The sequence below is a fragment of the Ruegeria sp. YKSD163 genome (genome assembly GCF_059612905.1).
Map to the genome: position 1 here is coordinate 112,922 of NZ_JBXWRM010000006.1, position 53,974 is coordinate 166,895.

62 protein-coding genes and 1 tRNA gene (2 of these 63 cut by a window edge) are annotated in these 53,974 nt (G+C 63.4%); 23 read left to right on the top strand and 40 right to left on the bottom strand.

Going from position 1 to position 53,974, the window contains the following annotated elements; all coding sequences use genetic code 11:
• On the bottom strand, positions 1 to 237 hold the beginning of the coding sequence (locus tag AC2FNA_RS10160) for a peptidylprolyl isomerase (RefSeq protein WP_234136959.1). 270 nt of this gene lie to the left of the window's left edge; 237 of the gene's 507 nt are visible here — the first part of the coding sequence; it begins with the start codon at positions 235 to 237; its stop codon lies off the left edge, out of view.
• A gap of 132 nt (positions 238 to 369) precedes the next feature.
• Between AC2FNA_RS10160 and AC2FNA_RS10165 the strand changes: the two genes are divergently transcribed.
• Entirely contained in the window at positions 370 to 1,566 is a 1,197-nt protein-coding gene (locus AC2FNA_RS10165) for a phosphoglycerate kinase (protein ID WP_496826169.1), read from the top strand.
• A 1-nt stretch (position 1,567) separates the two neighbouring features.
• Here AC2FNA_RS10165 and AC2FNA_RS10170 read toward each other — a convergent pair whose 3' ends face one another.
• Both AC2FNA_RS10170 and AC2FNA_RS10175 read right to left on the bottom strand, forming a co-directional pair.
• Positions 1,568 to 1,741 (bottom strand): hypothetical protein, encoded by a 174-nt coding sequence (locus AC2FNA_RS10170; protein WP_496826171.1) that lies wholly within the window; start codon positions 1,739 to 1,741, stop codon positions 1,568 to 1,570.
• Positions 1,741 to 1,989: a DUF465 domain-containing protein gene (locus AC2FNA_RS10175; RefSeq protein ID WP_496826173.1), complete on the bottom strand. Its 249-nt coding sequence runs from the start codon at positions 1,987 to 1,989 to the stop codon at positions 1,741 to 1,743. The genes AC2FNA_RS10170 and AC2FNA_RS10175 overlap by 1 nt, the downstream gene beginning before the upstream one ends.
• 133 nt (positions 1,990 to 2,122) lie before the next feature.
• Here AC2FNA_RS10175 and AC2FNA_RS10180 point away from each other — a divergent pair, with 133 nt between their 5' ends.
• The 6 genes from AC2FNA_RS10180 to AC2FNA_RS10205 all read left to right on the top strand — a co-directional run bounded on the left by AC2FNA_RS10180 (position 2,123) and on the right by AC2FNA_RS10205 (position 8,066).
• Entirely contained in the window at positions 2,123 to 3,055 is a 933-nt protein-coding gene (locus tag AC2FNA_RS10180; RefSeq protein WP_496826175.1) for a hydrogen peroxide-inducible genes activator, read from the top strand.
• Between the two features lie 123 nt (positions 3,056 to 3,178).
• Entirely contained in the window at positions 3,179 to 3,478 is a 300-nt protein-coding gene (locus AC2FNA_RS10185; protein ID WP_234136965.1) for an FtsB family cell division protein, read from the top strand.
• Between the two features lie 176 nt (positions 3,479 to 3,654).
• Positions 3,655 to 4,647 (top strand): pyruvate dehydrogenase (acetyl-transferring) E1 component subunit alpha, encoded by a 993-nt coding sequence (pdhA, locus tag AC2FNA_RS10190; RefSeq protein WP_496826177.1) that lies wholly within the window; start codon positions 3,655 to 3,657, stop codon positions 4,645 to 4,647.
• A 14-nt stretch (positions 4,648 to 4,661) separates the two neighbouring features.
• The gene (locus AC2FNA_RS10195; protein ID WP_496826179.1) at positions 4,662 to 6,044 is read left to right on the top strand and encodes a pyruvate dehydrogenase complex E1 component subunit beta; all 1,383 of its coding nucleotides are present in this window, start codon (positions 4,662 to 4,664) and stop codon (positions 6,042 to 6,044) included.
• A gap of 12 nt (positions 6,045 to 6,056) precedes the next feature.
• A complete protein-coding gene (locus AC2FNA_RS10200) occupies positions 6,057 to 7,376 on the top strand; it encodes a pyruvate dehydrogenase complex dihydrolipoamide acetyltransferase (RefSeq protein WP_496826181.1) in 1,320 nt (439 codons plus the stop codon).
• A gap of 198 nt (positions 7,377 to 7,574) precedes the next feature.
• Positions 7,575 to 8,066 carry a GFA family protein gene (locus tag AC2FNA_RS10205; protein ID WP_496826386.1) on the top strand — a complete coding sequence of 164 codons (492 nt, stop codon included), beginning with the start codon at positions 7,575 to 7,577 and terminating at the stop codon, positions 8,064 to 8,066.
• 167 nt (positions 8,067 to 8,233) lie between these two features.
• Here the strand turns inward: AC2FNA_RS10205 and AC2FNA_RS10210 are convergent, their stop codons facing one another.
• Both AC2FNA_RS10210 and cysE read right to left on the bottom strand, forming a co-directional pair.
• Complete coding sequence (locus AC2FNA_RS10210) at positions 8,234 to 9,298, bottom strand: PLP-dependent cysteine synthase family protein (protein ID WP_496826183.1); 1,065 nt, start codon at positions 9,296 to 9,298, stop codon at positions 8,234 to 8,236.
• A 279-nt stretch (positions 9,299 to 9,577) separates the two neighbouring features.
• Positions 9,578 to 10,390: a serine O-acetyltransferase gene (cysE, locus tag AC2FNA_RS10215; RefSeq protein WP_496826185.1), complete on the bottom strand. Its 813-nt coding sequence runs from the start codon at positions 10,388 to 10,390 to the stop codon at positions 9,578 to 9,580.
• 66 nt (positions 10,391 to 10,456) lie between these two features.
• On the opposite strand from cysE, the gene AC2FNA_RS10220 reads away from it, so the two are divergent.
• Positions 10,457 to 10,813, top strand: coding sequence for a TraR/DksA family transcriptional regulator (locus tag AC2FNA_RS10220; protein WP_496826187.1), 357 nt, complete (start codon positions 10,457 to 10,459; stop codon positions 10,811 to 10,813).
• Here AC2FNA_RS10220 and AC2FNA_RS10225 read toward each other — a convergent pair.
• The 18 genes from AC2FNA_RS10225 to AC2FNA_RS10310 all read right to left on the bottom strand — a co-directional run bounded on the left by AC2FNA_RS10225 (position 10,794) and on the right by AC2FNA_RS10310 (position 25,059).
• A complete protein-coding gene (locus AC2FNA_RS10225) occupies positions 10,794 to 11,090 on the bottom strand; it encodes a DUF7742 family protein (RefSeq protein WP_496826189.1) in 297 nt (98 codons plus the stop codon). The two genes, AC2FNA_RS10220 and AC2FNA_RS10225, sit on opposite strands and share 20 nt — an antisense overlap.
• A gap of 3 nt (positions 11,091 to 11,093) precedes the next feature.
• Entirely contained in the window at positions 11,094 to 15,020 is a 3,927-nt protein-coding gene (locus tag AC2FNA_RS10230) for a baseplate multidomain protein megatron (protein WP_496826190.1), read from the bottom strand.
• Positions 15,020 to 15,466 carry a C40 family peptidase gene (locus tag AC2FNA_RS10235; RefSeq protein WP_496826192.1) on the bottom strand — a complete coding sequence of 149 codons (447 nt, stop codon included), beginning with the start codon at positions 15,464 to 15,466 and terminating at the stop codon, positions 15,020 to 15,022. The genes AC2FNA_RS10230 and AC2FNA_RS10235 overlap by 1 nt, the downstream gene beginning before the upstream one ends.
• Complete coding sequence (locus AC2FNA_RS10240) at positions 15,463 to 16,350, bottom strand: phage/gene transfer agent baseplate hub protein (RefSeq protein ID WP_496826194.1); 888 nt, start codon at positions 16,348 to 16,350, stop codon at positions 15,463 to 15,465. Before AC2FNA_RS10240 ends, AC2FNA_RS10235 begins: the two co-directional genes overlap by 4 nt.
• Positions 16,350 to 16,982: a phage distal tail protein, Rcc01695 family gene (locus tag AC2FNA_RS10245; protein ID WP_496826196.1), complete on the bottom strand. Its 633-nt coding sequence runs from the start codon at positions 16,980 to 16,982 to the stop codon at positions 16,350 to 16,352. The genes AC2FNA_RS10240 and AC2FNA_RS10245 overlap by 1 nt, the downstream gene beginning before the upstream one ends.
• A 15-nt stretch (positions 16,983 to 16,997) precedes the next feature.
• Complete coding sequence (locus AC2FNA_RS10250; RefSeq protein ID WP_496826198.1) at positions 16,998 to 17,660, bottom strand: RcGTA-type gene transfer agent tail tape measure protein; 663 nt, start codon at positions 17,658 to 17,660, stop codon at positions 16,998 to 17,000.
• Entirely contained in the window at positions 17,647 to 17,856 is a 210-nt protein-coding gene (locus tag AC2FNA_RS10255) for a rcc01693 family protein (RefSeq protein WP_234136984.1), read from the bottom strand. The genes AC2FNA_RS10250 and AC2FNA_RS10255 overlap by 14 nt, the downstream gene beginning before the upstream one ends.
• Entirely contained in the window at positions 17,853 to 18,173 is a 321-nt protein-coding gene (locus AC2FNA_RS10260) for a gene transfer agent family protein (RefSeq protein ID WP_234136986.1), read from the bottom strand. Before AC2FNA_RS10260 ends, AC2FNA_RS10255 begins: the two co-directional genes overlap by 4 nt.
• 2 nt (positions 18,174 to 18,175) lie before the next feature.
• Entirely contained in the window at positions 18,176 to 18,589 is a 414-nt protein-coding gene (locus AC2FNA_RS10265; RefSeq protein ID WP_234136988.1) for a phage major tail protein, TP901-1 family, read from the bottom strand.
• A 24-nt stretch (positions 18,590 to 18,613) separates the two neighbouring features.
• On the bottom strand, positions 18,614 to 19,027 hold the full coding sequence (locus tag AC2FNA_RS10270) for a DUF3168 domain-containing protein (RefSeq protein WP_496826201.1): 414 nt from the start codon (positions 19,025 to 19,027) through the stop codon (positions 18,614 to 18,616).
• Positions 19,024 to 19,362, bottom strand: a complete 339-nt coding sequence (locus tag AC2FNA_RS10275) for a phage head closure protein (protein ID WP_496826203.1) — start codon at positions 19,360 to 19,362, stop codon at positions 19,024 to 19,026. Before AC2FNA_RS10275 ends, AC2FNA_RS10270 begins: the two co-directional genes overlap by 4 nt.
• Entirely contained in the window at positions 19,359 to 19,958 is a 600-nt protein-coding gene (locus AC2FNA_RS10280; protein ID WP_496826205.1) for a head-tail connector protein, read from the bottom strand. The genes AC2FNA_RS10275 and AC2FNA_RS10280 overlap by 4 nt, the downstream gene beginning before the upstream one ends.
• A gap of 164 nt (positions 19,959 to 20,122) precedes the next feature.
• Positions 20,123 to 21,301, bottom strand: coding sequence for a phage major capsid protein (locus AC2FNA_RS10285; protein ID WP_496826207.1), 1,179 nt, complete (start codon positions 21,299 to 21,301; stop codon positions 20,123 to 20,125).
• A gap of 33 nt (positions 21,302 to 21,334) precedes the next feature.
• Positions 21,335 to 21,892, bottom strand: a complete 558-nt coding sequence (locus AC2FNA_RS10290) for an HK97 family phage prohead protease (protein WP_496826209.1) — start codon at positions 21,890 to 21,892, stop codon at positions 21,335 to 21,337.
• A gap of 28 nt (positions 21,893 to 21,920) precedes the next feature.
• The gene (locus tag AC2FNA_RS10295) at positions 21,921 to 22,145 is read right to left on the bottom strand and encodes a GTA head formation protein, RCAP_rcc01685 family (RefSeq protein ID WP_044029238.1); all 225 of its coding nucleotides are present in this window, start codon (positions 22,143 to 22,145) and stop codon (positions 21,921 to 21,923) included.
• Positions 22,138 to 23,310, bottom strand: coding sequence for a phage portal protein (locus AC2FNA_RS10300; protein WP_011047985.1), 1,173 nt, complete (start codon positions 23,308 to 23,310; stop codon positions 22,138 to 22,140). The genes AC2FNA_RS10295 and AC2FNA_RS10300 overlap by 8 nt, the downstream gene beginning before the upstream one ends.
• A 125-nt stretch (positions 23,311 to 23,435) precedes the next feature.
• Positions 23,436 to 24,806 carry a DNA-packaging protein gene (locus tag AC2FNA_RS10305; RefSeq protein ID WP_496826211.1) on the bottom strand — a complete coding sequence of 457 codons (1,371 nt, stop codon included), beginning with the start codon at positions 24,804 to 24,806 and terminating at the stop codon, positions 23,436 to 23,438.
• On the bottom strand, positions 24,715 to 25,059 hold the full coding sequence (locus AC2FNA_RS10310; protein WP_044028337.1) for a hypothetical protein: 345 nt from the start codon (positions 25,057 to 25,059) through the stop codon (positions 24,715 to 24,717). The genes AC2FNA_RS10305 and AC2FNA_RS10310 overlap by 92 nt, the downstream gene beginning before the upstream one ends.
• 256 nt (positions 25,060 to 25,315) lie before the next feature.
• On the opposite strand from AC2FNA_RS10310, the gene AC2FNA_RS10315 reads away from it, so the two are divergent.
• Positions 25,316 to 25,702 (top strand): metallopeptidase family protein, encoded by a 387-nt coding sequence (locus AC2FNA_RS10315; protein ID WP_496826213.1) that lies wholly within the window; start codon positions 25,316 to 25,318, stop codon positions 25,700 to 25,702.
• Positions 25,703 to 25,766: 64 nt separating this feature from the next.
• Here the strand turns inward: AC2FNA_RS10315 and mltG are convergent, their stop codons facing one another.
• The 7 genes from mltG to fabD all read right to left on the bottom strand — a co-directional run bounded on the left by mltG (position 25,767) and on the right by fabD (position 32,018).
• Positions 25,767 to 26,921, bottom strand: a complete 1,155-nt coding sequence (gene mltG, locus AC2FNA_RS10320; protein WP_496826215.1) for an endolytic transglycosylase MltG — start codon at positions 26,919 to 26,921, stop codon at positions 25,767 to 25,769.
• On the bottom strand, positions 26,921 to 28,186 hold the full coding sequence (gene fabF / locus AC2FNA_RS10325; protein WP_496826217.1) for a beta-ketoacyl-ACP synthase II: 1,266 nt from the start codon (positions 28,184 to 28,186) through the stop codon (positions 26,921 to 26,923). Before fabF ends, mltG begins: the two co-directional genes overlap by 1 nt.
• 135 nt (positions 28,187 to 28,321) lie before the next feature.
• Positions 28,322 to 29,065, bottom strand: a complete 744-nt coding sequence (locus tag AC2FNA_RS10330; RefSeq protein WP_496826219.1) for a 1-(5-phosphoribosyl)-5-[(5-phosphoribosylamino)methylideneamino] imidazole-4-carboxamide isomerase — start codon at positions 29,063 to 29,065, stop codon at positions 28,322 to 28,324.
• 94 nt (positions 29,066 to 29,159) lie between these two features.
• Positions 29,160 to 29,699, bottom strand: coding sequence for a GNAT family N-acetyltransferase (locus AC2FNA_RS10335; RefSeq protein WP_496826221.1), 540 nt, complete (start codon positions 29,697 to 29,699; stop codon positions 29,160 to 29,162).
• A gap of 140 nt (positions 29,700 to 29,839) precedes the next feature.
• Entirely contained in the window at positions 29,840 to 30,073 is a 234-nt protein-coding gene (locus AC2FNA_RS10340) for an acyl carrier protein (protein WP_005982462.1), read from the bottom strand.
• A 211-nt stretch (positions 30,074 to 30,284) separates the two neighbouring features.
• Positions 30,285 to 31,022: a 3-oxoacyl-ACP reductase FabG gene (gene fabG, locus AC2FNA_RS10345; protein ID WP_234137000.1), complete on the bottom strand. Its 738-nt coding sequence runs from the start codon at positions 31,020 to 31,022 to the stop codon at positions 30,285 to 30,287.
• Positions 31,023 to 31,079: 57 nt separating this feature from the next.
• Positions 31,080 to 32,018, bottom strand: coding sequence for an ACP S-malonyltransferase (gene fabD / locus AC2FNA_RS10350; RefSeq protein ID WP_496826223.1), 939 nt, complete (start codon positions 32,016 to 32,018; stop codon positions 31,080 to 31,082).
• A gap of 161 nt (positions 32,019 to 32,179) precedes the next feature.
• Here fabD and AC2FNA_RS10355 point away from each other — a divergent pair, with 161 nt between their 5' ends.
• Positions 32,180 to 33,403, top strand: coding sequence for a cytochrome b/b6 domain-containing protein (locus AC2FNA_RS10355; RefSeq protein WP_496826225.1), 1,224 nt, complete (start codon positions 32,180 to 32,182; stop codon positions 33,401 to 33,403).
• A gap of 69 nt (positions 33,404 to 33,472) precedes the next feature.
• Here AC2FNA_RS10355 and AC2FNA_RS10360 read toward each other — a convergent pair whose 3' ends face one another.
• The gene (locus AC2FNA_RS10360) at positions 33,473 to 34,063 is read right to left on the bottom strand and encodes a YceI family protein (RefSeq protein ID WP_234183331.1); all 591 of its coding nucleotides are present in this window, start codon (positions 34,061 to 34,063) and stop codon (positions 33,473 to 33,475) included.
• Positions 34,064 to 34,200: 137 nt separating this feature from the next.
• On the bottom strand, positions 34,201 to 34,719 hold the full coding sequence (locus AC2FNA_RS10365; RefSeq protein ID WP_496826228.1) for a hypothetical protein: 519 nt from the start codon (positions 34,717 to 34,719) through the stop codon (positions 34,201 to 34,203).
• A 290-nt stretch (positions 34,720 to 35,009) separates the two neighbouring features.
• Here AC2FNA_RS10365 and rpsF point away from each other — a divergent pair, with 290 nt between their 5' ends.
• From rpsF to AC2FNA_RS10400, 7 genes are all read left to right on the top strand, one after another.
• A complete protein-coding gene (gene rpsF / locus AC2FNA_RS10370) occupies positions 35,010 to 35,363 on the top strand; it encodes a 30S ribosomal protein S6 (RefSeq protein WP_496826230.1) in 354 nt (117 codons plus the stop codon).
• 27 nt (positions 35,364 to 35,390) lie between these two features.
• Positions 35,391 to 35,618, top strand: a complete 228-nt coding sequence (gene rpsR, locus AC2FNA_RS10375; protein ID WP_008328567.1) for a 30S ribosomal protein S18 — start codon at positions 35,391 to 35,393, stop codon at positions 35,616 to 35,618.
• 12 nt (positions 35,619 to 35,630) lie between these two features.
• Positions 35,631 to 36,236 (top strand): 50S ribosomal protein L9, encoded by a 606-nt coding sequence (gene rplI / locus AC2FNA_RS10380; RefSeq protein ID WP_496826232.1) that lies wholly within the window; start codon positions 35,631 to 35,633, stop codon positions 36,234 to 36,236.
• Positions 36,237 to 36,423: 187 nt separating this feature from the next.
• Complete coding sequence (locus AC2FNA_RS10385; RefSeq protein ID WP_496826234.1) at positions 36,424 to 36,897, top strand: lytic transglycosylase domain-containing protein; 474 nt, start codon at positions 36,424 to 36,426, stop codon at positions 36,895 to 36,897.
• A gap of 372 nt (positions 36,898 to 37,269) precedes the next feature.
• A complete protein-coding gene (locus tag AC2FNA_RS10390; protein WP_496826236.1) occupies positions 37,270 to 37,695 on the top strand; it encodes a helix-turn-helix domain-containing protein in 426 nt (141 codons plus the stop codon).
• 39 nt (positions 37,696 to 37,734) lie between these two features.
• Entirely contained in the window at positions 37,735 to 38,436 is a 702-nt protein-coding gene (locus AC2FNA_RS10395) for a LuxR family transcriptional regulator (protein WP_496826238.1), read from the top strand.
• A gap of 105 nt (positions 38,437 to 38,541) precedes the next feature.
• Positions 38,542 to 39,384, top strand: coding sequence for an acyl-homoserine-lactone synthase (locus AC2FNA_RS10400; protein WP_496826240.1), 843 nt, complete (start codon positions 38,542 to 38,544; stop codon positions 39,382 to 39,384).
• Positions 39,385 to 39,473: 89 nt separating this feature from the next.
• Here AC2FNA_RS10400 and tig read toward each other — a convergent pair whose 3' ends face one another.
• From tig to AC2FNA_RS10420, 4 genes are all read right to left on the bottom strand, one after another.
• On the bottom strand, positions 39,474 to 40,805 hold the full coding sequence (gene tig, locus AC2FNA_RS10405; RefSeq protein ID WP_496826242.1) for a trigger factor: 1,332 nt from the start codon (positions 40,803 to 40,805) through the stop codon (positions 39,474 to 39,476).
• A gap of 190 nt (positions 40,806 to 40,995) precedes the next feature.
• Positions 40,996 to 42,117: a porin gene (locus AC2FNA_RS10410; RefSeq protein ID WP_496826244.1), complete on the bottom strand. Its 1,122-nt coding sequence runs from the start codon at positions 42,115 to 42,117 to the stop codon at positions 40,996 to 40,998.
• Positions 42,118 to 42,444: 327 nt separating this feature from the next.
• Positions 42,445 to 43,551: a porin gene (locus AC2FNA_RS10415; protein ID WP_496826246.1), complete on the bottom strand. Its 1,107-nt coding sequence runs from the start codon at positions 43,549 to 43,551 to the stop codon at positions 42,445 to 42,447.
• Positions 43,552 to 43,880: 329 nt separating this feature from the next.
• Positions 43,881 to 43,965: transfer RNA gene (locus AC2FNA_RS10420), tRNA-Leu, on the bottom strand.
• A 209-nt stretch (positions 43,966 to 44,174) separates the two neighbouring features.
• Between AC2FNA_RS10420 and AC2FNA_RS10425 the strand changes: the two genes are divergently transcribed.
• Positions 44,175 to 44,684 (top strand): Hint domain-containing protein, encoded by a 510-nt coding sequence (locus tag AC2FNA_RS10425; RefSeq protein WP_496826248.1) that lies wholly within the window; start codon positions 44,175 to 44,177, stop codon positions 44,682 to 44,684.
• Here AC2FNA_RS10425 and AC2FNA_RS10430 read toward each other — a convergent pair.
• A complete protein-coding gene (locus tag AC2FNA_RS10430) occupies positions 44,681 to 46,333 on the bottom strand; it encodes an NAD(P)H-hydrate dehydratase (RefSeq protein ID WP_496826250.1) in 1,653 nt (550 codons plus the stop codon). The genes AC2FNA_RS10425 and AC2FNA_RS10430 overlap by 4 nt on opposite strands.
• Positions 46,334 to 46,503: 170 nt before the next feature.
• Between AC2FNA_RS10430 and AC2FNA_RS10435 the strand changes: the two genes are divergently transcribed.
• Entirely contained in the window at positions 46,504 to 46,842 is a 339-nt protein-coding gene (locus tag AC2FNA_RS10435) for a P-II family nitrogen regulator (RefSeq protein WP_496826252.1), read from the top strand.
• A gap of 32 nt (positions 46,843 to 46,874) precedes the next feature.
• Entirely contained in the window at positions 46,875 to 48,281 is a 1,407-nt protein-coding gene (glnA, locus tag AC2FNA_RS10440; RefSeq protein WP_234140698.1) for a type I glutamate--ammonia ligase, read from the top strand.
• Positions 48,282 to 48,394: 113 nt separating this feature from the next.
• Here the strand turns inward: glnA and AC2FNA_RS10445 are convergent, their stop codons facing one another.
• The gene (locus AC2FNA_RS10445; protein ID WP_496826254.1) at positions 48,395 to 49,633 is read right to left on the bottom strand and encodes an adenylate/guanylate cyclase domain-containing protein; all 1,239 of its coding nucleotides are present in this window, start codon (positions 49,631 to 49,633) and stop codon (positions 48,395 to 48,397) included.
• A 104-nt stretch (positions 49,634 to 49,737) separates the two neighbouring features.
• On the bottom strand, positions 49,738 to 50,001 hold the full coding sequence (locus tag AC2FNA_RS10450; RefSeq protein ID WP_263388135.1) for a DUF4242 domain-containing protein: 264 nt from the start codon (positions 49,999 to 50,001) through the stop codon (positions 49,738 to 49,740).
• A 552-nt stretch (positions 50,002 to 50,553) separates the two neighbouring features.
• On the opposite strand from AC2FNA_RS10450, the gene AC2FNA_RS10455 reads away from it, so the two are divergent.
• From AC2FNA_RS10455 to AC2FNA_RS10465, 3 genes are all read left to right on the top strand, one after another.
• Positions 50,554 to 51,390: an amino acid ABC transporter substrate-binding protein gene (locus tag AC2FNA_RS10455; protein WP_496826257.1), complete on the top strand. Its 837-nt coding sequence runs from the start codon at positions 50,554 to 50,556 to the stop codon at positions 51,388 to 51,390.
• A gap of 19 nt (positions 51,391 to 51,409) precedes the next feature.
• Positions 51,410 to 52,213, top strand: a complete 804-nt coding sequence (locus tag AC2FNA_RS10460; protein WP_496826259.1) for a lytic murein transglycosylase — start codon at positions 51,410 to 51,412, stop codon at positions 52,211 to 52,213.
• 207 nt (positions 52,214 to 52,420) lie between these two features.
• Positions 52,421 to 53,332: a hypothetical protein gene (locus AC2FNA_RS10465; RefSeq protein WP_496826261.1), complete on the top strand. Its 912-nt coding sequence runs from the start codon at positions 52,421 to 52,423 to the stop codon at positions 53,330 to 53,332.
• A 50-nt stretch (positions 53,333 to 53,382) separates the two neighbouring features.
• Here the strand turns inward: AC2FNA_RS10465 and AC2FNA_RS10470 are convergent, their stop codons facing one another.
• Positions 53,383 to 53,974, bottom strand: partial view of a heme-dependent oxidative N-demethylase family protein gene (locus AC2FNA_RS10470; protein WP_496826263.1) — the 3' portion only. Its footprint extends 146 nt past the window's final position; only the last 592 of its 738 coding nucleotides appear in the window; its start codon lies off the right edge, out of view — the gene reads right to left on this strand; the stop codon is at positions 53,383 to 53,385.

Sequence of the window (53,974 nt, forward strand, 5' to 3'; positions counted from 1 at the left end):
GCCCGCGCGACGGATGTTGAACCCGTCTTCCATGTCGCCATTGGCCACATCGCCGGTCTGCGCCATGAAGCCGTCGATCACACGGTGAAAGCAGACATTGTCATACTCGCCGGCGCGCGCCAACTCCTTCATCCGCTCGGAATGTTTGGGCGCCACGTCGGGCAGAAGTTCGATGACGACATTGCCGTCCTTCAGCTCGACGATGATCGTGTTTTCGGGATCCTTGATTTCGGCCATCGGGCCCTCCTGTCACTATGTTTGCCGGGAACCTAACCATCGCGCGCGGGATGGACAAGGCACGCCATTGACGGGGGCGCCCATTCGGGTAGAGAAACCGGCAAACGCATTGCAGCAAGGAGATTACGGCTGATGGGCTGGAAAACACTCGACGACATGGACCTGAACGGCAAGCGCGTGCTGGTGCGGGTCGATATCAACGTGCCGATCGTGGACGGGGTGGTGACCGACTCGACCCGCATCCGCCGCCTGATGCCCACCATCCGCGATATCCTTGCCGCCGGGGGCCGCCCCATCCTGCTGGCGCATTTCGGCCGCCCTGGCGGCGAGCGGCGCAAGAACCTGTCGCTGAGCCAGCTGGTGCCAACACTGGAACGCGCCTTTGAAACCAAGGTGCTGTTTGCCGATGATTGCGTCGGCCCCGCCGCCGAAGAGGCCGCCGAGGCCTTGCAGCCCGGCCAAGTGCTGCTTTTGGAGAACACCCGCTTTCACGCCAGCGAAACCAAGAACGATCCCGAACTGGCCGCCGGCATGGCACGGCTGGGCGATATCTATTGCAACGACGCCTTTTCCGCCGCACACCGCGCCCACAGCTCGACCGAGGCAATCGCGCGCCTGCTGCCCTCTTGCGCCGGGCGGCTGATGCAAGCCGAACTTGAGGCGCTGGAAAAGGCATTGGGCAAGCCCGAACGCCCGGTGACGGCAGTCGTGGGCGGGGCCAAGGTCTCGACCAAGCTGGAGTTGCTGGGCAACCTGATCGAAAAGGTCGATTACCTGGTGATCGGTGGCGGCATGGCCAACACCTTCCTGGTGGCAAAGGGGATGCCGGTGGGCAAATCGCTGGCCGAACGCATCATGAAAGATACCGCCGCCGAGATTCTGGCCAAGGCTGAGGCGGCGGGCTGCACCATCGTGCTGCCCAGCGATGTGGTGGTGGCCGAGAAATTCGAAAGCCATGCGCCGCATCAGATCCTGCCCGCCGACCGCTGCCCCGACGAGGGCATGATCCTCGATGCAGGCCCCGACAGCCTGGCGGCGATCAAGGCGATTTTCGAGAAGAGCCGGACCCTGATCTGGAACGGACCGCTGGGCGCATTCGAGCTGGAACCCTTTGACGCGGCAACCAATGCCGCCGCGCTGAAGGCGGCGGCATTGACCCGGGCGGGCAAGCTCATCTCGGTCGCCGGAGGCGGCGATACCGTGGCCGCGCTCAACGCCAGCGGCGCGGCGGGGGATTTCACCTATATCTCGACCGCAGGCGGCGCGTTTCTGGAGTGGATGGAGGGCAAGACCCTGCCCGGTGTCGCCGCCCTGATGCAGGCGGGCTGACTCAATTCACCGCAAGCCCGCGCGCCATTTGCACCCGCGCGCGGGATCCGGCGGGGCGGATGCCACCGCCATCCGGCCCGTCGTCATCCTCGGACAGGATGGCGTTGCGCATGTCGCCCAGATCCGGGCTGTGTAGCCAGCGCAGGCCCGTCGTCATGAAAACCAGTCGAAACATCACGCTCTCTCCATCGGCTGTTCACGTTGCGGACCCATCGCATCCAGCGTACGCAGCAGGCCCTCGTGGCGAGCCAACTCGTCTTTCAACGACAGCTTGCGCCGCTTGAGCATGCGCAGTGTCTGGGCGCAGGGCGCCGGGCGCTTGAGCTCGGTCAGGATACGTTGTTTCAGCTCGGCCCGACGCTCGTTCAGCACCGCCATCCTCAGCTTCAACGAGAAAGCGCGAACTCTGCTTGTCGCGGTCATCTATGGTCTCCTCCGGTTGTGAACGCTGCCGCGACATATCGCGGCCTGTGCCAAAGATGGGGGGCGCTCATCTGGAAAGAACCCAATGCCCGCATAGATTAAGATAGGTTTTGCCTATCAAAGAGAAATCCGTATGCCGCACGACATCACCCTGCGCCAGCTCACCTATTTCTCGACCCTGGTGGCCGCCGGACAATACCGGCGCGCCGCGCGCAGCCTGGGCATCAGCCAGCCTTCACTCAGCCTGCAAATCGCGGCGCTGGAAAAGGCGGTGGGCGCACGGTTGCTGGAGCGGCGGCGCAGTGGTCTGATCCTGACCCCCGAGGGCCGCGACGTATCCGAGATGGTGGCGCGTATCCTGCGCGAGGTCGAGGCGCTGACCCTCTATGCCAGCCCGATGCGGGACAATATGACCGGCACGCTGCGGCTGGGCTCGACCCCGACCATTGGCCCCTATCTGCTGCCACGGGTTCTGCGCCAGTTGCATCGCCAGTATCCCAGGCTGAAACTGGCGATCCGTGACGGCGCCCCCCGTGACCTGGTCGAGGATCTGGCCGCTGGTCGCTATGACCTGATCCTGACCCAGCTCCCCGTCGGGCGCGACGATATCCGCGTGGCGCCGCTGTTTCGCGAACCGCTGGAACTGGCGGTAGATCCTGCGCACCGGCTGGCAGGCGTGCCCCAGGTCCGGCAAACCGATCTGGCGGGCGAAACCATGCTGGGTCTCAGCCCCGGCTATGCGCTGCACGGACAGGTTCAGGGCCTGTGCGAAACCGCCGGGGCCCGGCTCAGCACGGAATTCGAGGGCACCAGCCTGGACGCCTTGCGGCAGATGGTATCGCTGGGCATGGGGATCACCCTGCTGCCCGCGCTCTATGTCGCCTCGGAAGTCCGCGCGACCGGCGCCGATGTCACCACTCGGCCGCTGCGACCCGCGATGCACAGAACCGTCGGGCTGGCCTGGCGCACAGCCACCGGCACCCCGCCCGCGATCGACCGCTTCATCCAGCTGACCCGGCAGGTGATCCACGACGAGATGAGCGGCATCCTGCAACCTGTCAGATGACAAGGAAAAACCCTAAAAACACGTGGAGAAGGGGGATTCACAACGGGATCCGCCTGTGTCATACTAAGGTCACGTGCCCGCCAGAGGCGCGAGCAGAGGCAATCTAGACGGCAGGTATCCCGCGTGTCACGGACAACCAGACCCAGCATCGGCGCGATCGCGTTTTTCGCGGTCTCTTTCGCGCTGGCGATCTATTTCACCTTCGCCGCTGTGCAGGGCGATTTCGGCCTGTTCCGCCGGGTCGAGATTGCCGCGGAGCGCGAGGTGCTGTCGCGCGACCTCGCCAAGGTCGAAGAACAGATCGACCGGATGGAAAACCTGACCCGGCGCCTGTCCGACGATTACCTGGACCTTGACCTGCTGGACGAACAGGCCCGCTCGGTGCTGGGACTTCTGCGCGCCGACGAGATCGTGATCCGCTGAGGCGCAGCGCCCGGATCTTTCGTAGAAAAATCTTCCAGATTCGAAAATCTCCTGCGAAGATTTTCGTGATTCCGGCCCGCCTTGCCGCCGCGTCATATTAGCACTCGTCAGGCGGCAAAAAATGCTTTATTAGATAGTTTAATGCTAAACTATTTCACCGACAGAGGAATGGCGCCGTGACCGCGACGAGAAAGACCTCAAGAAAATCAAATACTTCCGCCGAAGAGCTGAAACACTATTATCGCGAGATGCTGCTGATCCGCCGATTCGAGGAAAAGGCCGGTCAACTCTACGGCATGGGACTGATCGGTGGTTTCTGCCATCTCTATATCGGCCAGGAAGCGGTTGTCGTTGGGCTTGAGGCCGCCGCCGAGGAGGGTGACAAGCGCATCACTTCGTATCGCGATCACGGCCACATGCTGGCTTGTGGCATGGATCCGGGCGGCGTCATGGCCGAACTGACCGGGCGCGAGGGCGGCCTGTCCAAAGGCAAGGGCGGCTCGATGCACATGTTCTCGAAAGAGAAGCATTTCTATGGTGGGCATGGCATCGTCGGCGCCCAGGTGCCGCTGGGCGCGGGCCTGGCCTTTGCCGACAAGTACCAGGAGAACGGGCGCGTCACCTTCACCTATTTCGGCGATGGCGCCGCCAACCAGGGCCAGGTCTATGAGACCTTCAACATGGCCGCCCTGTGGAAACTACCGGTCGTCTTCGTGATCGAGAACAACCAATACGCCATGGGTACCGCCCAGAAACGCTCGACATCCTCGCCCGATATCTACACCCGGGGCGAGGCCTTCGGCATTCCCGGCGAGACCGTTGACGGCATGAACGTGCTCTCGGTCAAGGAAGCCGGCGAAAAGGCCGTGGCCCACTGCCGCGCCGGCAAGGGCCCCTATATCCTTGAGGTCAAGACCTATCGCTATCGCGGCCACTCGATGTCGGACCCGGCCAAGTACCGCACCCGCGAAGAGGTGCAGAAGGTGCGCGAGCAGAGCGACCCGATCGAGATGGTGCGCGAGATGCTGCTGAGCGGCAAGCACGCCACCGAAGATGACCTGAAGGCGATCGACAAGGAGATCAAGGAGATCGTCAACCAGGCCGCCGAATTCTCGAAAGAAAGCCCCGAGCCGTCAGTCGACGAGCTCTGGACAGACATCTACGCCTGAGAGGACCTCACGACATGGCAACCGAAATTCTGATGCCCGCCCTGTCCCCCACCATGGAGGAAGGCACCCTGGCGAAATGGCTGGTCAAGGAGGGCGACACCGTCTCGTCCGGCGATATCCTGGCCGAGATCGAAACCGACAAGGCCACGATGGAGTTCGAAGCCGTCGACGAAGGCATCGTCGGCAAGATCCTGATCGCCGAAGGCACCGAAGGGGTCAAGGTCAACACCCCTATCGCCGTCCTGGTGGAAGAAGGCGAAAGCGTCGATGCGGCGCTGTCGGCCGCACCAGTGGCCGACGCGGGCAACGAGGCGGCCCCCGTAGGGGGCTCCGAGGCGCCCGCAACCCCTGCCCCGGTCGCGGCTCCCGCCGCCCCCAAGGTGGACCTGTCGCCCGACTGGCCGGCGGATGCGCCGATGAAGTCGCAGACCGTGCGCGAGGCGCTGCGCGACGCGATGGCCGAAGAGATGCGCGCTGACGAGGCGGTCTATCTGATGGGCGAAGAGGTGGCCGAATACCAGGGCGCCTACAAGATCAGCCAGGGAATGCTGGACGAGTTCGGCTCCAAGCGGGTCATCGACACGCCGATCACCGAGCACGGGTTTGCCGGGATCGCCGTCGGTTCGGCTTTTGGCGGGCTCAAACCCATCGTCGAATTCATGACCTTCAACTTCGCCATGCAGGCGATCGACCATATCATCAACTCGGCTGCCAAGACGCTCTACATGTCCGGCGGCCAGATGGGCTGTCCGATCGTGTTCCGTGGCCCCAACGGCGCCGCCGCCCGCGTCGCCGCCCAGCACAGCCAGGACTATGCCGCCTGGTACATGCAGATCCCCGGCCTCAAGGTGGCGATGCCCTATTCGGCCGCCGATTACAAAGGCCTGATGAAATCGGCGATCCGCGATCCAAACCCGGTGATCTTCCTGGAAAACGAGATCCTCTATGGCCGCAGCTTCGAGGTGCCGCAGGTCGATGACCTGGTGGTGCCCTTCGGCAAGGCGCGGATCTGGCGCGAGGGCACCGATGTGACCATCGTCAGCTTTGGCATCGGCATGCAATACGCGCTTGAAGCCGCCGAGCGGTTGGCCGGCGACGGCATCAGTGCCGAGGTGATCGACCTGCGCACCCTGCGCCCGATGGACCTGCCCACCGTGATCGCCTCGGTGATGAAGACCAACCGCCTCGTCACTGTCGAGGAAGGCTGGCCGCAAGGTTCCGTCGGCAGCTATATCGCGTCCGAGGTGATGCAGCAGGCCTTCGACTATCTCGACGCGCCGATCATCACCTGCACCGGCAAGGACGTGCCGATGCCCTATGCCGCGAACCTGGAAAAACTGGCGCTGGTCACCACCGACGAGGTGGTCGCAGCCGTCAAACAAGTGACCTATCGGTAAGGAGCGACAGAGATGCCCACCGAAATCCTGATGCCCGCCCTGTCTCCCACCATGGAGGAAGGCACCCTGGCGAAATGGCTGGTCAAGGAAGGCGATACCGTCTCCTCGGGCGACCTGCTGGCCGAGATCGAGACCGACAAGGCCACGATGGAGTTCGAAGCCGTCGACGAAGGCATCGTCGGCAAGATCCTGGTGCCCGAAGGCACCGAAGGGGTCAAGGTGAACACCCCCATCGCGGTGCTGCTGGAAGAGGGCGAAAGTGCGGGCGATATCGCCAGCGCGCCCAAGGCGGCCCCGGCCGCCGCCGCGGGCAACGAGGCCGCCCCTGCGGCGTCCGAGGCGCCCGCAGCAGCCCCCACCGCGGCCCCGGCTGCACCCAAGGGTGCTGATGGTGGCCGCGTCTTCGCCTCGCCATTGGCGCGCCGGATCGCCGCTGACAAGGGGCTTGATCTGTCGCAAGTCGCAGGCTCCGGCCCGCATGGCCGGATCGTCAAGGCAGACGTGGTTGGCGCCACTGCCCCGGCAGCGGCCCCTGCCCCCGCTACTGCGGCCCCTGCCCCCGCAGCCGCAGCTGCCGCTCCTGCCTCAGCAGCCCCCAGCGGACCCAGCGCCGATATGGTTGCCCGCATGTACGAGGGTCGCGAGTACGAAGAGGTCAAGCTCGACGGCATGCGCAAGACCATCGCCGCGCGCCTGTCCGAGGCCAAGCAGACGATTCCGCATTTCTACCTGCGCCGCGATATCAAGCTGGATGCGCTGATGAAGTTCCGCGCCCAGCTGAACAAGCAGCTCGAAGGGCGTGGCGTCAAGCTGAGCGTCAACGACTTCATCATCAAGGCGGTCGCCAACGCGCTGCAACAGGTGCCCGACTGCAACGCGGTCTGGGCCGGTGACCGGGTGCTGAAGCTGAAACCCTCGGACGTGGCCGTTGCCGTCGCCATCGAGGGCGGGCTGTTCACGCCGGTGCTGAAGGACGCCGACATGAAGTCGCTCTCGGCGCTGTCGACCGAGATGAAGGATCTCGCCACCCGCGCCCGCGACCGCAAGCTGGCACCGCAGGAATACCAGGGCGGCAGCTTTGCCATCTCGAACCTGGGCATGTTCGGCATCGACAATTTCGACGCCATCGTGAACCCGCCGCATGCGGGTATCCTGGCGGTCGGTTCCGGGGTCAAGAAACCGGTGGTCGGCGCCGATGGCGAGCTGACCGTGGCCACCGTGATGTCGGTGACCATGTCGGTCGATCACCGGGTGATCGACGGGGCGCTTGGAGCACAGCTGTTGCAGGCGATCGTCGACAACCTGGAAAACCCGATGGTGATGCTGGCCTGAGAGGCCATCATTGTTAAATAGACAAAGCCCCGGCCCCATCGCCGGGGCTTTGATTTTTATACAACCGCTGTTTTCTTATGCACGCAAAGAGCCCTGATCGGCCTGACCAAAAGAACACCGGTACCGCCGAGCCCTGGACATGCTAGAAGGGAGTATCTTTGGGCGATATGAAAGGGTTTAGATATGTCGGAAGGGCATATGGGCCGCTGCCTTTGCGGAAATGTGGCATACAATACGGGCAGCGAACCCCTTTGGGTGACAATTTGCTACTGCCGTTTCTGCCAGCGCGCTACAGGTTCGGACCGAATGATCGAACCCATATTCGAATACGAAAACTTTGCTTTCACCCGAGGCAATCCGGCCGTGTACACACTCCCTTCAGAAGGTAGCGGAAAAGACGTAAACGTTCACTTCTGCTCAAAATGCGGGACCAAGCTTGCTTTGACTTTCGAGCGCTGGCCCAATCGGCTGGGCATCTATATTGGTACGCTTGATGATCCGAGATCGATTTCGACCACGCCCGAGAACAGCAAGCACATTTTTGTCTCTGAAGCACGCAGTGGAACGATCCTTCCGGCTGGCTTCAAGACTTTCGACCGCCATGCCACAGAAAACGATGGAACGTCGATTGAGCCAACTGTGCATACGTCGCCTTATCTAGTGAGGAGTAGAGGCGCTACACCACCCTAAACCCGATGTCTGTTTTGTCCCGCAAAATGTAGACTGAGGCAAGCCAGCCACAGCACAACCGAGAGTGCCATTGACACTCCAAACGGGAGATCTTGCCTTTCTTCCTTCTCGAGATATTCACCTGCATCACAGCCACCGCCAGCACCAAACCAGCGGCGGCGCGCTGATCAGTATTGATATCCGGGGGTCGAGGCCGACAGCGCCTGCTCGGCCTCGTCCATCTCGGCCGCAATATCCTCGAACAGCGGCGTCGACAGGTACCGTTCGCCGGTATCGGGCAGCATCGCCAGCAGAACCGAGCCCTCGGGCGCGGTCTCGGCGACCTTCATCGCCGCCGCCAGGCTGGCGCCGCCCGATATCCCGGTCAGGATGCCCTCCTCGGCCGCCAGGCGTTTGGACCAGGTGATGCTTTCCGGGCCGCTCACCGGCTCCAGCGCGTCGAAATAGCCCTGATCCAGCGCCTCTTGCAGCACCAGCGGGATGAAATCCGGGGTCCAGCCCTGGATCGGATGCGGGTTGAAGGCGGGATGGGTCGCGGCGGGTTCACCCTCGGCATTGCGCTCTTGCGCCACTCCCGACTGCACCAGCGCGGCATTGGCGGGCTCGCTCAGCGTGATCTTCAGATCGGGCCGCGCGGTTTTCAGCACCCGGCCCAACCCGGTGACGGTACCACCGGTGCCATAGCCCAGCACCACATGGTCCAACCGCTCGCCGTCGAAATCGCCCAAGATCTCCTGCGCGGTGGTGGCCTCGTGGATATCGGCATTGTCCTTGGTCTCGAACTGATGCGCCAGGAACCAGCCATTCGCCTCGGCCAGTTCCTTGGCTTTCACCACCATCCCGACCGCCTTGTCTTCCTTGCGGGTCAACACCACCTTGGCGCCCAGCATCCGCATCAGGCGGCGGCGTTCGACCGAAAACCCGTCATGCATGGTGATCACCAGCGGATAGCCCTTGGCGACGCAGACCATGGCCAGCCCGATACCCGTATTGCCGCTGGTCGCCTCGACCACGGTCTGGCCCGGCTGCAATCGGCCCTCGCGTTCGGCGGCCTCGATGATGTTCAGCGCCAGCCGGTCCTTGACCGATCCCGCCGGGTTGAACGCCTCGAATTTCACATACATCGTGACATGTCCCGGCGCGATCCTGTTCAGCCGGATCACCGGCGTATTGCCCACCGTTTCGAGGATCGAGCCATATAGCCGCCCGCGGCCCTTGGTCGTGAAGATCATTTTATGCCCCCAAGTCAAACTGCGAAAAGTCTTACCGTTGCATCAGATACTGCGCCGCGCAGGGCGGTACCACAAGGCGCTCCAACCCAGATAGGACCAACCTCTCTCCATTATGGTCCAAAGCTGGAAGATTCCATTCCCACAACCTGAACATCAAGATTAACAGTCGCAGGTAAGAGGTTAATTCGAAATACTTTCCCATCGGAGCATCAACAGAAAAAGGGGCGCAACGCGCCCCTTTTCACATTCAAGACAAGTGAAGTCCCGGCGACACGCGCCTCAGTCCGACCCGTTCGGGAAACGCTGATCCATGTTGATCGAGGGCTGGTCGCAGCCCGCCTCGCCCACGATCTTGGCCGGGATGCCCGCGACGGTCTTGCAGGGCGGCACCTCGCTCAGCACCACCGAACCGGCAGCGATGCGGCTACAATGGCCGACCTTGATATTGCCCAGCACCTTGGCCCCCGCCCCGATCAGCACGCCATCGCCAATCTTGGGGTGGCGGTCCTCTTCTTCCTTGCCGGTCCCGCCCAGCGTCACCGAATGCAGCATAGAAACGTTATTGCCGACGACCGCGGTTTCTCCGATGACGATGGAATGAGCGTGGTCGATCATGATCCCCTTGCCGATCCGGGCTGCCGGGTGAATGTCGACGCCAAAGATCTCAGACACCCGCATCTGGAAGAAATAGGCCAGGTCATAGCGCTTGCGTGTCCACAACCAATGCGCCACGCGATAGGCCTGCATCGCCTGATACCCCTTGAAGTACAGGATCGGCTGCAACAGCCGGTGGCAGGCCGGGTCACGCTCGTAGACCGCCATCAGGTCGGCGCGGGCGGCCTCGACCAACTCGGGCGCGCTGTCATAGGCATCGTCCACAATCTCACGCAGCACCATCATCGACATCTCGTTCGAGCAGAGCTTGGCCGAAATGCGATAGGACAGCGCCCGGTCGAGATTCTTGTGGTGCAGGATACAGGCATGCACCAGCCCACCCATCAGGGGCTCTCTGTCCACGGCCTCCTGGGCTTCGGCGGTGATCCGATCCCAGACCGGGTCCACGGGGGCAAGTTTCTTGCGCGTTTCCATCATGGCCTGTCATCCTTCTTTGCGACTAATCTAGTCAGTTAGGATCGATTTGACCAACCTCAATACGTGATGGGCGTGGTGACGGAAATGAATGAGACCCAGCTTGCCCGTTTCCGGGCGCTGATTCAGGAGCGCTTGCAGGAACTGGGCGACAGCAGTGCGGTGGGGCAATCGGCGCGGGCGGTGGTCGAGTTGGATCAACAGTCGGTGGGCCGCCTCAGCCGGATGGACGAGCTTCAGAATCAGGCCATTGCCAAGGCGCAGCAGGCAAGGCGCGAGGTCGAGGCCCGCCGCCTGAGGCTGGCGCTCGACCGGATTTCGGTCAGAGAATACGGCTATTGCGACGGTTGTGGCGACGATCTGCCAGAGGAGCGGCTGACCCTCGATCCCGCCGCCACTCTTTGTGTCAGTTGCGCGCGCGGCTGACCTGACGGTCAATCAGCGCGCTCAGCACGATCTCGAAGCACCGGCAATAGCCCGGATCGTCGAACCCGGGCTCATTCGCCAACACCCGCTTGCGCGCCGCAGACATCAAAGAACCATTGCCAAACAGCGGATGGATCCGCCCGGTCGCACGGACATGGGCATCGGCCATCTCCGCCTCGGACAGCATCCGACGGCAGAGCGACCGACGTGTACCGGCGGGAGCGTGCAGCAAGGCCCGCGCCGCCGCGCTGACATCGCCATGCAGAACCGGACGCATCGCTCAGGTCTCGACAGTCAAGCTACGGAACAGACCCGGACCGAACCGGGTCGAAATCTGCGCCACCGACAAATCGAAGGGCCGCGCCACCGCATCCGCCACCTGCGCCGCCGCGCCATAGGTCCAAGCTGCTGACGACACGGTTTCTTCTCGCAGCACGCCACCATCCTTGATCACCCGGACCAGATAGCTTTCGCTTTCTTCGCCCAGGGGCACCTCGGGCAGGCTCCAGTCGTCGCCGTCGATCCGGGTGCGCCGCACCCATGAGAGCTGAATGTCGGCACCGTTCTCGACCGCGCGCAGATGGGCCGGGGCATAGGGTCGAAACCCGATGCCGTCAAACGCCTCGACCCGGTGCACATAGGATGGATCGTCATAACTCCGACGAGACGGGCCGATCCGGTAGTGCCGCGCGATCCGCCGTTCCGAACTGGCCAGGTCAAGCTGTACCACGCGCGGGTCGATCAGCACGAATTGCGAGCCCGCCGGCCAGACGTCGGGCATCAAGGCATCGCTGCCCAACTGTCCCCTCAGCCGGTTGCGCAGCAGATAGGTATCGGGCGCGATCAACTCGGCATCGCGGAACTGGAACAGCTCCCAATTGCCGGTCGAGCCGTCCCCGATCGCCGCCAGATTCTCTCCACTCAGAATGGCCTCGCGCGGGCGCGATTCCAGCTCTCCGGCGACAAGCTTTACCTGGACCGCGTTGCCACGATCCCACAGCCCTGGGCGGGCACGCGCCAGCGGCGTTTCGGTTACCCCGATCACCGCCCGCGCAGCTACGATCTTGTCCAGCCTATAGGCCTCGTCACTTGCCGAGGAATAGATCGCCACCGAGCCCGGCCATGGCTGCGCGGTGATCGCCACATGCGGCGCATGCGGCACCTCGTCCCCGGTCATCAACGGCAGGTCCATCAGCATGGGCAGAACCGGAACCGGCGGCACGAATTCCTGCACCACCGGGCGGTCATCTGCCATATCCGAGGTGAGATACACATTCGGCTCAATCCGCACCGCCTCGATCAGCTGCATATGAGCCTGCTCGACCCGGTCGATACGGTAAAGCCCGCCGATCTCGTCCCCGGCCTCAGGCAGACGAATGACATCACCCGCGCCCAGCGCCAGCCGCGAGGGCGGCAACGCAAAACGGATCATATCGCGACCCAGACGGGCTTCGGCCAGCCAGCGTTCGACCGTCTGTCGCCCCTCGGCACGGGTAAGTGCCAGTGGCATCTCGTTCGAGGACACCGCATGCGTGGCATCATCGGGCAGAACCGCCTCTTCGGCCACCACATCATGGTTGGCATCCGCCTGGACAAAGCGCAGCCTAACCCGCCCGCTCAACTCCAGATCAGACTCGCGCCGATGTTCCAGCGCGCCATCGATCTCTTCGTGAACGGCTAGCAAAGCACGGTCCAGCTCCACGGGACTGCCGCCATCGCGCAGGCGAAAGACCAGCTTGCCATCGCGTTCGATCGCATCGAACCCGTATCGCAGCATCAGCGGTTGCAGCGCTGATCGGGCATCGCTGACCTGATCGACAGTATAGCCCCGCACGATGCCCCACAGCGCTCCCAGATCCACGGCCTGCACCTTGGCGCGGGCACAAATCTCGCGCACGACCGATGCCAATGTCCGGTTGCCCGAGCGTCCGTTCAGCCAGTGACCGCGCGCGTAGTTTTCCCCATCGGCCCAGAGTTCCCGATTGTTGGGAAAGGCCGGATAAGGCCGCACATCCCAGGCCCAGACATAGGCGTTGGCCATGTCGATCATCGGCGCCTGATACTCGACCGAGACCGGATTGTTCCCCGGATCGTTCCAATACCCCAGAACCGCGTTCAGATAGGCCAGCTGCATCAGGTCGTCGCGCGCGCCATTCGAGTATTTCGGCAGGCTCGATTCCGAGGATTTCGGATCGAGGAACTTGTTGGGCTGATTGGTGCCCTTGTCCACAGCCGCGCAGCCAAGCTCGGTAAACCAGATCGGTTTCGATTGCGGCACCCAATCGGTGGGCAAAGCCTGACGGTTGCCCCCGATCCGCTCGTGATGGGGGTTGGCCCACCAGTTGCGGATATCCTTGTAACGCCAGATCCAGGCCTCACCATGGGCATCATCCGTGATCGGCGTGCGAATCTGCGCCGCCTCCGCCTCGGGCGAATGGTAATACCAGTGATAGCCCTCGCCGCCCTCGACATTGGCGCGCAGATAGTCCTGCTCATAGATGTGGCGGGTTCCGGCCCGGGCATCGGCATGGTCTTCGCCATCGCGCCAATCGGATAGCGGCATGTAGTTGTCGATACCGACAAAGTCGATCTCGGGATCGGCCCAAAGCGGATCGAGATGGAAATAGCGGTCCCCGCTGCCATCCTGCGGCTGATAGCCGAAATACTCGCTCCAGTCGGCGGCATAGCCCAGCTTGGTTTCCGGCCCCAGAATGGTCCGTACATCTGCCGCCAGAGCGCGCAAGGCCTGAACGGCCGGAAACCCGGCGGCGCCCCGGATCTGGGTCAGGCCGCGCATCTCGGAACTGATGCAAAAGGCCGACACCCCGCCCGCCGCCTTGCACAACGCCGCATAGTGCAGGATGAACCGACGCAGCCCCCAATCTTCGCCACCGGTATAGGTCACCACCCCGTCGCCGATCACGAAATCCGTGGCCGAGGCCGCGCCAAAGAACGCCGCCACTTCGGCATCCGCTGCCGCGGTACCGTCCGGAGTGCCGGGCTGGGTCGGCGCAAGGCTCAACGTGATCCGCCCCCGCCAGGGCAGATGCGGCTGCCCCTCCTCGCCCGTCCAAGGGTTGGTCAGCATATTGCCCGCCAGCTGATCCATCAGGATGAACGGATAGAACATCACCCGCTGCCCAGCATCGTTCATGTGCCGGATCGCCTCGACCACCGCCGCGTCCGCCGGCGTACCGCCATAGATCGGGCGGTCTTCGATCCGCGCAATCTCATCCACCGTGGTCCGTGTCAGGCCCGAAACCCGCCAGGACATGTTGCTGCCGTCGATATTCTTGCGCTCGACCTTGGGCCGGATCTCGCAATTGCCACAGCGCAGATCGCCACCGAACCAGGAGACCACCAGCGAGGCCGCGCCCACTTCGGGCAACTCCTCGCCCAGCGCCTCCAGCGAGGTCAGGAAATCGGTCTGCCCGGATGGAGAGTTGCTGTTGGCCGCCCAGAAACTGCCCGGCCCGTTGGAATAGTTCACCTGGGTGGTGGCCAGCGCATATTCACCGGTTCCCGGAATCAGCGCCACGCCCTTGACCAGCCCCGCCAGCCCCAACTCGGCAGGATCGGCATCGGGCTGGTCGCCTCGCACCACCTCGAACGAGAATTGCGGCACCCGGTTGCCGAACCGGTCCAAGTCCAGATCCTCGAACACCACATAGGCGGTACCGCGATAGGCAGGCACCAGACCCGCGCCCTCGACCGCTTCCATCACCGGGTCAGGCAGTTGAGCCGCAGTGCCGCGATAGACGCGCATGTTCAACTCGTCCGGCGCGATCTCGTCCCCATCCGCCCAGACGCGGCGCACTCCGGCAATCTCGCCCTCGCAGAGCGCAACCGCCAGCGACACCGAATAGCTGTACTGCGTGGTTCTCGGTTGCGGGCGCGAGCCCTTGCCCCCGCCACTCGTCGTCGTGGTCTCGACGAAATCCGAGGCCCATATCACCTGACCGCCCACCCGCATCCGGCCATAGACCTGCGCGATGGCATGCCCCTCGCCGGAATTGGTCAGCCGGAACCGGTCGACCTTGCCGGTTTCCACCGCCTCGGCGCCCGCTCCCAGCAACCGCTGATCCAGAACCCGGCCCACGGTCGCGCCTACGGCTCGCCCCAGCACCGCGGAAGACAGCCCCGCAACGGCGCCGCCGACAGAGCCACCAATCGCCGCACCCGCAGCGGAAAGAAGTATCGTCGCCATCAAGTCACCTCCTGAGGAAATTCGAACCGGGACACCACACGCCGCAGCCACGGCGCGCTCAGGGGGCTCTCGACCACGCCATGCCCGGAATAGGCGTGGATGAACCGGGGACAGGCTCCCGCCTCGGACACAATGCCCAAGTGTTTGGCGACGCTCGTCCCACGCATCCGGAACAGCAGCACTTCGCCCAGTGCAACCGGTCCCGGCGCAGATTCGATCAGATGCCGACGCGCCGCCTGCCACAAGCGTTCCTCGCCCTGCGGCTCGGACCAGTCCATCGAATAGGCCGGCACAGATTCAGGCTCGCACCCGTAAAGCCCGCGCCAGACGCCCCGGATCAGCCCCAGGCAGTCGCTGCCTGCCCCCGGGGTCGAGGCCTGGTGCCGATAGGGCGTGCCAAGCCATTTGCGGGCAATGGCAACCGCGTCACAGCCACGCCCGGTCATCTCAGGCTCCCGCCACTATTGGCCCCGGTCCGCTTGGGGCTGGCCATGACCCAATCCTCGCGCGGCAAATCTGGAAAGCCCTGAAAATTCAGCAGATTGTTGAACTTCAGGCGGCAGGTTTCCATTCGCTTGTCGCAGCCCGGCGTCAGCCGCAGCCCGTCGCCCGGGCGCAGCACGGCCCGGATCGGCTCCCACAGCTTGATCTCGCGACCCGCTGCCGTCACCTTGTCCGACTTGATGAGTGCCCAAAGCCCCTTGCCCAAGCCGCTGGTGACGTCCAGCCGCCCCCGCTGGAACCACCCCGGTTCGAACCCGGACAGATCGGCCCAGCGAAACACCCGACCCTCGTCGACCTGCTCCACCGTGATCTCTGCCCGGTATCCGGGCTGATCCAGGTCGAACCGGCAGGTGCCATCACCCAGAACCGCCGTACAAGGTTTCTGAAACACTCGGCCCAGCGGCTGGTTCAGCGCATCGGTCAACCCGCGCAACTCTGCCTGAAACGCACCGCCGCCACGCCGCAACTCACCGATCGAGCCGCGAAACTGCAACCAGCGCTGCTCCGGTTCAACCCAGTTGACCAGCCAGGACAGCACCTCGGCGCCGTCGAAACGACCCGCCTCGATATCCTCCTCGCGCACCGCCGCATCGCTGAGCGCGCCCAGCGCCTCGGAGTTGTCCACCGACAGGCCGGTGCTCTGCTCCAGCGCCGCCGCCGTCAGACCGCTATCGGCCTTGAAGGTGAACCCGTCGAACTCCAGCATGCAGTCGTGATCGGTGAACCCGAACCGCACCCCGTCCTTGCGCAGAATGGCCCAGCACCGGCACAGCGTGGTCACCCCGCTGGCCAGATGCGCCTGCATCGCCTCGCTCGGCCCGCCCATCACACACGCACCTCGACCACCGGTACATTGGGCACGTCGCCCGCGCGGAAACTGGCCACGCTGGTCTGGATCCGGTCGGTGTCAAAGCGCACCGGCACATCGAACTCAAACCCTGCCGTGATCTCGACGCCGACCGGCGGCGGTGCCTCGAAGTGGATCAGACCCGTGGTCACATCCACGTGGTAGTCCACCGCCTCTTTCATCTCGTCCTGATCCAGACCGATCCGGACCGTGCCCAGAACCGGCTTCTTGATCGGGCGCGCATAGCTGTTGGTGCCGGACCGATAGGCCTTGACCAGCTGAAACTCTGTCTCGGCCCCGTCTCCGAGGGCGATCACCTGATCGTCATAGCGCGGCTCGGCCGAGGCGCGGCTCGACTTGAAGTCGGACCAGTCCTTCCACCGAAACCCGTAAACCTGCCCCTGACGCGCCTCGAAGAACGCGATCAGCGTCTCGATATCGTCCAGCGAGCGCATGCCCACGCCCGCGTCATAGCGTCGGCGCGCGTGCGCCCAGGGAGAGTTGCGCTCCTCGAACCCGTTCACCAGCGTCACGATGTCGGTGCGCCGCTCGGGCCCCCCGATCGAGCCAAAGCTCAGATTGGCGGGAAATCTCACCTCGTGGAAATTCATGATCCGCTCCCCTTGTTACCGATTGCGATTGCCACGACCCAGCGCGCGGCCCATCTGGGCGGCGATCTGACCCTGGCTGCGACGGAAGCCCTGCACATCGGGGGTGGTGATATTCATCACCACGTTCACTGCGCGACCGCCGCCACTGTTGCGCACGCCCAGCTTACCATCGGCGCCGCGTGCAAGCGGCATGATCGCCTCCGGCCCCGCCTCGCCCATCAGCCCCATGCCGCCGCGCATGGGAAAGGCCACCGGCCCGCTCACCACGCCACCGCTGGCAAAGGGCATCACCCGGCCCTGGCTGAACGAGCCGCCCTTGGCAAAAGGCAACAGCCCCACGAACAGCGAACCCACACCATCCGCGATCAGCCCGCCGAAATGATCGGTCACCGGCTTGATCGCAGCCGAATAGGTGGTCTGGATCATCGACCGGGCCACCGTTTCCAGCGCGTCGGACAGTTTCATGCCGTCCAGCACGACGCCATCGAAGGCGCGACGCAGCCCCTTGGACAGGCCCCGCTCCAGCGTCTGCACATCCTGCCCGGTGGCTGCCAGCGCGCTGCGCACCCGGCGCAGCTCTGCGTCAAAGCCCGCAGCCATGACGGCGGCATCGCCCAGCGTATCGCCCAGGCTTTCGCCCGTGGCTTCCAGTTCCGAAAACCCGTCAGTCTCCGCCATGATCCTCTCCTTGTGTCTGGTCCGGCCACGCCGCCAGAAGCGCATCCAGTCCGGCACGGCCCATCGGCGCGGTCCCGGCACCCTGCCCCAGCATCAGCCGCAACTCGGCCGGGGTCAGGCGCCAGAACGCCTCGGGCGTCAGCCGTAGCCCCAACATCCCGGCCCGCATCAGCGCGGGCCAGTCGAACCCGTTCATGTTTCCCCCGGCAGCATGAAGGCGCGCGCCAAAAGTTCCGCCGCCGCCCGCGCCGCCGCCAGCGGCCCCCCGGCAATCTCGGCCCGCAGAAGCTGGGCGCGGCTCACATCCGCGCCCCCGCCCCTGAGCCCCGCAACCACCAGCGCCAGCACGTCGCGGCTGGAAAACGCTCCCCCCTCGAACCGCTGCACCAGTTCCACCAGCGAGCCGCTCTCCAGCTCGGCCTCCAGCTCGGCCAACGCGCCCAGCGTCAGCTTCAGCACCCGTTGCTCACCGTCGATGACCAGGGCCACCTCTCCCGTCCACGGATTGGCCATGATCATATCGCGGTAAAGGCAAGCGCGCCGGCGCTGGCCAGGCTCACCTCATAGGTCGCCTCGCCATTATGGCTGCCCGCATAGTCGATACCGGTCACCTGGAACGGCCCCTCGACAATGCCGAAATCGGGGATGATCACCTGAAAATCGGGCGTCTCGCCGTCAAAGAACAGCTGCCGCGCCCGCTCGTCGGTGCCCGCGTCCTTGAACACGCCCGAGCCCGAGATCGAGGCCGATTTGACCCCCGCCCCCGACAAGAGTTCGCGCCAGCCCCCCTGGCTCTCAAGGCTGGTGACATCCACGCTCTCGGCGTTAAAGCTCACGCGGGTGGCACGCAGCCCCGCGATGGTTTCGAACAGGCCCGTGCCGTTCATGTCCACTTTGACCAGCAGGTCCTTGCCGTTCTGGGCACCCATGATGTTACTCCACGTTCAGGTTGATCAATTGTCTTCGACGCGGGCGCGAAACCGCAGGTCGATCTGCCGGACCGCGCCCCCTGTTCCGGTGCGCCGGGCCGAGGCCCGGTCGAACCACAGCCCCACCAGACGCCCACGCGCCAGGCTCAGCGCCGCATCGTCCAGCGCATCGCTCACCGCGCCCGCCAGCGTCTTGGCCCCGGCGAACCCTGCTGCCTCCGAGATCACCGAGACGGTGAGCCGGTGCTCGGCCCCCACGCCGCTCTGGTCCGAGGCGTCGCGCACCTCTTCCGGACCCAGCAGCACATAGGTCTGCGGCAGCGTGCCCGGTGGCAGCGCATCGTAAATGTCCGTCCCCACCAGGGCCGCCACCCCGGTATCCGCCAGCAGGTGCTGATAGACCGCCGTCTGCAACGCCGCCGCCACGCCATAGCTCATGCCGCTACCTCCTCATCCGCAAAACAGGTCAGAAACCGCCCGGCCGGGTCATGCTCGGCCACCGCCCGGATCACGAAAACACGGGCGCCATCGGTGAACCGCTGTTCGGGCGCGGGCCGCATCGAAGACCCTTCGGGCGCCGCGTGCACAGTGATCCGATAGCTCACCCGCGAGCGCGAAGCGCCCGCCTCGAACCGCTCGGCCCCGCTGCGCGCACTGACATCGGCCCAGACCGTGCCAAGGGCCGTCCAGCTCTCGGCATAGCCCCCCGCGCCGTCAGCCACCCGCGCGGGCGTCTCCAGCAGCAGGCGCCGGTTCAGATGCGGCGCCTTCATTGCACCACCCCCGAACCGAACCGCACGGTGCGATAGCGCTGAATCAGGCTGGTGACGCCAAAGGGCATGCAGCCATCGCCCAGCGCGGTCTCGTGCCGGTATTCATAGTAATGCGCCGCCAAGAGCAGCACCGCCTGGCCCAGATCGGCCGGCAGCCCGCCCCAATCGGCGGCCATCCCGGCCACCAGCGCGACAACCGCCGCGCCACCGGTGGCCACGGTCGGCAACAGCGCGCCCGCAGGGCGCAACCGCGGCCGCTGGCTGTCGCGCTCCAACCGATAGGCGGCCGGGTCCAGCACCGTGTCCTGCCCGCCCCCATCGCGCAGCGTCACCGAGGTGACCATCTGCACCGGCACCACCGGCAACACTTCACCCGTGGCATCGCGCCAGTTGTAGACGGTCCAGGAAAACTGACGCGAGATCAGGATCTTGCCCGTTCGCGCCTCGATTGCGGCGATGGCTGCGCGCAGGAAACTGCGTAACACCTCGTCCTGCACGTCATCCTCTGCAAACCCGGTGCCCAGCCGCAAATGCGCCTTGAACTGTGCCACCGGCAGCGCGGCGTCCGCAACGGCGGTCTCTTCGATCAACATCATCAATTCACTCCGCAAGCTCGGGCCCCTCCGGGCCGTTCGTCTCAGGTCATGCGGGCCCGCGCCGCCTCACGTTGCTCGGACGGAGGGGAGCAGCTAGACAACGCCAGGAAAACCGGCGCGCGCCCGCACCCGAGGCCGGTTCCCCGGCCCCGGACCCGGCCCCGTTAGACGGTGCCGAATTTCAGCAGCTTGATCGCGGCAAAATCGCTCACATCACCGCCCACACGCTTGGTGGCGTAGAACAGCACATGCGGCTTGGCGCTGAACGGGTCGCGCAGCACGCGCAGATCCGGGCGCTCGGCCACGGTATAGCCGGCGTTGAAGTCGCCAAACGCGATGGAGTAGCTGTCGGTCGCCGGGTCGGGCATGTCCTCGGCGATCACCACCGGATAGCCCATCAGCCGCGCGGGCTCGCCCGCCGCCAGACCGTCCGACCACAGGAAGCGGCCATCGGCATCCTTCAGCTTGCGGATGGTGCCCGCGGTCTTCGAGTTCATCACAAAGGCGCCGTTGGCCCGGTACTGCGCACCCAGCGCATAGACCAGATCGACGATATCGTCGGCGTCCACGCCACCGGCCACACCCGAGGCGACATAGCCGATATTGCCCCAGGTCCAGCTGTCATTGTCGACCGCGGCATGGTTCAGGAAACCGCGCGGCTTGTTGACCCCGTCCCCGTTGATAAAGCTCTGCGCCTCGGCGCGGGCGAACTTGTTGGCGATACGGTCGGCCAGCCAGCCCTCGATATCGAACGCGCTGTCATCCAGCAGGCGCTGGCTTGCCTTGGGCAGGGCGCTCAGCTCGTGCAGCGGGATCGAGATACGGTCGATCGACGGCGTCCCGGTCTCGCTGGCCGCCGCGGTCTCGTCCGCCCAGCCGGCACCGATATCGGTGTGGTCGATCAGAACGTCGAACGAGTTCGCCTCCACATGCACCACCGAGGCGATCGACCGGATCGAGGCCGTCGCATGCAGCACCGCCTTTATGCGCTCGGCGGTCTGCGGGTCGACCAGATAGCCGCCATCGCTGTTGATCGCGGTCGACATCGCCTTGCCTTCCAGGGTCAGACCCCGCAGCGCGTCGTCATCGCCCGAGCGCAGATAGGCGTCAAACGCCTTCTGATGCGGGGCGCCGTCCTCGACGGCGGCGGCCAGATGCGGACGCGCCGCGGTGAGTGATTTACGATCCAGCATGGTCATACGCTCTTCTGTCTGTTTCAGTTTGGTTTCAACTTCGGTGCGAAACCCCTTGAATTCATTCACGAAGCCAGTCATCGCCTGCTTCACCTCCTGAACCAGGGGCACACCCTCTCCGGCCAAGGCCGGGATCTCGGTCTTGCTCATCGGCACGTCCTTTTCGGGTGGGTTGCGGCGCGCTTACCTTCGCGCCAGTTCCTGCCGGGCGCTGTCGAACAGCTCGGCAATGCTGCGCCAGGTCCGCTCGACCTCGGGGGAAGTCCCCTTGGCTGCGACCCGGGCACTGGGCAGCATGGGAAAGGTCACCAGCGACACTTCCCACAGCTCCAGTTCGGTCAAGAGCCGCTGGCCCTTGTCATTCTTGCTGGCCCGGCGGGTGCGATAGCCGATCGACAGCCCGTCGATGGCGCCCGCACGGATCAGCGCCGCCGCCTCGCGCCCTTTCTGGGTGCTTTCCAGCAGCCGGCCCTTGACCCACAGGCCTCGGCCATCCTCGCGCACCTCGTCCCAGACCCCGATCGGCTGGGCCGGATCGTGCTGCCACAGCATCTTGACCCGCTGTCCCCCGGCCTCCAGCGTCTTCAGCGAGGCCGCATAGGCCCCCGCCTGCACATTGTCGCCGCCCTGATCGGTCTGGCCGAACAGGCTGGCATAACCCTCGATCACCGCATCCTCGCTGACGGTCAGACCATCGCCGAAGCGGGCGAATTTATGTTCAAGTCCGGTGTCCATATCCATGAAACACTCCTTGTAAACCATTGTCATCTCAGGGAGAAATCACCAGGAACGATTGAAAGACCTGGGCCAGGATCGCACCCGCGACACCGTAAACCGTCAGCCACAGCCGCCGTTCCATCCGCTCGATCGCCTCGTCCAGCTGATCCAGCCGGCGGCACAGATGCTCATGCTGCAACGCGGCCACCCGCTCATGCGCTTCCAGCCGCAGCCCCGGCGCGCAGTCAAAGGGCGCATAGCCCGGACCCTCAGCCATCGGCATCCTCCGCCAGCGCCGGCAGGCCCAGCAGCATCCGCTTTTCCGCCCCGGTCAGGAAATCGGCGCGGCTGACCCGCGCCCATTGCGCATCGCGCTCGGCGGCCAGCGCCGGCACCTGGTCCAGGTCGGGCTTCAACAGCACCTCCTCGCCCGACAGGCCCGACAGCCAGTCCGACAGGTTGGCCGCCACCCGCGTCACCAGGGGCAGAACCGTCAGGCGGTAAAACGCCCGATTGGCCTCCTGATAGTTCGAATAGGTCGCGTCGCCCTGGATGCCCAGCAGCATCGGCGGCACGCCAAAGGCCAGCGCGATCTCGCGGGCGGCGGCTTCCTTGGTCTTCTGAAACTCCATGTCCGAGGGCGAAAAACCCATCGGCTTCCAGTCCAGCCCGCCTTCCAGCACCATCGGCCGGCCAGCATTGCGGGCGCCCTGGAAATTCGCCTCGATCTCGTCCGACAGTCGGCGGAACTGGTCCTCGGCCATCACGCCCTGCCCGTCGCTGCCGGTCCAGACCAGCGCGCCCGAGGGCCGCGCCGCATTGTCGAGCAGCGATTTCGACCAGCGCGAGGCCGCGTTATGCACATCCACCGCCATCGCTGCCGCCTGCATCGGCGAAAAGCCGTAGTGATCGTCCTGCGGGTGGAAAGACTTGATATGGCAGATGCTCGCGGCATCGAAACGATGCGACTTGCCGCCTACCGTGTATTCATAGGCCACCGGCCAGCCATCGGCGCCGGGCACCACCCGCATCCGGTCCGAGCGCAGCACATGCAGCTCGATCGGCAGGTCATCGGCGCCGCGCACCGCCTCGACATAGGCATCCCCCGACAACAGCAACTGCCCGAACAGCGCCTCCATCAGCTCGGCCCGGCCCTGCGCACCATTGGGGCGGCGGATCAGGCTCAGCATCGGGTGGGTCTCGTACCGCTGCATCCGGTCCTGCAACACCAGGGGCAGCGCCGCCGCCGCCTCGGAAATCAGCTTGACCGAGCGGAACCCCACCGGATTGCCCGCAAACCCCGTCCGCGTCAGCGAGGCGGTGTCGCGCGGGCTCCAGGCGACCCGGCCCGCATTGTGCCAGGCCACCACCGGCCCCGCCGCGCTGGCCTTGGCCTCGGGCGCTTCCGCTCCGGCCCCACGACGCAGGAAATCAAAGATCATGGCAATGCTCCTATCTTCTCGCCCGGCGCCGGATGCGCTGCGGCCTTGTTGATGAGAGTTATCGGCGAAGATTGTTCAGGACCCGGAAACAGACCGTTCGCAGCTAGTGCAACGGCCCGCGCGGCTCACAGCACCCGCACCCGCGGGCGCCTGTAGGCCGCGGCTGGCGCGATCATCAGCTCGTGCAGCGCCCAGACCAGCGCGTCCACCCGGTCGGGCGATCCCTGCCCCTCGTAGCCGCGCGCGGTCATCTGGCCCATCTGCTCTTCCAGCGCGGTCAGCCCCGCCACATGGCGCACCCGCTCCTGTTCATAAAGCGCCGCCACCGGCTCGGCCCGCGCCACCTTGCCCCGCGCCGCATGCACCGCCTTGAAGGGCACCAACGGATCCACCTGGCGCAGCACCTCCTCGACCAGCTGGCCACCCTGGTTGACCTCGGCCACCAGCCGCTCGGCGCCAAACGCATCCATCGCGGCAATCGCCGCCTTGGCCCAGGTGGTCGGCCCGGCGCCCTGCACCGTGCGGTCCGCCAGCACCCAGGCGCGCCAGTCCTGCGGCGGCCCCTGCATCTGGGCGCCCACAACCACGATACCGCAGGCATCGCCCCCCGCACCGCCGCTGACCGACGGGTCCAGCGCCACCACAACCCGATCGAGTTCGGGCGCGCGCGACGTACGCGCCCGGTCCAGCATCTCGGCCGTCCACAGCGCCCCCTCGGCATCGGCCAGCAGCACCCCGTCCAGCTCCTGCCGCCCCAGCCGCGTGCCCGCATAGCGCGCCCGCACCTCCTCCAGAAAGCTCTCGGCCAGATTGGCCCGGTTCGCCTCGGTCGGCGCATGGGTCTGCACCGTGCTGGGCGCGGCCAGCAGATCCTTCAGCAGCTTCACGTTGCGCGGCGTCGTGGTCACGCAAACCTGTGGCCGCTCCCCCAGCCGCAGCGCGAATTGCAGCATGTCCCAGGTCTCACCCGCCTTTTTCCACTTGGCCAGCTCATCCACCCAGGCCGCGTCGAATTGCGGCCCCCGCAACCCCTCGGGGTCCTGCGCCGAAAAGGCCTGCGCCTCGGCGCCGTTGGGCCAGATCAGCTTGCGTTCGCTGGCCTTCCAGTGGGGGCGGCGGTCGGGCGGCGAACAGGCCAGGATGCCGCTGTCGCCAAACACCATCACATCGCGCACCTGATCATAGGTCTCGCCCACCAGCGCCACCCGCCGCGCGCAGCCCCTGTCCAGCGGCCGCGATCCTTCGACCCGGGCGCGCACCCATTCGGCCCCGGCCCGGGTCTTGCCCGCGCCGCGCCCGCCCAGGATCACCCAGGCCCGCCAATCGCCCTCGGGCGGCAATTGATGCGGCAACGCCCAGAACTCGAACAGAAAAGGGAGGGCGCATAGCCCTCCCTCCCCGATTTCACTCAGAAACCGCTCCCTCTCGGCAACACTTGCGCAGGCGAGCAAGGCGGCACCCGATCTCAGATCGGGCGCGGTCAAGGTCCAGGGCATATCCGCCCTGGGCAATGCCTGCTTCTCGTCGGACTTGTTCGGCAAAACTGGCCTCCACTTTCTGACATTCGCGGATCAGGCTAGCCGCCTGACCCATCTGCTTGCCATATCCGGCAAGATCACCATCCTCCCCGGCTCGGATCCGTTTCTGCAGGTCTTCCGCCGCATTACGCAGATCGCGAATGGAATTTTCCAACGACTGAAGCAGTTCAGCCGTCCGGGAAATCCGCTCCTCCGGGGTAATCAAAGTCATGTGTGCTCGTGACCTCATGCGAGAGTAGTCTCCGCACGAGAGAGACGAAAAAACGGCCACCGGGGTCACCCCCAGGGCCGTTCGCGCATCTCTTCTAGCATGACACAACCTATACTCGAAACCGCTCTCTGAGTCAAGCGTTTCGCGCAACAGAGCAACAGGCAACGCACTGAAATCGTTAACAAAACCTTATCTGCGTCGAGGCCGCACCCGAAATGGGGTTTTCACCCACCGCAACCACCGCCATATCACGGACATGCGCACCGATCTTGATCATTTCGAAACCGTCGCCCGCCAGACCGTCGACACGATGCCAACCGCCTTTCGCAGCCATGCGCAGGCGGTGCTGCTGCGGGTGGCGGACTGGCCGGATGCCGACATGCTGGATGCGCTTGGCATGGACGACCCGCTTGAATTGACCGGCCTCTACGAGGGCATTCCGATGACCGAGAAATCGGTTGGCGATTTCGCCGCTCCTCCAGACACGGTCTGGCTGTTCCGGGAACCGATCCTGGACGAGTGGCGCGCACGCGGCGATATCGTATTGGACATGCTGATTGCCCATGTGGTGGTACATGAATTCGCGCATCATTTTGGCTGGTCGGACGAGGATATCGCCACCATCGACGCCTGGTGGCTCTGAGCGCCCTGCCCCTCACCCAATGACAAGAACCAAACGCCCGGACCTGTCGGTCCGGGCGCGATCGTCAATTGCCCTGTTGCTGGGCCTCGATCTCGCGCCATTTGGCGACGTTGCGGTTATGCTCGTCCAGCGTTTCGGCAAAGGCGTGGCCACCGCTACCATCGGCAACGAAAAAGACGTAATCGGTCGTGTCGGGATTGACGGCGGCTTCCAGGCTTGCCAGTCCGGGATTGGCGATCGGGGTCGGCGGCAACCCCTCGATCACATAAGTATTCCAGGGCGTTACGCCGCGAAGCTCACTTTGACGCAAACCCCGTCCCAGCACCCCTTTGCCCTTGGTGATACCATAGATCACGGTCGGGTCCGTCTGCAAACGCATGCCTCGGTCCAGGCGATTGACAAAGACGCTGGCCACCTGGCGGCGCTCTTCGGGCACACCGGTTTCCTTCTCGATGATGGAGGCCAGGATCAGCATTTCCTCGCGGCTCTGCAGCGGCAGGCCCTCAACGCGTGCCTCCCAGGCGGCGTTGATCCGCAGCTCCTGCTTCTCCTGCATCTGGGCCAGCAGCGCGGCACGCTCCATCCCCACCGTCACGTCATAGCTGTCGGGGGCCAGCAGTCCCTCGCGCGGCAGCTCGTCCACCTCACCCGCCAGCACGTCCCAGGCCTTCAGCCCTTCGACCACCTGCCAGCTGGTGACGCCCTCGGCCATGGCCAACCGGTACCGGGTGTCACGCTCGGCGCGTTTCTCGGCATAGACCGCGGGCGCCTCGCCCTCGCTTGGGTCGAACTCGACCAGTTCCACGAATTGTTCGGTGGCCGGGTCCAGCTCGCGCACTTCCAGCAACAGGCGATTCACGCCGATACGATAGACGATCTCGGTGCCGCAGCTGCTGGCGCCGCCACGGGTGATCTGGTCGATGATCTCCTCCATCGAGGCGCCTTCCTTGACCAGATAGCTGCCCGCCTTCAGTTGTGTCGCCTTTTCGGAGTAGCGCGCACCGATACGGAACATGGCGCCACTGCTGACCGCGCCCGAGGCCTCAAGATCGCGGCTGACGCGGGTCATGTTCGACCCGCTCTTGACCTGAAGACAGATCGCCTCTTCCAGCGGGCCCTGCGCGGTATATTGCGACTTGCCCCACAGGATCACACCGGCCAGCAGGAACAGGCCAACCGCCAGAACGGTCAGCATGTTCGAGGCAAGAGCCCGCCACATCAGTCGACCTTTCCGAAGATCACGCTCGCATTGGTGCCACCAAAGCCAAAGGAGTTCGACAGCGCCACGTCGATCTTGCGCGCCCGCTTGGCGTTGGGCGCGAGATCAACCGGGGTGTCCACCGCAGGGTTGTCCAGGTTGATCGTCGGCGGCGCCACCTGATCGCGGATCGCCAGGATCGAAAAGATCGCCTCGATCGCACCGGCAGCGCCCAACAGGTGCCCGGTGGCCGATTTTGTCGAGGACATGGTGACATTGGCCGCATGGTTGCCCAACAGCCGCTCCACCGCACCCAGTTCGATGGTGTCGGCCATGGTCGAGGTGCCATGCGCGTTGATGTAATCCAGGTCCGACGGCTCCAGCCCGGCGTTGCGCAATGCGGCGCGCATCGACCGTTCGGCCCCGTCGCCCGTCTCGGATGGCGCGGTGATGTGATAGGCGTCGCCCGACATGCCATAGCCCAGCACATCGGCATAGATCTTGGCACCGCGCGCCTTGGCGTGCTCGTAATCCTCAAGCACCACGATGCCCGCACCCTCGCCCATCACGAACCCGTCGCGATCGGTGTCATAGGGGCGGCTGGCCGCCTTGGGGTTGTCGGCATATTTGGTCGACAGCGCCTTGCAGGCGTTGAACCCGGCAATACCGATCTCACAGATACAGGCCTCGCCGCCGCCGGCGATCATCACATCTGCGTCACCGGCCCGGATGATCCGGCTGGCATCGCCAATCGCATGTGCGCCGGTCGAACAGGCGGTCACCACAGAATGATTGGGTCCCTTGAACCCGTGGCGGATCGACACCTGCCCCGAGGCCAGGTTGATCAACGCGCCGGGGATAAAGAAGGGCGACACCCGGCGCGGCCCCTTCTCCTTGATCAGGTTCGCGGTATCGGCGATCGAGCCCAACCCGCCGATGCCCGACCCGATCAGAACGCCGGTGCGCAGCCGGTCCTCTTCGTCCTCGGGCAGCCAGTTGGCGTCCTTGCAGGCCATCTCGGCGGCCGCGATCGAATAGAGGATGAAGTCCTCGATCTTGCGCTGCTCTTTCGGCGGCATCCAATCATCGGGATTGAAGGTGCCATCGCTGCCGTCGCCGCGTGGGACCTCGCAGGCATAGGTCGTGGTGACGCCCGACGCCACCGCATCGAACCGCGTGATCGGACCCGCGCCCGATTGTCCGTCCAGCAGGCGGGACCATGTTTCCTCGACCCCGCTGGCCAAAGGAGTGATCAGTCCCAGTCCGGTTACAACGACTCTGCGCATGAATTGCCTCTTGCCTTCTTGGTGTTCGAGAACCGCTCTTACCCTGCCCGGCCCCATATGGGCAAGAGCAAGGGTGCAGGCAAGGCCGGCGGAGCCTTGCCTGCCCGTCTCGATATCCCGAGAGGCCGCGCGGGCCTACTGGAACTGCGCGACCCGTTCATGCGCGCCAGCAGCCAGTTTCAATGCATCGCCCAAAGACAGGGTCTTGCGGAACAGCGCCCGTCCCACCAGCGCGCCTGCGATATTGGGCATATAGGCCAGCCGCGAGATATCGTCGGCCGCACGTACGACACCGCTGGCGATGATCGGTGTGCGAGCATGTACCGCCAGCCCCGAGATCAGGCCCAGTTTGGCCTCGACCTCTTCGACATCGCTGTCGATATCGGTAACCACGATCGCGGCAAAGGGCGTGTCGCTGAACGCGTCGATAAAGGCCTCGGGCGTATAGGCGCTCTGACTGCGCCAGCCATCGGTCATCACATAGCCCTGCCAGACATCGACGCTCAGCACGATCTGGTCAGGGTGCCGCTTGGCCAGTTCCTTGACCAGCGCGGGGTCGCGCGCCGCAAGTGTGCCCACGACAATGCGCCCGGCGCCCTTGTCGATCCAATGCTCGATCCGCTCGCGCGAGCGCATGCCGCCCGCCAGTTGCACCGGGATCTCGGCTTTGCGGATGATCTGCTCGACCAGTTCCGCATTGCCGTCACCGCCCTCGACCGCGTCCAGATCGGTCAGGTGCATCCATTCGGCACCGGCGGATGCCCAGCCGGAAACCGTTTCAAACGGGTCCACATGCCAAAGCATGGGCGCATCCAGCCGCCCCCTTTCCAGGGTCACGCACCGTCCGTTCTGCAACTCCATCGTCGGGTAGATGATCATGGCCGCTCCTCCGCTGAAACATGTCCAGATGACTCTATCGCAGGATGCGTCCCGCCACACTGACCTGAAAGCGGAGTGTCGGATCCCGATTGCGTCACCGGCGCGCGGGCGGGCCATCGCGGCGGAGCAGTGTGACCGGGCGGCCATCGAATTCGGCGTCGCGCATCGGGCGGTATCCCAGCGACTGCGCCAGCCCCAGCGAGGGCGCGTTGTCGGGCGCGATCATCGCCACCAGACGGCCGGGAATCACCCGGTCGAACCAGTCATGCGCCGCCGTCACCGCCTCGCGCCCCAGCCCCTGTCCTTGCGCCTCAGGTGCCAGCACCCAGCCCGCCTCGGGATAAGCGTCGAAATCAGGACCCATGTCGCGGCTCTTGTAGAAAAAACCGGCCTGCCCCACCAAGCGGCGGGTTTTCTGCATCACGACGCCCCACTGACCAAAGCCGGTCATGTGCCAATGGCCTTCGTTGCGCAGGAACGCGTCCCAGCAGTCCCCGCGACTGCGGGGCTGGCCGCCGATGTGGCGCACCACCTGCGGATCCGCCCAGATCTCGGCAAACCGGTCGAAATCCTCGTACCGCATCCCGGCCAGACGCAATCTGCCTGTGTTCAAAATAGGAATGGATCGGATCATTTGGCGCCCGTCCTGACTCTGCCTCAACCCCAAGGTGCAAAGCCACGGGGATTCTGGCAACCGGATTCGGGGGCACGCACAAAAAAAGGCGCCTCCCGGCGGGAAGGCGCCTGTTTGACCTTTCAGGTCTCAGCGAAGGCTCAGGAGGCTTCGCTGATGAACTTGACGGCGTCGCCGAAGGTCTGGATGGTTTCGGCCGCGTCGTCCGGGATCTCGATGCCGAACTCTTCTTCGAAGGCCATGACCAGCTCGACGGTGTCGAGGCTGTCAGCGCCCAGGTCGTCGATGAACGAGGCGTTCTCGGTCACTTTGTCTTCTTCGACACCCAGGTGCTCCACAACGATCTTCTTAACGCGATCTGCGACGTCGCTCATGTCAGTTCCTCATTCATACGGGGCCGCTGGCCCATTTCTGCCCTTGCCCGCTCGGGGTGGCTTGGTTTTGCCCGGTCCGGGCGGTTCAGGTTCCGGGGTGTCCCGGGTAACGCAGAAGGCCGACCCCATCGACCGGCCTTCCTCAGGATGCGCCGCCTATAACACAGACGCACGCATTGGCAAACGCTTTCGCGTCCGGCCTCAGCGCCGCTCACAACATGGCCATACCGCCATTCACATGCAAGGTGGAACCGGTCACATAAGCGGCCTCGGGGCTGGCGAGATACAGGACCGCAGCCGCGATTTCCTCGGGCGAGCCCATGCGCCCGGCGGGTACCTGCGCCAACAGGCCGGATTTCTGATCGTCTGTCAGCTTGTCGGTCATCGCCGTGGTGATAAAGCCCGGCGCCACCGCATTGACGGTGATTCCCCGGCTGGCGACCTCATAGGCCAGCGATTTGGACATGCCGATGACCCCGGCCTTGGAGGCGGCATAGTTGCCCTGTCCGGGGTTGCCGATGGCGCCCACCACCGACGAGATGTTCACGATCCGGCCCCAACGCGCCTTCATCATGCCGCGCAGCACGCCCTTGCACAGTTTCATGGTGGCGGTCAGGTTGACGTCGATCACGCTCTGCCATTCATCATCCGACATGCGCATGAACAGGTTGTCACGCGTGATCCCGGCATTGTTCACCAGGATATCGACCGAACCCAGCACTTCGGCGGCCTGTTTCGGCAATGCCTCGACCGCGGCCATGTCGCTCAGATTGCAGGTCAGAACATGGGCGCGCTCGCCCAACTCATCGGCCAGCGCCTGAAGCGGCTCGATCCGGGTGCCCGACAGCACGACCGAGGCACCGGCTGCATGCAACGCGCGCGCGATGGCGCCGCCGATACCACCCGAAGCGCCGGTAATCAGGGCGTTCTTTCCGGTCAGATCAAACATAGACATATTCCTCTCATCCCCGACCTGACAGATCGGGCCTTGCAAATTTAGGTGGGTTCAGGCGTCGCCAGCAAGGATTTTCTGCACATCTTCAGGTGTGCCAGCGGGTTTGCAGGCAATGTCGCGGTTGATCTTGCGCACCATGCCCGACAACGCCTTGCCCGCGCCGATCTCCCAGATCTCGGTCACGCCTTGCGCGGCCATGTATTCGACGCTTTCACGCCAGCGGACCGAGCCGGTGACCTGCTCGACCAGCAGTTGACGGATCAGGTCAGGATCGCTCACCGCCTCCGCGCGCACATTGGCCACCAGCGGAACCGCGGGGGCCTTGATCTCGACCCCGGCCAGCGCCTCGGCCATGGCATCGGCTGCGGGCTGCATCAGGGCACAATGGAACGGGGCGCTGACCGGCAGCATGACGGCGCGCTTGGCACCCCTGGCCTTGGCGATCTCGGCGGCGCGTTCCACCGCCGCCTTGGAACCCGAGACAACCACCTGGGTGGGATCGTTGTCATTGGCGGCCTGGCAGACTTCGCCCTGCGCGGCCTCGGCGGCCACTTCGCGCACCGCCGCCAGGTCAAGGCCAAGGATCGCGGCCATGGCGCCCTGCCCAACCGGCACCGCGCTTTGCATCGCCAGACCACGGGTCCGCAGCAGCCGCGCGGTATCTCCGACGCTCAGCGCACCGGCAGCGGCCAGTGCCGAGTACTCGCCCAGCGAGTGACCGGCGACAAAGGCGGCTTGGGTGATGGCCACACCCTCGGCCTCAAGCGCGCGCATCGCCGCCATCGAGGTCGCCATCAGCGCCGGTTGCGCATTCTGCGTCAGCGTCAGGGTCTCGATATCGCCTTCCCAGATCAGCGCGCTCAGCTTCTCGCCCAGTGCGGCGTCGACCTCGTCGAACACGGCCTGCGCGGCCGGATAGGCCTCGGCCAGTGCCTTGCCCATGCCGATGGTCTGGGCGCCCTGCCCGGGAAACACGAATGCGGTCGTCATCTCTGTCCCTTCGCTTTCTGTAACGTTAACGCCGGGTGTAGCCGCCCCGCCCGCGCCGCACAAGCTCTGCATCCCGACACGAGAGCTGTGCGAAGGCGCATATTGTACACCGGCGACACAGACAGCAGGTTGCGGACATCCAAGACCATTCGGAGAGCGCGATGACCCTGAACAACACCCGAAGAAGCTATGGTGGAGTGACCAAAAGCCTCCACTGGCTGACCGCGCTTTTGATCCTGACCCTGCTGCCGCTGGGGTGGATCGCCGATCAGGCGGCAGAACGGGCCACAGCCGGGGGCGCCGGCGCCGAAGAGATCGCGCGCGCCGCCTGGCTGTTCTCGGCGCATAAGACATTGGGGATCGCGCTGTTCGGGATCGCCTTGCTGCGCATCCTCTGGGCACTGACACAAAAACGCCCCGGCCTGCTGAACGCCGACCACCGGGCCGAGGCGCTAGCGGCGGAAACCGTGCACTGGCTGCTTTATGGCGCGCTGGTGCTGGTGCCCCTCAGCGGCTGGATCCATCATGCCGCGACCGAGGGCTTTGCGCCGATCTGGTGGCCCTTTGGCCAATCGCTGCCGATGGTCCCCAAAAGCGCCGCCCTGGCCGAGCTGACCGCCATGCTGCACCGCACCTTTCTGCTCGTGCTGCTGGGCGCATTGGCGCTGCATGTGGCGGGGGCACTGAAACACCACCTGATCGACCGCGACGCGACCCTGCGTCGGATGCTGCCGGGCAGGATCGACCTGCCCACGCCGCCCAAACAGGCCCACAGCGTCGCACCGCTGGTGCTGGCGCTGATGGTCTGGCTGGGCGCCCTTGGCGCGGGTACATGGGTGAACAGTCAATCCACCCCGCACGCACCATCAGGGTTGCAAAGCACGGCGTTGGAAGCGGTTGCGTCCGACTGGAAGGTGAGCGAAGGCACGCTGGCGATCTCCGTCACCCAGCTGGGCAGCGCGGTCAGCGGCAGCTTTGCCGACTGGACCGCCGCCATCCAGTATGATCCGCGCGAGACACCCGGCCCGGCGGGCGAGGTCACCGTCACCATCGCCATCCCCTCGCTGGCGCTGGGATCGGTCACCGCACAGGCGATGGGGGCCGATTTCTTCGACGCGGCACAATTTCCCACCGCAGATTTCACCGCCACGCTGCACCGTACCGAAACCGGCCACGAGGCGCGGGGCATGCTGAACCTGCGCGGTGCCAGCGTCCCGGTCACCCTGCCCTTTGACCTGGAACTAGACGGCGATACCGCTCGCATGCACGGCACCGTCACCCTCGACCGCCGCGATTTCGGGATCGGCGCCAACATGCCGGATGAAAGCTCGCTCAGGTTTCCGGTCACGGTGACGGTCGCCCTCGAAGCGATGCGCGCTCCCTGACCCCGAGGTATGCCAAACAGAAAACGGGCCCGATTTCGGGCCCGTTCGTTCGCCTGATGGTGAACCGGATCAGGTGTTGTCGGCTCCGGCCTTCATGGCCTCGATCGAAATGCGGACCTCGACTTCGTCGCTGACATAGGGTGCAAACATGCCCAGGTTGAAGTCGGAGCGCACCACGGTGGTGGTTGCATCGAACCCGGCCCAGGGCTTGTTCGCCATCGGGTGATCGCCCATCTGGTTCAGCACCGCGTCCAGCACCACCGACTTGGTCACGCCGTTCATGGTCAGGTCGCCGGTAATCTTGGCGGTGTTGTCCCCGGTCACCTCGATGCCGGTCGAGACAAAGGTGATCATGTCGCCTTCCTTGGCGCCAAAGAAGTCACCCGAGAAGAAGTGATCTTCGCGCGCTTCCCAACCGGTGAACATCGACAGGACCGGCATCGAAACGGTCACCGACGACGCGGCGGGGTCTTCTTTGTCGAACAGAATCTCGCCCTCGAAGCCCGAGAACATGCCGGTGGTGGTGGAATAGCCCAGGTGGTTGTAGCTGAACACGACCTGGCTGTGGCTGGCATCCAGCAGGTATGTCTCGGGCGCGGCGGTGGCGGCGCCGGCGAGGCCGGCCAGGATCAGCGCTGCGGCAAGGCGGGTGGTCTTCATTCTGTCGCTCCATGTCTTGTCTTGTGGGTTCAGGCGGACGGTTGTCCTGACCTTGACCGAGACATGGGGTATGCAGATTGTGCGGGCAATCTGACAGAACTCCACAGACTCTGTGGAAGAATGAACAGTGGCGGGTGTCAGGCCGAAATGGTCACGAAGCCGCTCAGCTGGCTGCGCAGGGCCTGGCGTATATCGGCCGAAGGGATCGGCAGGCGCATCAGGATCGACCCGTCCACGTCGCAGATCTCCAGGTAGTGCTCGTTGAACCGGGCCGCGCCCAGGCTGTCATAGCTGCGGCGCAGGATGGTCTGGGGACGGCCGCGATTGTTCTTTTGCAGCACCCGAACCTCGCGCCGGATCGGATCGAAATAGGCGTCGGGCTGGTTGTCCTGATGATGGATCATCAAAAGCGCCAGACCACAAAAGAAGAAGAACAGCGAAACGCCCAGCTTCATCAGCGCCGCATCGGCACTGTTCTCCGAACCGGGCAGCAACCACATGGCGGCGGCGCCGATCACCAAAGCCGTGCCGATCACCCGAAAGATCACGGTGCGCAGCGGCCAGTTCGGGGCGAAAGTGATCATCAGCGGCACCGTCTCTTCAAAGGACGGAAGCGGCATACGGTTGCGAAGCGTCTGTTGCTGTGCCACGTGCATTTCCTGTCGCGCTCCCTGCGCCAGTTTCTCCGCCGGGTTGTGTCCGACAGGGTTAACGATCGATAAACAATGCGACGGGAATGCGGCAGGCTCGGGGTAATTGAGCGGCATGACCCCTTGTACAACCCACAAGTGCGTCGCAGCCAAGCCCCTTGCCCCCGGCGCGCAGGCGTGTATATGGGGCCATCCTTTCACAGAATTCGTGAACCGCGCAGTCTCTCGTGGCAGGGCCGTGAAAGGATCAAGGGCCCCGCCTATGAAATGCGCCTAGATAGAAAACAGGAGATCGCATGCCTCTCTACGAGCATGTCATGATTGCGCGTCAGGACCTGTCCAACACGCAAGCCGAAGGCCTCATCGAACATTTCGGTGCCGTACTCAGCGACAATGGCGGCAGCCTGGTCGACCACGAGTACTGGGGCGTCAAGACGATGGCCTTTAAGATCAACAAGAACCGCAAGGGCCACTATGCCTTCCTGCGCACCGACGCGCCCGCGTCCGCCGTGCAGGAAATGGAACGCCTGATGCGCCTGCATGACGACGTGATGCGCGTTCTGACCATCAAGGTCGACGAGCACGCCGAAGGACCCTCGGTCCAGATGCAGAAGCGCGACGAGCGCGACAGCCGCCGCGAACGCCGCTAAGCCCGCATTAGGAAAGGACATCAAGTTATGGCCGCTAAACCGTTTTTCCGCCGTCGCAAGGTGTGCCCCTTCTCGGGCGACAACGCACCCAAGATCGACTACAAGGACACCAAGCTGCTGCAGCGCTATATCAGCGAACGCGGCAAGATCGTGCCCTCGCGCATCACCGCCGTCTCGGCCAAGAAGCAGCGCGAACTGGCCCGTGCCATCAAGCGCGCGCGCTTCCTCGCCCTGCTGCCCTACGCCGTGAAGTAAGGAGATAGGCACATGCAAGTTATCCTTCTCGAACGCGTGGCGAAGCTGGGCCAGATGGGCGACGTCGTCGACGTCAAGCCGGGCTACGCTCGCAACTTCCTGCTGCCTCAGAGCAAGGCGCTGGTCGCATCGGATGCGAATATCGCCCAGTTCGAAGCGCAGAAAGCCCAGCTCGAAGCGCGTAACCTAGAGACCAAGCAGGAAGCCGAGGCCCTGGCCGAAAAGCTCGACGGTCAGCAGTTCATCGTGATTCGCTCGGCATCGGATGCCGGCGCGCTCTATGGCTCGGTCACCCCGCGTGACGCCGCAGACGCCGCCACCGAGGCAGGCTTCTCGGTCGACAAGAAACAGATCGCCCTGATCGCTCCGATCAAGGAACTGGGTCTGCACAGCGTCACCGTCCGCCTGCACCCCGAGGTCGAAGTCGCGATCAACCTGAACGTTGCCCGCTCGCCCGAAGAGGCCGAGCTGCAGGCATCGGGCAAGTCGATCCAGGAACTGGCCGCCGAGGAAGAGGCCGCCGCTGAATTCGAGATCGCCGAACTTTTCGACGATATCGGCAGCGCCGCCTCGGACGACGACGATCAGGCCCCCGACTCCAGCGACGAAACCGCCTGACGGACTGCCCGCAAGGGACAGGAACAAGATCGAAAGGCCGCGCCATCCGCGCGGCCTTTTTTCTAGGCCGACGCCACGGCACTGGCTGTTATCCGCCCATCTGGGCAGGGCCGGTCGAATTCTCTCTTCGCAGACCGCCCCCGAGCGGGTATTTGCCTCGGGGACTGACGCGACCAAGGAGCCCTCGATGCCGCTGACCCGCCGCGCCCTCTTGCTGACCGGCCTCGCCCTTCCCATTGCCGCCTGCGGGCGCGAACCGGAACCGGCAGCGGCCTTCAACCCGCCTCTCTTTCCCAACGAGACGCCCGAGCTGCGTGCCTCGATCAACCGCTGGGCCGATCACTATGAACTTCCGCGCAACCTGGTGCACAAGCTGGCGATCCGCGAAAGCACCCACCGGCCCTGGGCGGTAAACAGGCCCTATTACGGGTTGCTTCAGATCCTTCCCGCCACCGCCCGCACCATGGGGTATCGCGGCGCCCCCGATGGGTTGCTCGATGCCGATACCAACCTGAAATATGCCGGCAAATACCTGCGCGGCGCCTGGCTTTTGGCCGACGGTGACCAGGACCGGGCGATCCGCTTCTATGCTTCGGGCTATTACTACGAGGCAAAGCGGCGCGGCATGCTGGTAGAGACCGGACTGCGCCCAGCCTCTTGACGCCACGTCAACAGTTTTCGAATTTTGCAATCCGGACCGAGTGGCGCAAGGATAGCTCTCCGGCCCGCACCGTTGGGCGTCTCGATACCTGAAGGCCAACAAATCCCTTCGCTTCCAGACAGTTCCAACCGGTCGTGGACAAATGCAAACACTGGAAGCTGATCAATTTCCGGCGCGGCCAAGCTGTTGATACCAAATTATTAGTAGAACCGGACACTTCGAAAAACCGCCTCAACGTCACCGCAACTATAACATGAAAACCGTTGCATCCATGCTCGCGTTCGGGCAATCTCGCCGTGAAAGGGGCGAGTGCGATCCAAGCTTGCCGGTGCAATACCTGCCGGAACCGGAATATTGGCACTCGTAAAAAGTATGAACGCAACAGGTGAAGGTATGGATACAGTCGATACCGTAGTAGGGCGCCGCATCCGCGCCAGACGTTCGGCGCTTGGCCTCAGCCAGGCCGAGCTTGGTCGCGCGATCGGTGTGCGGTTTCAGCAAGTTCAGAAATACGAATCCGGTGCGAACAGGGTCAGCGCATCGCGGCTTTGGTCGATTGCCGAAGTGCTCGATGTACATATCAGTCATTTCTTCGAGGGCATTCAGGCACCGGAATCCGGCGTGATCGACGGCAGCGATGCGCCCGTCGACCGGCTGATGTTCCTCAAGGATCGCGACTCTGTCGAAATGGTCGAGATCTATAGCAGCTTGCCTCCGGCGCAAAAGCGTGCTGTTCTTGCCTTTGTCAGAACGATGGCGTTTGATACCCAAGCGTCCGAGGAGAAGGTCCCCGGATAGAATATCGTCCGCCCTGTTCAGACTGAACAGGTGCAGTGTATGGATATTGTCGATCTCGGAACTCTGCCCAAGTCGGAAGCCGTCTATTCGGACTTCCTTCTACAAGTGCGCGAAAAGCTCGAGATGGACCACGCCGCCTATGCCGGGTTGAACCCGGCTGCAGGTGCGATCCACGGCTATGTCACCTATAGTGACGAGTGGAAGCTCCATTATCAGGAGCAGGGCTTTCACATGATCGACCCGACGCTGCACATGAGCCAGCGCAGCATCGCCCCCGTCGACTGGAGCCGCCTGGAGCGAAGCAACGATTTTCGCCGTGTCTTTCGTGATGCCCATGACTTCGGTATCGGCGATCAGGGTCTGACAATCCCGGTTCGTGGCCCCTATGGCGATGTAGGCCTGCTCAGCGTCACCCGCGAATGCTCGACCGAGGAATGGCACAAGCTGGTGCGCCACGTGATAGGTGATCTGCAATCGCTGGCCGTGCACATGCACGACACGGTGATGAGTTCGGACATGCTGGGCCGCATCCTCTATCACCCGTCGCTCTCGACGCGCGAGGTCGAGATCCTGCAATGGGTGGCTGCTGGCAAATCGCAACAGGATATCGGTGACATTCTTTCGATCTCGCACCGCACCGTCGAGGTGCATCTGCGCTCGTCCCGCGAGAAACTCTGCGCCTTAACGACCGCACAGGCTGTCGGGCGGGCCGTTGGGCTGGGTCTGATCTACCCCGGCTGAACCATCCAGTACCTTTTTTCCGCCTCTACGGGAAACCCCCAATAGTCCTGAGCCCCAACTTGGGTAACGATTGGTTCACCGAAATCCACTCGTAGGGGGAAACAAATGATCATCGTGATCGACGCTTTGAACAAGCATCTTTTCGATGGAGTTCTGGATGACATGTTTCGGTTGCGTGCCCGAGTGTTTGGTGATCGTCTGGGATGGGATGTAACGATCGAGGATGGCAAGGAGATCGACCGTTTCGATCACCTTGATCCGGCCTATGTCGTCGGGCTTGACGACGACGGAAATGTGGTGGCGGCGGTCAGGGCGCTTCAGACCACCGGCCCGCACATGCTGGCGGATGTGTTTTCTGACATCCTGTGTGGCGAGCCGCCGATCCGTAGTTCGACCATGTGGGAATCGACCCGGTTCTGTGTCGACACTCAGCGCCTGAACCGAGGCAAGGACCGCAACTCGGTCTCATATGCCACCTGCGAACTGATGATCGGCTCTCTGGAATATGCCCGCCGCGCCGGGATCAGCGACATTGTCACCGTCATCGACCCGGTGATGGACCGGGTGCTCAAGCGGTCGGACAACGCGCCATACGACTATGTCGGCAAGACCGTTCCGATGGGCAAGGTACCGGCGCTGGCCGCCCTTCTTGATACCGGGGAAGAGCGCGTCGAACGCGTTCGCCAGTTCGCGGGGATCGCCCATGACGTGTTTCTGAGCGATGACGAAGCACTGGCCCTGTACAACCGTGCCCATGCCAGGGACGACGAGGACGCGGCCAGCGCCACTCCGCTGGAACGCTATCTGAAGGAGCAGATCCAGGCCGCCGTGGGCGAGGAGGAGCTGAAGGCCGTACAGAGCCTGATTGAGGCACTGGCAGGCTCGCTTGACCCGCGTCGCAAGCAGGGGCTGCTGGACACGCCGAAGCTGGTCGCTCGCGAAGCCTGAGCCACTCCGAACACCAACCACATGCGCGACAAAAAGGCCGCCCGAAATCTCGGGCGGCTTTTTGAGTTTTCAAGCCGGGAGGATGCGGTTTATTCCGCGTCCAGCTCTTCCAGGGCCTTTTGCAGATCTTCCTTGCTGATCTCTTTCTCGGTCACTTTGGCCTGGGCCACAATGTGGTCGACCACCTTGTCCTCGAAGATCGGCGCGCGCAGCTGCTGCTGCATCTGCGGGTTCTTCTGCACGAATTCAAAGAACTGGCGCTCCTGCCCCGGATACTGGCGGGCCTGGCCCAGGATCGCCTGGGTCATCTCGGCATCGGTCACCTCGACCTCGGCCTTCTGACCCAGTTCGGCCAGCAGCAGTCCCAGGCGCACGCGACGCTCGGCCAGTTTGGTGTGCTCTTCGGTCGCTTCGATCTCACCGTGGTTGTGGTCGTGAACCTCGGGGTTTTCCTCGTGCCACAGCTGATGCGCGATCTGCTTGGCCTCGGCGTCAACCAGGCTCGGCGGCAGATCGAACGAGACCTTGACGTCCAGCGCGTCCAGCAGGCCACGCTTCATCACCGCGCGCGAAGCACCGGCATATTCGGCTTCCAGACGCTCGGCAATCTGGGCCTTCAGCGCCGCCAGATCCTCGGCGCCGAATTTCTTGGCCAGTTCGTCGTTAATCTCGGCAGCAACCGGTTCCTTCACCTCTTTGATGGTGCAGGTGAACACGGCTTCCTTGCCGGCCAGATGCTCGGCGCCGTACTCCTCGGGGAAGGTGACGGTGACGTCTTTTTCCTCTTCGGCCTTCACGCCCACCAGCTGCTCTTCGAAGCCGGGGATGAAGCTGTTGGAGCCCAGAACCAGCGGGTAATCCTCGGCCGAGCCGCCTTCAAACGCCTCGCCGTCGACCTTGCCGACGAAATCCATCACGACCTGGTCGCCGTCCTTGGCCTTGGAACCCTTGCGGCGCGCTTTGAAATCCTGCGCGGTCTCGGCCAGGTTGCCCAGCGCCTCTTCGATGGCGGCGTCGTCTGCCTTGACCACCAGTTTCTCCAGCGCGATGTCGCTCATGTCGATCTCGGGGATCGCGGGCAGCGCCTCATAGGACATCTCGACATGCACGTCGTCGCCCTCTTTCCAGTCCTCGTTGGTCATCTTGACCTCGGGCTGGAGCGCGGGGCGGTCACCGCTGTCCTCGAAATGCTTGTTCATGGCGCCGTCGATGGTTTCCTGCATCGCCTCGCCCAGCAGACGCTGGCCGAACTGCTTTTTCAGCAGCGCCATGGGCACCTTGCCCTTGCGAAAGCCCTTCATCTCGATCTCGGGCTGCGCCTCGACCAGCTTTTCGTTGACCTTGGCGTCCAGCTCAGCCGCGCTCACAACGATGTTGTAGCCGCGTTTCAGACCTTCGTTCAGCGTCTCGGTAACCTGCATATGGTAGTCCCCATAGGATTCTGGGCGCACGCACCGAGGCGCGCGCCATGCACAATTTGTGGCCTTCTATTTGTCCCGAGAGGCCGGTGCAAGGGGGTAGTGCCGCACGGGCCCTTCAATTGGGGGTATGAGACAAAAAACACGCCCCGGGCCAGCCGGGGCGTGTCGATGTCAGACGGTCACGAACCGATCAGAAGCGCCAGCGCGCGCCCAGCACGATGGTGCTGAGGTCCTGATAGCTGTTGGCCGCGTCGTCATATTCATAGTCCTGATAGGTGAAATAGACGTCGGTGTTATAGGCCTCGACCCGCTGCGCGATACCCACGCCCCAGCCCTTGGTCTCTGAGCCAGCGACATTGAAGTCCGACCCGTCATAATAGTGCACGCCGACGCCGGTCTTGCCGAACGAGAACCAGTCGGCGTCATAGGCGACCTTGAAATACAGGTAATCGGGATCGCTGGCGCCTGCGGCGTCGTTGTCGCGGGTGCCGCCCGCAAAGGTGAAGCTGAGCCCGTTCTGAAGCAGGACCGAGGCCGAACCCACCACATCGGAACGATCAACGCCATTGTTGTCGCGCACCTGATAGGCCAGGCCCGCATCCAGCTGCACGCCACCGGCGAACTCGCCCGAATAACGCACCGCTGCGTCGTAGTAATCCGACTGGTCGGCGGTGTTCAGGACGTTCTCGCCATACGCGGCCGAGAAGGTGAACCCGGCGATCTCGGGACTGTCATAGCGGATACGGCCGCGGCGCGAGCCGTCGAACGTGTCGAGCGTATCGCCCACCGCCGGACCGGACAGAACCCCGGCCGTATCGCGGAACAGGAAGGCCGCATTGGCATCGGCAAGGTAGGAATACAGCGCCACGCCCACATAGGACAGGTCGGATTCGGCGATGCCATCGGCCGCCATGCTGCCCTGACCCAGCGAGACCTTGCCCCAGTCACCTTCGAGCGAGAAATCGATATGGCGCAGGTCGTCCCGGGTCCAGCCGCTGAAATTATCGCCCAGCTGGTTGGTCTCAGTCGAGTTGGGCAGGCCCAGCCCGGTCTCGAACCGGAACCGAAAGGTGTTGTCGCCAAAGGGCTGCGTCAGGCGCAGACCCAGACGGCTGCGCGACAGGTCGTTGTCGCGGATCTGGGTTTCGGTCTGCTGGCCGTCATCGACCGAGATCAGGGCCGGGTTGAACTGGCCATACAGCCGGACCGAACCGCCGGACTGGTTTTCATAAAGCAGCTGGGCCGATGCGGGCGCGGCCAGAGCCGCCGCCGCCAGGGCCAGAGCCGAAGTGGTTCTGAGTGTGGTGATCATCTTCTTTCCCATCAGATGGATGAAACGCGGTTGCGTGCCCTCTGATGTGGTGGGGAGGGGTGACGGTTCCATATGCGCGCCCCGGCCCGTGGCCCGCGCGTTGCATCGCTGCTACGCGGCGCGACTCGAGAAAAAGAAAAAACTATTTTATTACATATAGATAAGAAAGTAACGCGAATGCGAACAGCACGTGAAATTCAAAAAAGCGCCCTGCGACATGCCAGCTTTCTGCAAATGCGATGTGCGTTTTTGCACCCATCTCACGCAAGAGTGACGCCCGCCCGCCCCTTGACGGGGACGGGCGGGCGCAAACCCATCGACACCGGATCAGAATTTCCAGCGAGCGCCGAACAGGAACGCGTCCACATCCTGATAGGCAGTACCTGGATCGGACAGTTCGTGATTGCGGTAGCCCAGATAGACTTGGGTGTTGATGCTGTCGAAATTCTGGTTGATGCCCAACCCCAAGGACTTCGACTCGCGGCCGGCCAGCCCGAAATCGTTCCCGTTGTAGTAATCGATCGCAAACGAGGTCATGCCGACCGAAAGGAACTGCGTCTCGTACCCGGCCAGAACATAGGTATAGTCACCGCTGTTCTCGCGGCTGCCGCCAGCCACGGCAAAGTTCAGACCCGAGCGGAACTTGACAGCGACCGAGCCGAACGTGTCGTCGCGGTCGACGCCACCGCTGTCACGACGGGAAAATCCGATGCCGCCCTTGACCTTGGTTCCGTCGAACTCGCCCGCATATTTCAGCGCGATGTCGTAATACTTGTCGCTGTTGCCCGGGGTCAGCACGTCGGTACCGGCCGCGACCGAAACAGTGAAGCCATTGAAACTGGGCGTGTCGTACCGCACGCGTCCCTGGCGCCCGCCATCCAGGCTGGGATTGACCGACCCGATGGCGACGCCCGACAGCGCCCCGGCGGCGGTGCGGAACTGGAAACTACCGGCAAAATCGCCGATGCCGTTATACGTGGTCATGCCATTGTTGTTCAGCGTGATGTCCGCGACGCCGTCGCTGGCCATCGACCCCTGCCCCACATAGATCGTACCCCAGCTCTCGCTGGCATAGGAAAAGTCGATCTTGCGCAGGTCGGTCCGGTCCCAATCTGCCCCCTTGGGTGTGTTGGTCTGGCTCACCCCACCCGACGAACGCAGGCCAAGCGCGGTTTCCAGATTGAACTTGAACGTGCCCTGATACATGGGCTGCACCACCCACAGGCCGACGCGGGTGTTGGAATGGGCGTTGTCGACAAAGGTATCCTTGCTCTGCACCCCGTCATCGACCGACTGCCAGGCGGGCGAGACCTGCCCGTAGATCTGAACATATCCACCAGAGGCATTATCCCATTTCAGTTCTGCCGCGGCCGGAACCGCGGTGATCGCGGCCAGCAGCGCCGCACCAGTCGCTGTTTTGATCTGTTTCGTCATATCGTGTCTCCGTTGAGGAGGTTGCTCATTATCCCTCTTCAAATGGAAAAAAGGGGCTCCCACTTCCAGAGAACCCGCCGACACGCGCACCGAGACTGATATTTTCGCAACACGGAATCGTGACGTTCTGTGATGATCCGGTGTAACCACAAGCGCTTATCGCGGAACGCCCCAGCGGCGAAATCACGCGCAAAGCAAAAAACTCCTCGTGGCCATGCAGCCCCTGCATGGCACGCCCCCTCTTGGCGCGACACTCGAAAACCCATGAAATCAAGGGCTGCAATCGCCAGACGGCGATGGGCGCGACATCATTTCTGAAAAAGAGAAGGTGGTGCGGGTGAAGGGACTTGAACCCCCACGCCTTGCGGCGCCAGAACCTAAATCTGGTGCGTCTACCAATTCCGCCACACCCGCAGTCACGATCCGCCGCAGCGGCACCGTGACGCGCTGAATAGCAAAGCTTTCAGCCGAGCGCGAGAGGCAATCTGAATGCTTCCGTCACGATGCCGCAAAGGCACGCTTTCCGGGATTTATCTAAAATCGGCAGCAAATCGCCGCGACAAGTTCACGGTTTTGCCATATTCTGACCAGCAAAAATAACGAGCAGACCAAGGTGATCCATCATGAACGCAAAAGCGGCAGTCCGTGCCGCGGGCAGAGGCTCGCATTTCAGTCCCGATATCGCACCAGCGCCCGAGGCCGGATTCCTGGCCGGCACCGTCCTGCTGACACAGGATGGCGAAATGCCGGTGGAATTCCTGTCCCCCGGTGACCGGATCATTACCCGCGACCGTGGTTTTGTTCCGCTGCGTCATCTAACCCACGCATGCCAGACCGTGCGCGCGATCCGCTTTGCCGCCGGATCGCTTGGCGACACGCGCCCGGACTGCGACCTGATGCTGCCCGCTGGCCAACCGGTGCTGATCCGTGACTGGCGGGCGCAGGCCCTGTTCGGGACATCTCAAGCCATGGTACGGGCCGATGCGCTGGTGGATGGAGAGTTCATCCGCGACCTGGGTCCGCGTGAGATGCCGTTGTTCCAGCTGCATTTCGACGCCGCCCATGTGCTCTATGCCGGCGGGCTGGAAGTGGCGGGCCAATGCCTGCCCGCCGCGGGCCGCCTCGCCGCTTAGACGCCCAGTTTACGGAATACTGCCGGCAATTGTTCCGGCAGGTCCTCGGCGATCAGGCCGGGGCCGAATTCCAGCGCGCATTCCACATGCAACCAGGCGGCGGCCTCGGCCGCCCGCATCGGGTCATACCTGCGGGCCAGCAGCCCGGTGATGAAACCCGCCAGCACATCGCCCGATCCGGCGGTCGCCAGCCATGGCGCCGAGCGCTCGTAATGGGCCGAGTTCACCGAACAGCGCCCATCCGGTGCCGCGATCACCGTATCGGGACCTTTGAACAGCACCACACAGCCCGCGCGCTTGGCGGCCTCGCGGGTGGCATCGACCTTGGAATAGGCCGGGCCGCTCTTCGGCTCCTCGCGGAGCCTCTTCGCGATATCCGGGAATAGCCGCGCAAGCTCGCCGCCATGCGGGGTGAGGACGCAAGCCTCATGCAACTTGGCAAACAACGCGGCCGGGTCGTCGGCAAAAGCCGTCAGCGCATCCGCATCCAGCACCGTGGCGCGCCGTGCAGCCAGCGCCATCGGCACCAGATCACGCGCCCGCTCGACGCCCATACCGGGCCCCAAGCAGAGCGCGTTGAGGCGGGTATCCTCCAACACCGCCGCAAACCCTTCGACGCCCTCGACCCGCGCCAGCATCAGCGCGGTGATCTGGCAGGCAACCTCCTGCTGCGCGCTGGTTGGCACCCCCAGCGTCACCAGACCCGCCCCGATCCGGAGCGCGCCGCGCGCTGCCAACCGCGCCGCGCCGGTCTTGCCGGACCCACCGGAGAGGATCAGGGCATGGCCGTGAGTGTACTTGTGGGACAGCGCCGCCTTGTCTGACAGCCTTGGTTGCGCCAGGCGCACAATTTCGCTGGCAAGCTCCCTTGTGGCAGCGCGACTGGATGGCAAGTCATCCAAGCCGATGCTTTTCACCACTGTTTTTCCGCAAAAAGCCGGTCCATCTGAAATTAGATGCCCGACTTTCTCGCGATGAAAGCTCACAGACAGTTCAAATTCCAGCTTACCACGCCCTATCTGTTCCTGGGTATCAATGAGAGGCTTTCCGCTGTCGGCACATAATCCAGAAGGAAGATCAATCGCCACGCGACGTGCGTTGACCACCTGAGTTTTGAGCACACCGATCTTCTCATGCAGCCCCATCTCGCTGCCGAGCGGGCGAACCAACCCAGTGCCAAAAACCGCATCTACTATGAGATCAACCTCTCCAACCTCTCCAACCTCTCCGGTTTGCCAATTCCAGTTTTCTGGCTCAAACTTCGCAGAAGCCTTAACCTTCCCCAGCCCCCCCCACCGCTCATAATTAACCCGCGCATCCGGCGGCAGCTTCTCGGGATCGCCGTAGAGAAACACCTCCACCTCCCAACCGCGCTCGTGCAACAGCCGCGCCACCACAAAGCCGTCGCCGCCATTGTTGCCCGGCCCACAGAGAACAACAGCATGCCACGCCCATTCCTCTTGCGGCAAATATCCCGGGGGTGCGGGGGCTGGCCCCCGCTCTTCTGCCAACTCGGGCCATTCCTCGAAAATCGCCTCGACTACGCCGCGCCCGGCGCGCTCCATTAACTCCAGCCCGGTCACCTCGCCCGAGGCGATTGCCGCCTGTTCGATGGCCCGCATCTGCGCCGCGGTCAGCAGTTCGGTCATGCCCTGCCCCTTCACCGATTCACTTCTGCACAATTCTTGTGCATTTTGCACAAATTTTCACCTGTCGCCCAAAATTGCCGCAGCGCGGCCCGGCCGGTTTCGCATTCGCGTTGAGCCTCTAGCTTAGACGTGATCTGACGCGGGCTGACAAGCTTGCAAGGAGCACCGCGATGAAGAAGATCGAAGCGATCATCAAACCGTTCAAGCTGGACGAGGTCAAAGAGGCGCTGCAGGATATCGGCGTCCAGGGCCTCAGCGTGGTCGAGGTCAAGGGCTTTGGCCGTCAGAAAGGCCATACCGAGCTCTATCGCGGTGCGGAATATGTGGTCGACTTCCTGCCCAAGGTGAAACTCGAAGTGGTGCTGGACGACGACCAGGTCGACGCCGCAATCGAGGCCATCGTGAGCGCCGCCAAGACCGACAAGATCGGCGACGGCAAGATTTTTGTTTCGACCATCGAACAAGCCATCCGCATCCGTACCGGCGAGACCGGTTCGGACGCGCTTTGACCCGAACACACTCTAGCAGAGGACAAGAGAGTATGAGCAAGGACGCAGTTCTTCAGCTGATCAAGGACGAGGGTGCCGAATATGTCGACATCCGCTTCACCGACCCGCGCGGCAAGCTTCAGCACGTGACGATCATCGCCGATCTGGTCGACGAGGACTTTCTGGAAGAAGGCTTCATGTTCGACGGCTCGTCGATTGCCGGCTGGAAATCGATCGAAGCTTCGGACATGAAACTGATGCCCGACACCGAGAGCGCCTATGTCGATCCGTTCTACGCGGAAAAGACCATCTGCATTCACTGCTCGGTTGTCGAGCCCGACACCGGCGAGGCCTATGACCGCGACCCGCGCGGCACCGCCGTCAAGGCCGAGGCCTATCTGAAGGCATCGGGCATCGGCGATGTAGCCTATATGGGCCCCGAGGCCGAATTCTTCCTTTTCGACGACGTGCGCTATTCGAACACCATCAACAAGGTCTCCTACGAGGTCGACGCAACCGACGCGTCCTGGAACACCGATGCCGAGTTCGAGACCGGCAACATGGGTCACCGCCCCGGTCTGAAGGGCGGCTATTTCCCGGTCAACCCGACCGACGAGGCGCAGGACCTGCGGTCTGAGATGCTCTCGACCATGAAGCGCATGGGCATGAAGGTGGACAAGCACCACCACGAAGTGGCCTCGTGCCAGCACGAACTGGGCCTGATCTTCGGCACGCTGACCAAGCAGGCCGACGAGATCCAGAAGTACAAATACGTGATCCACAACGTCGCCCACGCCTATGGCAAGTCGGCCACCTTCATGCCGAAGCCGATCTATGGCGACAACGGCTCGGGCATGCACGTGAACATGTCGATCTGGAAAGACGGCAAGCCGCTGTTTGCCGGTGACAAATATGCCGATCTGAGCCAGGAAGCGTTGTATTTCATCGGCGGCATCCTCAAGCACGCCAAGACGCTGAACGCCTTCACCAACCCGGGCACCAACAGCTACAAGCGCCTGATCCCCGGTTTCGAGGCCCCCGTTCTGCGCGCCTATTCGGCCCGCAACCGCTCGGGCTGCGTCCGTATTCCGTGGACCGAAAGCCCCAAGGCCAAGCGCGTCGAGGCCCGCTTCCCCGATCCGTCGGCAAACCCCTACCTATGCTTTGCCGCCCTGCTGATGGCCGGTCTCGACGGCATCAAGAACAAGATCGATCCGGGCGAGGCGATGGACAAGAACCTCTACGACCTGCCCGCCGAGGAACTGGCCGACATCCCCACCGTCTGCGGCTCGCTGCGTGAGGCGCTGGAATGCCTGGCCGCCGATCACGACTTCCTGCTGCAGGGCGACGTGTTCACCAAGGACCAGATCGAAGGCTATATCGAGCTGAAGATGGAAGAGGTCCACAAGTACGAGCACACCCCGCACCCGGTGGAATTCGGCATGTACTACAGCTGCTGATCGCAGTCAGTATCTCAGATCGGGGGCGTCCTTCTGGGCGCCCTCTTTCTTTGGTTGGTTGATCGTCCAGCGAACTCAGGGCTGGAAGCGGCAATTGCTCAATCGTCAAGCACTCAAAGCAACTGAGGAGCTTCCGGACTGTCTTCCAGCCTGAAAACCTCGATCGGCTCCCGTATTCCTTTCAGATGCAAGGTACCACGTGAAACCACCCTGAATTCATCTTCGACCGCGATAGCCGCTCTCGGACTCAGAAGGATCTCGCCGTCTTCGGCTTCGTCGCACAGCCTGGAACCGAGGTTTATTGCCGTCCCGGACGCGGTGTAATCAAACCGCCCTTCGGATCCCACCATTCCGACAGTGGCATACCCCAGTGATACGCCGACACCAAATCCCAAACGGTACCCCAGTCGCTTCCACTGCCGGCCAAGGTCCGCCATCCGTTCGTGCATCGCAATGGCCAACCGCACGGCTTGGCCAGCCGGGTTATCGCAGGGTATAGGATCATTGAACAAAACCATGATGCCATCCCCCATCCTGTGATCGACGCCCGCCCCATGGGCATTGATCAGCTTGCCCATCTCCTCGTGATAGGTCTGTAGAACCTCGATGGTCTCTTCGGGTTCGGCGGTTTCGCAAAAGGCGGTAAATCCGCGAATGTCGCAAAACAGCACCCCTAGCAGGGCGCGGTGGCTGGATAACATCCTGTCCGATCCAGAGGAGACGATGGTATTGGCCACCGCCGGCGGCAGGAACCGTTTGAGCCGCCCCATGCGTTCGATCTCGGCAACTTGCGTGTCGACCCGATCTTGCAGCGATTGGTTGAGCGTCTCCACCTCTTCGGTCTTCTCCTTCAGCGCACAAAACTGCCGGACATTCTCGACGGCGATCATTGCGTGGTCGGCAAACAGCTGGATGAGTTCGATATCGGCGCCTGAAAAAGCCTCGGGAACGCGTCCGGCAAGGCTCAGAACGCCGTGACACCGATCACGGGCCAGCAAGGGAACGTGCAACAGACTTCTTGCCGCGCCGGTCTCCTGGTTTGTGTCGACATTCTCGGTATCGGGAATATGAACAACCGTTCTCGATACTGCTGCACGCACCAGCGGATTGCCGACGTCGTCCAATCGGGGCGGTTTCTGGAAATGCAATGCAACCAGCCATTCGTCTTCGCCCTGATAGGCGGCCAGTTGCAGTTCCTGCCCGTCATCCGACAAAAGAAAAAACCCCGCGTGCAGGCTGTCACACAACCGGCGCGCATGGGCCAGGATCACATCGAATACCGGGAGGCTGTCTTCGCGAGAGCGGGTAATGACCTGAAGAATGTCACGCGATGCCGCCTCACGTTCCCGCATGGCTTGAAACGTTGGCACATCGACTTTCGGTTCCGTGTCTGAATTCAACCTTGGGCCCTTGGTCAGGAGATCAAATGAACGTCTTCAAGGCCAATCGTCAAAGACTATGGTGTCAGATCCATCGCCGTAACGATACCGCTATAGGGCAAGCCCGCCTGGTCGTTCAGGGCGCGCACGTCGTCGGCTGTCTCTGCCTCGAAAAGACACATGCAACGTCCGTCCTGTGGCGCAAACGTCGACCGGATGTATCGGATTTCGGTTCCCGCGGCGCGCATTTCCGCCGCCTTCGAAATCGCGGCCTTCTGCGCCCCTGCCAGGTCTTCCATAGCGATCCCCTTGAGATCGCGCTCTACCATGAATACCGGCATCTGCCCCCCATTCCTCGGTTCCTTCGATACCAAATCATACAACAAAGCCTTTGTTGGAAGAACGAGCAATTGAGCATCCTCTCAGTCCCACCAATTGCCGGACGCCCGGTTGCCGCAGCTTAGCGCCGCCGACACCTTCGGCTCTGGTCAGCCAGGTTCAGAACAAAGTGAGAAACTCAGGTCTCCGAACCAAGAGACGGTTCAATGAAAACCAAAATTGCAGTCGGGCACAAGAAGGTGCCTTTGGTCGTGGATGGCCAACCAAACAGGCGAACACCCTCTATGCGCAAAGCTCCGTGTCAGTCCAGGTCGCCGCAGTTGCAGCCACCTATACCATGTCTTCCGGATTGGAGCGGAAATCGTAGGTGATATCGCTCAAGTGCCGCTGATCCGTGCGATATGAGCGGCCCCTACCCCAAGCCCACCCAATGGCGTGGCGAGGCAACGCAGAGTTCAGCCGAGCCTTTTGACCCGAATAGGGCCCATATTCCCCTTTGAGCCAAAGCCCTGCCCGGCTAGTCTGGCTTCACATTGCTGGCAAAGGACTATTTCATGCGGCTTCTTGCTTTGACCTTGGCTCTCGCCCTGACGACCGGCGCCGTTGCCGCCCAGACGATCGAACGCATTCGCGACACCGGACAGATCAATATCGGTTTCCGCATCGACGCGGCTCCTCTCTCCTTTGCTGATGCCGAGGGCAGGCCTGCGGGCTATGCGCCCCAGTTGTGCGGTCGGCTGGCACAGGCCATGGCCAACAGGCTTGATCTGGGAGAATTGAAAGCCGGCTTTGTCCCGGTCTCTGCATCGGACCGTTTCGAACGGCTTGCCAAGGGTGATATCGACATGCTCTGTGGCGCCGCCACGGTGACGCTGGAGCGCCAGAAGTCAGTCGATTTCTCGATCCCGATCTACGTCGACGGCACGTCCGTCATTACCCGCCGCGGTGAAGGTGCCCACCTGTCTGATCTGGCGGGCAAGACCATAGGCTTTCGTGCCGACACAACGACCGAACAAGCCGTGCTGAACTCTTTCGAGGCCGCCGGACTCGAGGCCCGGTTCGAGCGCTTCGCCGATCACAATGCCGGGGTCAAGGCGCTGAACGACGGTGCGCTTGACGCCTATTTCGCCGATCAGTCCATCCTGATCTACAACTATGTCTCCGGCAATATGGGCGAGAAATTCCAGCTTCTGGACGAGATCCTGACGATCGAGAAACAGGCGCTGGCCCTGCCCCGCGGCGACAGCGATTTCCGGCTTCTGGTCGATACGCTGCTGTCCGAGATGTATGCCGACGGCACCATCGACCGCGTTTTCCGTGAAACCCTGCCCGGTGTCGAACCGGGTGCTGCGCTGAAAGCGATGTTCCTTCTCGCACCGACCGTGCCTTGACCCTTTGCAGAGCGATATCATGGTTCCCAATATCCGCCCGATCCTTTTGACTTTGCTGCTGTCGCAGCTCCCCTCGGCAGGCGCTGCCCTGAACTGTGGTAACACCGGCGCCGGGTTCGAGGCCTGGAAGTCGGAGTTTGCACAGATTGCGCGCCGCCAGGGTGTCGGCAAGCGCGGGCTCGAGGCGCTGGCCCAGGCCCGCTACGCCACCCGCACCATCGCTGCCGACCGAAATCAGAAAAGCTTCAAATACTCGCTCGAGAAGTTCATGCAGGTGCGCGGCGCCGATACGATTGTCGCCCAGGGCCGCAAGCGCAAGGCGCGCAATCCCGAATTCTACGCCGCGCTGGAACGGCAATATGGCGTGCCCGCCGGCATCCTGATCGCACTGCACGGGATGGAGACCGCCTTTGGCTCCTTCATGGGCGACAGCGCGGTCGTCTCGGCCATTACCACGCTGGCCTATGATTGCCGCCGGTCCGATTTCTTTATCCCGCATGCGCTGGCGGCGCTGGAACTGGTGGACCGCCGCGCCATCAACGGCGCGACCAAAGGCGCAAAGCATGGAGAGTTGGGCCATACCCAGTTTCTGCCGGGCAATGCGCTGGCATATGGGGTGGATGCCACCGGCGACGGGCGGATCGATTTCTATGACATGACCGACGCACTCGCCTCGACAGCGAACTTCCTGCGACAGAAGGGGTGGCGCCCCGGTCAGGGCTACCAGCCGGGAGAGCCGAACTTTGCCGTGATAAAACAGTGGAATGCAGCCTCGGTCTATCAGCAGGCAATTGCGATCATGGCCCGGCGAATCGACAGCTAGAAGTTGCATCGCGTCACCGCGATGCCATCGGACGGACAGAAAGTCGCCATTTTTAGTGATTTTTTAGGGGTATTCTTAGTTTCCGGGCGCTGATCAATGGCGGAAAATTTGTCGAATTGCCCCGTGATGATGCTTTTTCGGCCCCATTTTTTCCACCATACGCCACTAGATTGATCCTTGGCACAACTTGCAATGGAGGAAGTCGCTGTGGCACAAACAGGCACGTATCACGGTGGACTGGTGTTCCTGGGTAACGAGGATGGCGCGATGGACCGGTTCAGCCGGATCGTAACCGCCACGCTAGAAGATTACGGCCATGCGGTCGAACGGCAGTCGCTGTTGAGCGCGCATGAAGCGCGCATTCTGTCCAGTCAGTACATGGTCAGATTGTCGATGGAATCCGCGGTCGAGGATGGCTCTCGCGCCCGTCGGGTCGATGCGGTGGCGGGCTTGAACCGCCGCCTGCACGAGAGCAAGGAGCAGGTCCGCAACCGTCTGGTGATTTCGGTCACGCCGGTTTCCGAGCAGACCGACGACCGCGACGTGACCGAGCTGATGTTGGTGGTGATGCTCTACCGGATGGTGGATCTCTATACCAGCGAACTGATCGAGTGGCTCGACCCCGATGTCCGTCTGACGATAGACCAGTTCCTGGGCGCGTTTTCCAATGTCTCGCCCCGCCGGGTGCGCGGCCGCCAGCAAATCCTGTATCATCAGGGTGAACGGTTTGCACCGATCGACGACACCGCGCCGGACCTGGCAAGTCGCTATGATCGGATCATGGGGCAATACGCCCATCAGGGCGAAACCGGGCTGGTCGCGCTCACCGACCAAGAGGCGCTGGCGCTGGCTTTCCGCAGCGATCCGCGACCCGACGAGCTGGACGGGCTCAGCCCCGAGGAACGGGCACAGACCGATATCCGGCGGCTCGCCAGCTGGGGCATGACCGGCTGTCTGGCCTTCGTCTCAGCGCCGGTCGCGGCCTCACTTGCCGCTGTCAACCTGATCCGAGGCGAGGATTTCCGCCTGAACACGCAGGTCCTTTCGCTGACCGCGGCGCTGGTGTTCATGCAAAGCTCGGGCGTCATGGCCAGCGTGCTGTCGCTGCTGCCGGTCTGAACACTTCCCGACGACGACATGCCCCGCCCAAGCGGCGGGGCTTTGTCCTCTCAGGCGGGCACCGCCGGTACGTCGCGGCGTGCCATCACATAGGTATGGATCGAAAAGACCACCGCGCGCGTTTCCGGCAAGCGCAGGATGCATTGCCGCTCGCTGCGCAGATACCCCGCATCCGCCGGTACCGGCGCGCTGCGGCGGTCATGGATGCTGCGCGGCTGGTGCAGCTCGGCATCTGCATACCAGAGCGCGTTGAACCGCCACAGTGGCCGCCCCACCTGCACCCCGTCGAACAGCCGCTGCACCCGCCGCGCGATCCCCGCGTCATAGCTGCCCACAGGCTCGTGGATGGCGATCAACGGGTTCAAGAACTTCTCGGCCAGGGTCCAGCTGGCGGGAAAGCACAGGACAGCCCCTGTCAGCACATGTTCGTCGCCGCGCTTTTCGAGGATGCAGAAATCCTCTTGCACCAGCTGGCCCAGGCTGCGCAGAGGATCGGCACGATCAACCGGGACAGTTGCGCCATCGGGCCGGGTGACCCGATTGCCCGAGCCGGGATAGGCCAGCCCCTGCACCAGGTCGAGCAATTCGACCGCCGCCGGTCGGGCCCCCTCGTCCAGCGCCAGCACCGCGCCCGGCCTCTCG

Bases quoted from the DNA above. Each gene is read 5' to 3' on its own strand.
- AC2FNA_RS10165 (WP_496826169.1), top strand. From the start codon at position 370: ATGGGCTGGAAAACACTCGACGACATGGACCTGAACGGCAAGCGCGTG.
- AC2FNA_RS10170 (WP_496826171.1), bottom strand. From the start codon at position 1,741: ATGTTTCGACTGGTTTTCATGACGACGGGCCTGCGCTGGCTACACAGC.
- AC2FNA_RS10175 (WP_496826173.1), bottom strand. From the start codon at position 1,989: ATGACCGCGACAAGCAGAGTTCGCGCTTTCTCGTTGAAGCTGAGGATG.
- AC2FNA_RS10180 (WP_496826175.1), top strand. From the start codon at position 2,123: ATGCCGCACGACATCACCCTGCGCCAGCTCACCTATTTCTCGACCCTG.
- AC2FNA_RS10195 (WP_496826179.1), top strand. From the start codon at position 4,662: ATGGCAACCGAAATTCTGATGCCCGCCCTGTCCCCCACCATGGAGGAA.
- AC2FNA_RS10200 (WP_496826181.1), top strand. From the start codon at position 6,057: ATGCCCACCGAAATCCTGATGCCCGCCCTGTCTCCCACCATGGAGGAA.
- AC2FNA_RS10205 (WP_496826386.1), top strand. From the start codon at position 7,575: ATGGGCCGCTGCCTTTGCGGAAATGTGGCATACAATACGGGCAGCGAA.
- AC2FNA_RS10210 (WP_496826183.1), bottom strand. From the start codon at position 9,298: ATGATCTTCACGACCAAGGGCCGCGGGCGGCTATATGGCTCGATCCTC.
- cysE (WP_496826185.1), bottom strand. From the start codon at position 10,390: ATGATGGAAACGCGCAAGAAACTTGCCCCCGTGGACCCGGTCTGGGAT.
- AC2FNA_RS10220 (WP_496826187.1), top strand. From the start codon at position 10,457: ATGGGCGTGGTGACGGAAATGAATGAGACCCAGCTTGCCCGTTTCCGG.
- AC2FNA_RS10225 (WP_496826189.1), bottom strand. From the start codon at position 11,090: ATGCGTCCGGTTCTGCATGGCGATGTCAGCGCGGCGGCGCGGGCCTTG.
- AC2FNA_RS10230 (WP_496826190.1), bottom strand. From the start codon at position 15,020: ATGGCGACGATACTTCTTTCCGCTGCGGGTGCGGCGATTGGTGGCTCT.
- AC2FNA_RS10235 (WP_496826192.1), bottom strand. From the start codon at position 15,466: ATGACCGGGCGTGGCTGTGACGCGGTTGCCATTGCCCGCAAATGGCTT.
- AC2FNA_RS10240 (WP_496826194.1), bottom strand. From the start codon at position 16,350: ATGGGCGGGCCGAGCGAGGCGATGCAGGCGCATCTGGCCAGCGGGGTG.
- AC2FNA_RS10245 (WP_496826196.1), bottom strand. From the start codon at position 16,982: ATGAATTTCCACGAGGTGAGATTTCCCGCCAATCTGAGCTTTGGCTCG.
- AC2FNA_RS10250 (WP_496826198.1), bottom strand. From the start codon at position 17,660: ATGGCGGAGACTGACGGGTTTTCGGAACTGGAAGCCACGGGCGAAAGC.
- AC2FNA_RS10255 (WP_234136984.1), bottom strand. From the start codon at position 17,856: ATGAACGGGTTCGACTGGCCCGCGCTGATGCGGGCCGGGATGTTGGGG.
- AC2FNA_RS10260 (WP_234136986.1), bottom strand. From the start codon at position 18,173: ATGGCCAATCCGTGGACGGGAGAGGTGGCCCTGGTCATCGACGGTGAG.
- AC2FNA_RS10265 (WP_234136988.1), bottom strand. From the start codon at position 18,589: ATGGGTGCCCAGAACGGCAAGGACCTGCTGGTCAAAGTGGACATGAAC.
- AC2FNA_RS10270 (WP_496826201.1), bottom strand. From the start codon at position 19,027: ATGAGCTATGGCGTGGCGGCGGCGTTGCAGACGGCGGTCTATCAGCAC.
- AC2FNA_RS10275 (WP_496826203.1), bottom strand. From the start codon at position 19,362: ATGAAGGCGCCGCATCTGAACCGGCGCCTGCTGCTGGAGACGCCCGCG.
- AC2FNA_RS10280 (WP_496826205.1), bottom strand. From the start codon at position 19,958: ATGATGTTGATCGAAGAGACCGCCGTTGCGGACGCCGCGCTGCCGGTG.
- AC2FNA_RS10285 (WP_496826207.1), bottom strand. From the start codon at position 21,301: ATGAGCAAGACCGAGATCCCGGCCTTGGCCGGAGAGGGTGTGCCCCTG.
- AC2FNA_RS10290 (WP_496826209.1), bottom strand. From the start codon at position 21,892: ATGGATATGGACACCGGACTTGAACATAAATTCGCCCGCTTCGGCGAT.
- AC2FNA_RS10295 (WP_044029238.1), bottom strand. From the start codon at position 22,145: ATGGCTGAGGGTCCGGGCTATGCGCCCTTTGACTGCGCGCCGGGGCTG.
- AC2FNA_RS10300 (WP_011047985.1), bottom strand. From the start codon at position 23,310: ATGATCTTTGATTTCCTGCGTCGTGGGGCCGGAGCGGAAGCGCCCGAG.
- AC2FNA_RS10305 (WP_496826211.1), bottom strand. From the start codon at position 24,806: ATGCCCTGGACCTTGACCGCGCCCGATCTGAGATCGGGTGCCGCCTTG.
- AC2FNA_RS10310 (WP_044028337.1), bottom strand. From the start codon at position 25,059: ATGACTTTGATTACCCCGGAGGAGCGGATTTCCCGGACGGCTGAACTG.
- AC2FNA_RS10315 (WP_496826213.1), top strand. From the start codon at position 25,316: ATGCGCACCGATCTTGATCATTTCGAAACCGTCGCCCGCCAGACCGTC.
- mltG (WP_496826215.1), bottom strand. From the start codon at position 26,921: ATGTGGCGGGCTCTTGCCTCGAACATGCTGACCGTTCTGGCGGTTGGC.
- fabF (WP_496826217.1), bottom strand. From the start codon at position 28,186: ATGCGCAGAGTCGTTGTAACCGGACTGGGACTGATCACTCCTTTGGCC.
- AC2FNA_RS10330 (WP_496826219.1), bottom strand. From the start codon at position 29,065: ATGATCATCTACCCGACGATGGAGTTGCAGAACGGACGGTGCGTGACC.
- AC2FNA_RS10335 (WP_496826221.1), bottom strand. From the start codon at position 29,699: ATGATCCGATCCATTCCTATTTTGAACACAGGCAGATTGCGTCTGGCC.
- AC2FNA_RS10340 (WP_005982462.1), bottom strand. From the start codon at position 30,073: ATGAGCGACGTCGCAGATCGCGTTAAGAAGATCGTTGTGGAGCACCTG.
- fabG (WP_234137000.1), bottom strand. From the start codon at position 31,022: ATGTTTGATCTGACCGGAAAGAACGCCCTGATTACCGGCGCTTCGGGT.
- fabD (WP_496826223.1), bottom strand. From the start codon at position 32,018: ATGACGACCGCATTCGTGTTTCCCGGGCAGGGCGCCCAGACCATCGGC.
- AC2FNA_RS10355 (WP_496826225.1), top strand. From the start codon at position 32,180: ATGACCCTGAACAACACCCGAAGAAGCTATGGTGGAGTGACCAAAAGC.
- AC2FNA_RS10360 (WP_234183331.1), bottom strand. From the start codon at position 34,063: ATGAAGACCACCCGCCTTGCCGCAGCGCTGATCCTGGCCGGCCTCGCC.
- AC2FNA_RS10365 (WP_496826228.1), bottom strand. From the start codon at position 34,719: ATGCACGTGGCACAGCAACAGACGCTTCGCAACCGTATGCCGCTTCCG.
- rpsF (WP_496826230.1), top strand. From the start codon at position 35,010: ATGCCTCTCTACGAGCATGTCATGATTGCGCGTCAGGACCTGTCCAAC.
- rpsR (WP_008328567.1), top strand. From the start codon at position 35,391: ATGGCCGCTAAACCGTTTTTCCGCCGTCGCAAGGTGTGCCCCTTCTCG.
- rplI (WP_496826232.1), top strand. From the start codon at position 35,631: ATGCAAGTTATCCTTCTCGAACGCGTGGCGAAGCTGGGCCAGATGGGC.
- AC2FNA_RS10385 (WP_496826234.1), top strand. From the start codon at position 36,424: ATGCCGCTGACCCGCCGCGCCCTCTTGCTGACCGGCCTCGCCCTTCCC.
- AC2FNA_RS10390 (WP_496826236.1), top strand. From the start codon at position 37,270: ATGAACGCAACAGGTGAAGGTATGGATACAGTCGATACCGTAGTAGGG.
- AC2FNA_RS10395 (WP_496826238.1), top strand. From the start codon at position 37,735: ATGGATATTGTCGATCTCGGAACTCTGCCCAAGTCGGAAGCCGTCTAT.
- AC2FNA_RS10400 (WP_496826240.1), top strand. From the start codon at position 38,542: ATGATCATCGTGATCGACGCTTTGAACAAGCATCTTTTCGATGGAGTT.
- tig (WP_496826242.1), bottom strand. From the start codon at position 40,805: ATGCAGGTTACCGAGACGCTGAACGAAGGTCTGAAACGCGGCTACAAC.
- AC2FNA_RS10410 (WP_496826244.1), bottom strand. From the start codon at position 42,117: ATGATCACCACACTCAGAACCACTTCGGCTCTGGCCCTGGCGGCGGCG.
- AC2FNA_RS10415 (WP_496826246.1), bottom strand. From the start codon at position 43,551: ATGACGAAACAGATCAAAACAGCGACTGGTGCGGCGCTGCTGGCCGCG.
- AC2FNA_RS10425 (WP_496826248.1), top strand. From the start codon at position 44,175: ATGAACGCAAAAGCGGCAGTCCGTGCCGCGGGCAGAGGCTCGCATTTC.
- AC2FNA_RS10430 (WP_496826250.1), bottom strand. From the start codon at position 46,333: ATGACCGAACTGCTGACCGCGGCGCAGATGCGGGCCATCGAACAGGCG.
- AC2FNA_RS10435 (WP_496826252.1), top strand. From the start codon at position 46,504: ATGAAGAAGATCGAAGCGATCATCAAACCGTTCAAGCTGGACGAGGTC.
- glnA (WP_234140698.1), top strand. From the start codon at position 46,875: ATGAGCAAGGACGCAGTTCTTCAGCTGATCAAGGACGAGGGTGCCGAA.
- AC2FNA_RS10445 (WP_496826254.1), bottom strand. From the start codon at position 49,633: ATGCGGGAACGTGAGGCGGCATCGCGTGACATTCTTCAGGTCATTACC.
- AC2FNA_RS10450 (WP_263388135.1), bottom strand. From the start codon at position 50,001: ATGCCGGTATTCATGGTAGAGCGCGATCTCAAGGGGATCGCTATGGAA.
- AC2FNA_RS10455 (WP_496826257.1), top strand. From the start codon at position 50,554: ATGCGGCTTCTTGCTTTGACCTTGGCTCTCGCCCTGACGACCGGCGCC.
- AC2FNA_RS10460 (WP_496826259.1), top strand. From the start codon at position 51,410: ATGGTTCCCAATATCCGCCCGATCCTTTTGACTTTGCTGCTGTCGCAG.